General features: G+C 70.7%; 59 protein-coding genes, 1 tRNA gene and 1 pseudogene (2 of these 61 only partly in view). 40 read left to right on the forward strand and 21 right to left on the reverse strand.

The window, feature by feature from the left end; all coding sequences use genetic code 11:
- From ABD663_RS00565 to xerD, 5 genes are all read left to right on the forward strand, one after another.
- Positions 1–700, forward strand: the 3' portion of a protein-coding gene (locus ABD663_RS00565; RefSeq protein WP_344735874.1) for an NAD kinase. Its footprint begins 251 nt before the window's first position; 700 of the gene's 951 nt are visible here — the last part of the coding sequence; its start codon lies off the left edge, out of view; its stop codon occupies positions 698–700.
- On the forward strand, positions 697–2,388 hold the full coding sequence (recN, locus tag ABD663_RS00570; protein WP_344735875.1) for a DNA repair protein RecN: 1,692 nt from the start codon (positions 697–699) through the stop codon (positions 2,386–2,388). The genes ABD663_RS00565 and recN overlap by 4 nt, the downstream gene beginning before the upstream one ends.
- A 65-nt stretch (positions 2,389–2,453) precedes the next feature.
- Positions 2,454–4,148 (forward strand): CTP synthase, encoded by a 1,695-nt coding sequence (pyrG, locus tag ABD663_RS00575; protein WP_344735876.1) that lies wholly within the window; start codon positions 2,454–2,456, stop codon positions 4,146–4,148.
- Positions 4,141–4,767, forward strand: a complete 627-nt coding sequence (locus ABD663_RS00580) for an NUDIX domain-containing protein (protein ID WP_344735877.1) — start codon at positions 4,141–4,143, stop codon at positions 4,765–4,767. Before pyrG ends, ABD663_RS00580 begins: the two co-directional genes overlap by 8 nt.
- The gene (gene xerD / locus ABD663_RS00585) at positions 4,767–5,690 is read left to right on the forward strand and encodes a site-specific tyrosine recombinase XerD (protein WP_344735878.1); all 924 of its coding nucleotides are present in this window, start codon (positions 4,767–4,769) and stop codon (positions 5,688–5,690) included. The genes ABD663_RS00580 and xerD overlap by 1 nt, the downstream gene beginning before the upstream one ends.
- Here xerD and ABD663_RS00590 read toward each other — a convergent pair.
- Positions 5,665–6,099: a hypothetical protein gene (locus tag ABD663_RS00590; RefSeq protein WP_344735879.1), complete on the reverse strand. Its 435-nt coding sequence runs from the start codon at positions 6,097–6,099 to the stop codon at positions 5,665–5,667. The two genes, xerD and ABD663_RS00590, sit on opposite strands and share 26 nt — an antisense overlap.
- 141 nt (positions 6,100–6,240) lie before the next feature.
- Between ABD663_RS00590 and ABD663_RS00595 the strand changes: the two genes are divergently transcribed.
- The 8 genes from ABD663_RS00595 to ABD663_RS00630 all read left to right on the forward strand — a co-directional run bounded on the left by ABD663_RS00595 (position 6,241) and on the right by ABD663_RS00630 (position 14,008).
- Entirely contained in the window at positions 6,241–7,152 is a 912-nt protein-coding gene (locus ABD663_RS00595; RefSeq protein ID WP_425561743.1) for a ParA family protein, read from the forward strand.
- Between the two features lie 64 nt (positions 7,153–7,216).
- Complete coding sequence (locus tag ABD663_RS00600; RefSeq protein ID WP_344736895.1) at positions 7,217–8,053, forward strand: segregation and condensation protein A; 837 nt, start codon at positions 7,217–7,219, stop codon at positions 8,051–8,053.
- Complete coding sequence (gene scpB, locus ABD663_RS00605; protein ID WP_344735881.1) at positions 8,043–8,672, forward strand: SMC-Scp complex subunit ScpB; 630 nt, start codon at positions 8,043–8,045, stop codon at positions 8,670–8,672. The genes ABD663_RS00600 and scpB overlap by 11 nt, the downstream gene beginning before the upstream one ends.
- On the forward strand, positions 8,669–9,466 hold the full coding sequence (locus tag ABD663_RS00610; RefSeq protein WP_344735882.1) for a pseudouridine synthase: 798 nt from the start codon (positions 8,669–8,671) through the stop codon (positions 9,464–9,466). The genes scpB and ABD663_RS00610 overlap by 4 nt, the downstream gene beginning before the upstream one ends.
- Entirely contained in the window at positions 9,463–10,596 is a 1,134-nt protein-coding gene (locus ABD663_RS00615; RefSeq protein ID WP_344735883.1) for a prephenate dehydrogenase, read from the forward strand. The genes ABD663_RS00610 and ABD663_RS00615 overlap by 4 nt, the downstream gene beginning before the upstream one ends.
- Positions 10,589–11,317, forward strand: a complete 729-nt coding sequence (gene cmk / locus ABD663_RS00620; protein ID WP_344735884.1) for a (d)CMP kinase — start codon at positions 10,589–10,591, stop codon at positions 11,315–11,317. The genes ABD663_RS00615 and cmk overlap by 8 nt, the downstream gene beginning before the upstream one ends.
- Entirely contained in the window at positions 11,307–12,839 is a 1,533-nt protein-coding gene (gene der / locus ABD663_RS00625) for a ribosome biogenesis GTPase Der (RefSeq protein WP_344735885.1), read from the forward strand. Before cmk ends, der begins: the two co-directional genes overlap by 11 nt.
- Before the next feature lie 245 nt (positions 12,840–13,084).
- On the forward strand, positions 13,085–14,008 hold the full coding sequence (locus ABD663_RS00630) for an NUDIX domain-containing protein (protein ID WP_344736896.1): 924 nt from the start codon (positions 13,085–13,087) through the stop codon (positions 14,006–14,008).
- Between the two features lie 158 nt (positions 14,009–14,166).
- Here ABD663_RS00630 and ABD663_RS00635 read toward each other — a convergent pair whose 3' ends face one another.
- Together ABD663_RS00635 and ABD663_RS00640 are read right to left on the reverse strand one after the other, a co-directional pair.
- Entirely contained in the window at positions 14,167–14,526 is a 360-nt protein-coding gene (locus ABD663_RS00635; RefSeq protein ID WP_344735887.1) for an RNA-binding S4 domain-containing protein, read from the reverse strand.
- Positions 14,523–15,206 (reverse strand): lysoplasmalogenase, encoded by a 684-nt coding sequence (locus tag ABD663_RS00640; protein ID WP_344735888.1) that lies wholly within the window; start codon positions 15,204–15,206, stop codon positions 14,523–14,525. Before ABD663_RS00640 ends, ABD663_RS00635 begins: the two co-directional genes overlap by 4 nt.
- Before the next feature lie 172 nt (positions 15,207–15,378).
- Here ABD663_RS00640 and ABD663_RS00645 point away from each other — a divergent pair.
- Positions 15,379–15,452, forward strand: a tRNA-Pro gene (locus tag ABD663_RS00645).
- Positions 15,453–15,532: 80 nt separating this feature from the next.
- Here ABD663_RS00645 and ABD663_RS00650 read toward each other — a convergent pair.
- A complete protein-coding gene (locus ABD663_RS00650; protein WP_344735889.1) occupies positions 15,533–15,997 on the reverse strand; it encodes an anthrone oxygenase family protein in 465 nt (154 codons plus the stop codon).
- The gene (locus tag ABD663_RS00655) at positions 15,994–16,500 is read right to left on the reverse strand and encodes an anthrone oxygenase family protein (RefSeq protein ID WP_344735890.1); all 507 of its coding nucleotides are present in this window, start codon (positions 16,498–16,500) and stop codon (positions 15,994–15,996) included. Before ABD663_RS00655 ends, ABD663_RS00650 begins: the two co-directional genes overlap by 4 nt.
- A 63-nt stretch (positions 16,501–16,563) precedes the next feature.
- Here ABD663_RS00655 and ABD663_RS00660 point away from each other — a divergent pair, with 63 nt between their 5' ends.
- Positions 16,564–17,475 (forward strand): helix-turn-helix domain-containing protein, encoded by a 912-nt coding sequence (locus ABD663_RS00660; protein WP_344735891.1) that lies wholly within the window; start codon positions 16,564–16,566, stop codon positions 17,473–17,475.
- 134 nt (positions 17,476–17,609) lie between these two features.
- Here ABD663_RS00660 and ABD663_RS00665 read toward each other — a convergent pair whose 3' ends face one another.
- A complete protein-coding gene (locus tag ABD663_RS00665; protein ID WP_344735892.1) occupies positions 17,610–18,644 on the reverse strand; it encodes a LacI family DNA-binding transcriptional regulator in 1,035 nt (344 codons plus the stop codon).
- 102 nt (positions 18,645–18,746) lie between these two features.
- Between ABD663_RS00665 and ABD663_RS00670 the strand changes: the two genes are divergently transcribed.
- The gene (locus ABD663_RS00670; protein WP_344735893.1) at positions 18,747–20,675 is read left to right on the forward strand and encodes a discoidin domain-containing protein; all 1,929 of its coding nucleotides are present in this window, start codon (positions 18,747–18,749) and stop codon (positions 20,673–20,675) included.
- Positions 20,676–20,747: 72 nt separating this feature from the next.
- Here ABD663_RS00670 and ABD663_RS00675 read toward each other — a convergent pair whose 3' ends face one another.
- Positions 20,748–21,572 carry a MerR family transcriptional regulator gene (locus tag ABD663_RS00675; RefSeq protein ID WP_344735894.1) on the reverse strand — a complete coding sequence of 275 codons (825 nt, stop codon included), beginning with the start codon at positions 21,570–21,572 and terminating at the stop codon, positions 20,748–20,750.
- An 88-nt stretch (positions 21,573–21,660) separates the two neighbouring features.
- Between ABD663_RS00675 and ABD663_RS00680 the strand changes: the two genes are divergently transcribed.
- Positions 21,661–22,002, forward strand: coding sequence for a nuclear transport factor 2 family protein (locus tag ABD663_RS00680; RefSeq protein WP_344735895.1), 342 nt, complete (start codon positions 21,661–21,663; stop codon positions 22,000–22,002).
- 9 nt (positions 22,003–22,011) lie between these two features.
- Here the strand turns inward: ABD663_RS00680 and ABD663_RS00685 are convergent, their stop codons facing one another.
- From ABD663_RS00685 to ABD663_RS00705, 5 genes are all read right to left on the reverse strand, one after another.
- Entirely contained in the window at positions 22,012–23,163 is a 1,152-nt protein-coding gene (locus tag ABD663_RS00685; RefSeq protein WP_344735897.1) for a baeRF2 domain-containing protein, read from the reverse strand.
- A gap of 82 nt (positions 23,164–23,245) precedes the next feature.
- A complete protein-coding gene (locus tag ABD663_RS00690; protein WP_344735898.1) occupies positions 23,246–23,656 on the reverse strand; it encodes an ACT domain-containing protein in 411 nt (136 codons plus the stop codon).
- A gap of 42 nt (positions 23,657–23,698) precedes the next feature.
- Positions 23,699–24,025, reverse strand: a complete 327-nt coding sequence (locus ABD663_RS00695; RefSeq protein ID WP_344735900.1) for a hypothetical protein — start codon at positions 24,023–24,025, stop codon at positions 23,699–23,701.
- Positions 24,026–24,079: 54 nt separating this feature from the next.
- The gene (locus ABD663_RS00700) at positions 24,080–24,280 is read right to left on the reverse strand and encodes a hypothetical protein (protein ID WP_344735901.1); all 201 of its coding nucleotides are present in this window, start codon (positions 24,278–24,280) and stop codon (positions 24,080–24,082) included.
- Positions 24,281–24,413: 133 nt separating this feature from the next.
- Positions 24,414–25,040, reverse strand: coding sequence for a hypothetical protein (locus ABD663_RS00705; protein WP_344735902.1), 627 nt, complete (start codon positions 25,038–25,040; stop codon positions 24,414–24,416).
- A 75-nt stretch (positions 25,041–25,115) separates the two neighbouring features.
- Between ABD663_RS00705 and ABD663_RS00710 the strand changes: the two genes are divergently transcribed.
- Positions 25,116–26,129: a helix-turn-helix transcriptional regulator gene (locus ABD663_RS00710; RefSeq protein WP_344735903.1), complete on the forward strand. Its 1,014-nt coding sequence runs from the start codon at positions 25,116–25,118 to the stop codon at positions 26,127–26,129.
- Positions 26,130–26,178: 49 nt separating this feature from the next.
- Positions 26,179–27,159, forward strand: coding sequence for an NAD(P)-dependent alcohol dehydrogenase (locus tag ABD663_RS00715; protein WP_344735904.1), 981 nt, complete (start codon positions 26,179–26,181; stop codon positions 27,157–27,159).
- A gap of 54 nt (positions 27,160–27,213) precedes the next feature.
- On the opposite strand, the gene ABD663_RS00720 is transcribed toward ABD663_RS00715, so the two are convergent.
- The 3 genes from ABD663_RS00720 to ABD663_RS00730 all read right to left on the reverse strand — a co-directional run bounded on the left by ABD663_RS00720 (position 27,214) and on the right by ABD663_RS00730 (position 29,641).
- Positions 27,214–28,026, reverse strand: a complete 813-nt coding sequence (locus ABD663_RS00720) for an alpha/beta fold hydrolase (protein WP_344735905.1) — start codon at positions 28,024–28,026, stop codon at positions 27,214–27,216.
- A gap of 19 nt (positions 28,027–28,045) precedes the next feature.
- On the reverse strand, positions 28,046–28,312 hold the full coding sequence (locus ABD663_RS00725) for a hypothetical protein (RefSeq protein WP_344735906.1): 267 nt from the start codon (positions 28,310–28,312) through the stop codon (positions 28,046–28,048).
- 66 nt (positions 28,313–28,378) lie between these two features.
- A complete protein-coding gene (locus ABD663_RS00730; RefSeq protein ID WP_344735907.1) occupies positions 28,379–29,641 on the reverse strand; it encodes a type I glutamate--ammonia ligase in 1,263 nt (420 codons plus the stop codon).
- A 139-nt stretch (positions 29,642–29,780) separates the two neighbouring features.
- Between ABD663_RS00730 and ABD663_RS00735 the strand changes: the two genes are divergently transcribed.
- The 4 genes from ABD663_RS00735 (at position 29,781) to ABD663_RS00750 (ending at position 34,499) form a co-directional block, all read left to right on the forward strand.
- Positions 29,781–30,728 (forward strand): GNAT family N-acetyltransferase, encoded by a 948-nt coding sequence (locus tag ABD663_RS00735; protein WP_344735909.1) that lies wholly within the window; start codon positions 29,781–29,783, stop codon positions 30,726–30,728.
- Positions 30,725–31,591, forward strand: a complete 867-nt coding sequence (locus ABD663_RS00740) for an NAD(P)-dependent oxidoreductase (RefSeq protein ID WP_344735912.1) — start codon at positions 30,725–30,727, stop codon at positions 31,589–31,591. Before ABD663_RS00735 ends, ABD663_RS00740 begins: the two co-directional genes overlap by 4 nt.
- A 12-nt stretch (positions 31,592–31,603) precedes the next feature.
- Positions 31,604–32,617, forward strand: coding sequence for an aldo/keto reductase (locus ABD663_RS00745; protein ID WP_344735913.1), 1,014 nt, complete (start codon positions 31,604–31,606; stop codon positions 32,615–32,617).
- Positions 32,618–32,843: 226 nt separating this feature from the next.
- A complete protein-coding gene (locus ABD663_RS00750; RefSeq protein WP_344735914.1) occupies positions 32,844–34,499 on the forward strand; it encodes an ABC-F family ATP-binding cassette domain-containing protein in 1,656 nt (551 codons plus the stop codon).
- Positions 34,500–34,676: 177 nt separating this feature from the next.
- Here ABD663_RS00750 and ABD663_RS00755 read toward each other — a convergent pair.
- Both ABD663_RS00755 and ABD663_RS00760 read right to left on the reverse strand, forming a co-directional pair.
- Positions 34,677–34,940, reverse strand: a pseudogene (locus tag ABD663_RS00755) (DUF1294 domain-containing protein); the annotation flags it as partial.
- Positions 34,937–35,335, reverse strand: a complete 399-nt coding sequence (locus ABD663_RS00760) for an HsmA family protein (protein WP_344735917.1) — start codon at positions 35,333–35,335, stop codon at positions 34,937–34,939. The gene ABD663_RS00760 and the pseudogene ABD663_RS00755, both read right to left, overlap by 4 nt.
- Positions 35,336–35,419: 84 nt before the next feature.
- Between ABD663_RS00760 and ABD663_RS00765 the strand changes: the two genes are divergently transcribed.
- Positions 35,420–36,223, forward strand: a complete 804-nt coding sequence (locus ABD663_RS00765) for a glycosyltransferase family A protein (protein WP_344735918.1) — start codon at positions 35,420–35,422, stop codon at positions 36,221–36,223.
- A 145-nt stretch (positions 36,224–36,368) separates the two neighbouring features.
- Entirely contained in the window at positions 36,369–38,033 is a 1,665-nt protein-coding gene (locus ABD663_RS00770; protein ID WP_344735919.1) for a PxKF domain-containing protein, read from the forward strand.
- A 30-nt stretch (positions 38,034–38,063) separates the two neighbouring features.
- Here ABD663_RS00770 and ABD663_RS00775 read toward each other — a convergent pair whose 3' ends face one another.
- Together ABD663_RS00775 and ABD663_RS00780 are read right to left on the reverse strand one after the other, a co-directional pair.
- The gene (locus ABD663_RS00775; protein ID WP_344735920.1) at positions 38,064–38,363 is read right to left on the reverse strand and encodes a DUF1905 domain-containing protein; all 300 of its coding nucleotides are present in this window, start codon (positions 38,361–38,363) and stop codon (positions 38,064–38,066) included.
- Positions 38,360–38,857: an SRPBCC family protein gene (locus ABD663_RS00780; protein ID WP_344735921.1), complete on the reverse strand. Its 498-nt coding sequence runs from the start codon at positions 38,855–38,857 to the stop codon at positions 38,360–38,362. Before ABD663_RS00780 ends, ABD663_RS00775 begins: the two co-directional genes overlap by 4 nt.
- Before the next feature lie 64 nt (positions 38,858–38,921).
- On the opposite strand from ABD663_RS00780, the gene ABD663_RS00785 reads away from it, so the two are divergent.
- The 7 genes from ABD663_RS00785 (at position 38,922) to ABD663_RS00815 (ending at position 47,739) form a co-directional block, all read left to right on the forward strand.
- The gene (locus tag ABD663_RS00785; protein ID WP_344735922.1) at positions 38,922–39,764 is read left to right on the forward strand and encodes a MarR family transcriptional regulator; all 843 of its coding nucleotides are present in this window, start codon (positions 38,922–38,924) and stop codon (positions 39,762–39,764) included.
- Positions 39,765–39,973: 209 nt separating this feature from the next.
- A complete protein-coding gene (locus ABD663_RS00790) occupies positions 39,974–41,194 on the forward strand; it encodes an ROK family protein (protein ID WP_344735923.1) in 1,221 nt (406 codons plus the stop codon).
- Positions 41,191–42,144, forward strand: a complete 954-nt coding sequence (locus ABD663_RS00795; RefSeq protein ID WP_344735925.1) for a carbohydrate ABC transporter permease — start codon at positions 41,191–41,193, stop codon at positions 42,142–42,144. Before ABD663_RS00790 ends, ABD663_RS00795 begins: the two co-directional genes overlap by 4 nt.
- Positions 42,137–42,952 (forward strand): carbohydrate ABC transporter permease, encoded by an 816-nt coding sequence (locus ABD663_RS00800; RefSeq protein WP_344735926.1) that lies wholly within the window; start codon positions 42,137–42,139, stop codon positions 42,950–42,952. The genes ABD663_RS00795 and ABD663_RS00800 overlap by 8 nt, the downstream gene beginning before the upstream one ends.
- 86 nt (positions 42,953–43,038) lie before the next feature.
- A complete protein-coding gene (locus tag ABD663_RS00805) occupies positions 43,039–44,289 on the forward strand; it encodes an ABC transporter substrate-binding protein (RefSeq protein ID WP_344735927.1) in 1,251 nt (416 codons plus the stop codon).
- Positions 44,290–44,365: 76 nt separating this feature from the next.
- Positions 44,366–45,496 carry a glycoside hydrolase family 15 protein gene (locus ABD663_RS00810; RefSeq protein WP_344735928.1) on the forward strand — a complete coding sequence of 377 codons (1,131 nt, stop codon included), beginning with the start codon at positions 44,366–44,368 and terminating at the stop codon, positions 45,494–45,496.
- Positions 45,493–47,739, forward strand: a complete 2,247-nt coding sequence (locus tag ABD663_RS00815; protein WP_344735929.1) for a glycoside hydrolase family 31 protein — start codon at positions 45,493–45,495, stop codon at positions 47,737–47,739. Before ABD663_RS00810 ends, ABD663_RS00815 begins: the two co-directional genes overlap by 4 nt.
- Before the next feature lie 74 nt (positions 47,740–47,813).
- Here the strand turns inward: ABD663_RS00815 and ABD663_RS00820 are convergent, their stop codons facing one another.
- On the reverse strand, positions 47,814–48,386 hold the full coding sequence (locus ABD663_RS00820; protein ID WP_344735930.1) for a dihydrofolate reductase family protein: 573 nt from the start codon (positions 48,384–48,386) through the stop codon (positions 47,814–47,816).
- A 72-nt stretch (positions 48,387–48,458) separates the two neighbouring features.
- On the opposite strand from ABD663_RS00820, the gene ABD663_RS00825 reads away from it, so the two are divergent.
- Positions 48,459–49,025 (forward strand): TetR/AcrR family transcriptional regulator, encoded by a 567-nt coding sequence (locus ABD663_RS00825; RefSeq protein ID WP_344735932.1) that lies wholly within the window; start codon positions 48,459–48,461, stop codon positions 49,023–49,025.
- A gap of 50 nt (positions 49,026–49,075) precedes the next feature.
- On the opposite strand, the gene ABD663_RS00830 is transcribed toward ABD663_RS00825, so the two are convergent.
- Positions 49,076–50,653 (reverse strand): HNH endonuclease signature motif containing protein, encoded by a 1,578-nt coding sequence (locus tag ABD663_RS00830; protein ID WP_344735933.1) that lies wholly within the window; start codon positions 50,651–50,653, stop codon positions 49,076–49,078.
- A gap of 191 nt (positions 50,654–50,844) precedes the next feature.
- Between ABD663_RS00830 and ABD663_RS00835 the strand changes: the two genes are divergently transcribed.
- The 7 genes from ABD663_RS00835 to ABD663_RS00865 all read left to right on the forward strand — a co-directional run.
- On the forward strand, positions 50,845–51,330 hold the full coding sequence (locus ABD663_RS00835) for a hypothetical protein (RefSeq protein WP_344735934.1): 486 nt from the start codon (positions 50,845–50,847) through the stop codon (positions 51,328–51,330).
- 40 nt (positions 51,331–51,370) lie between these two features.
- Positions 51,371–51,844 (forward strand): hypothetical protein, encoded by a 474-nt coding sequence (locus ABD663_RS00840; protein WP_344735935.1) that lies wholly within the window; start codon positions 51,371–51,373, stop codon positions 51,842–51,844.
- 163 nt (positions 51,845–52,007) lie between these two features.
- Complete coding sequence (locus tag ABD663_RS00845; RefSeq protein WP_344735937.1) at positions 52,008–52,931, forward strand: DUF2510 domain-containing protein; 924 nt, start codon at positions 52,008–52,010, stop codon at positions 52,929–52,931.
- A gap of 177 nt (positions 52,932–53,108) precedes the next feature.
- Entirely contained in the window at positions 53,109–53,525 is a 417-nt protein-coding gene (locus tag ABD663_RS00850; protein ID WP_344735939.1) for a type IV pilin protein, read from the forward strand.
- 108 nt (positions 53,526–53,633) lie between these two features.
- Entirely contained in the window at positions 53,634–54,029 is a 396-nt protein-coding gene (locus ABD663_RS00855) for a type II secretion system protein (RefSeq protein ID WP_344735940.1), read from the forward strand.
- On the forward strand, positions 54,026–54,553 hold the full coding sequence (locus ABD663_RS00860) for a PilW family protein (protein ID WP_344735942.1): 528 nt from the start codon (positions 54,026–54,028) through the stop codon (positions 54,551–54,553). Before ABD663_RS00855 ends, ABD663_RS00860 begins: the two co-directional genes overlap by 4 nt.
- A 44-nt stretch (positions 54,554–54,597) precedes the next feature.
- Positions 54,598–55,404, forward strand: partial view of a hypothetical protein gene (locus ABD663_RS00865; RefSeq protein WP_344735943.1) — the 5' portion only. Its footprint extends 708 nt past the window's final position; only the first 807 of its 1,515 coding nucleotides appear in the window; its start codon is at positions 54,598–54,600; its stop codon lies beyond the right edge, outside the window.

The following is a 55,404-nucleotide window of genomic DNA, read 5'->3' on the forward strand; positions in this document are numbered from 1 at the left end:
GGCCGAACTCGTGCGCGACGGCCTCGCACCGGTGCTCGGCATCAACATGGGGCATGTCGGGTTCCTCGCCGAGATCGAACGCGACGACATGGACGATGCGGTGCGTCGCGCGATCGCCCGCGACTACGAGGTCGAGGAGCGCCTCGCCCTGCAGGTCCAGGTCGAGGACACCGGCGACCGGGTCATCTACGAGACGTGGGCGCTCAACGAAGCGACCGTCGAGAAGGCGAGCCGCGAGCGGATGCTCGAGGTGGTCATCGAGGTCGACGGCCGCCCGCTGTCGAGCTTCGGGTGCGACGGCGTCGTGATCTCGACACCGACCGGCTCGACGGCCTACAACTTCTCGGCCGGCGGGCCGGTCATCTGGCCCACCGTCGAGGCGATCGCCGTGGTCCCGCTGTCGGCGCATGCGCTGTTCGCCGAGCCGCTGGTGGTCGGTCCCGAGCATGTCGTCGCGATCGAGGTGCTCGAACGCACGAACGGCGTCGGGATCCTGTGGTGCGACGGCCGCCGCTCGCACGATCTCCCCCCCGGCGCCCGCGTGGTCGTGCGGCGCTCACCTCGCCCGGTTCGGCTCGCCCGCCTTCACCCGGCGGCGTTCACCGATCGGCTGGTGCGCAAGTTCCGTCTGCCGGTCGACGGCTGGCGCGGCCCCGCTGTGCCCGTCACCGGATATGACACCGCGGTGGCCGACGCGTGATCGAAGAGATCCGCCTGCGCGACCTCGGGGTGATCGCTGAGGCGACCCTGCCGATCGGCCGGGGGTTCACCGCGATCACCGGCGAGACCGGGGCCGGAAAGACGATGGTCGTCACCGGTCTCGGCCTGCTCCTCGGACAGCGCGCCGACTCGGGGGCCGTGCGGGCCGGTGCGTCCCAGGCGGTGGTGGACGGCACCTGGCTGGTTGCGGACGACGGCGCCGTGGCCGAACGCGTCCGTGAGGCCGGCGGCGATCTCGAGCCGCTCGGCGACGGTCGCGCCGAGCTCTTCCTCGGCCGCACCGTGAGCAGCGAGGGACGCGGCCGCGCCACCGTGGGTGGGCGCGTCGCACCCGCCGGCGTGCTGGCAGACCTCGCCGACCAGCTCGTCGTCGTGCACGGGCAGTCCGAGCAGCTGCGGCTGCGGTCGGCCGTCGCGCAGCGCGACGCGCTCGACCGCTTCGGCGGAGACGAGACGGCTGCGGCGCTGACCGGCTACCGCGATGCGTACGAGGCGTTCCGGGCGCTCGATGCGCAGGTGTCCGAGTTGATCCAGCAGCGCGACGCCCGCGCGGCCGAGGCCGAGCGACTGCGCGTCGAGCTCGCCGAGCTGGAGCAGGCCGACCCGCAACCGGGCGAGGACGCCGAACTGGCGGTTCGCGCCGAACGGCTCGCGAACGTGGAGGAGCTTCGCATGGCGGCCGCGACCGCGCACACGGCGCTGGCCGGCGACGGCGAAGTGCCCGACGCCGCGTCGCTGCTCGGAGAGGCGCGCCGCGCGCTCGAGAGGGCCGGCGATCCCGCGCTCGACGGTCTGGGGGAGCAGGTCGCCGAGCTCGGATACCGTGCGGCCGACCTCGCGGCGTCCCTCGCCGCCTTCGTCGCCGACCTCGACGAGTCGGGCCCGCACGAGCTCGCCGCCGTCGAGGAACGGCGTGCGGTGCTCGGTGCCCTGGTCCGGGCGCACGGCTCGCTCGACGCGGCGATCGCGCTGCGCGAGAGCGGCGGAGCGCGCCTTGCCGAACTCGACGACGACGGCGAGCGCATCGGCCGGCTCACCGAGCAGCGGGATGCCGCGGCATCCGCGCTCGACGACGCCGCCGCGGCTCTCACCAGAGTGCGCACGACGGCGGCCGAGCGGCTCGGCGCGCAGGTGACCGAAGAGCTGCACGCCCTCGCGATGGCCGATGCGCACGTGAGCGTGGCCGTGACGCCCGGCACCGAATCGGCCCACGGCCGCGACGACGTCGCGATCCTGCTCGCGCCGCACCCCGGTGCGACGCCCCGCCCGGTCGCCCGCGGCGCATCCGGGGGCGAACTCAGCCGCGTGATGCTCGCGATCGAGGTCGTGATCGCCGCCACCGATCCTGTTCCCACCTTCGTGTTCGACGAGATCGACGCCGGCATCGGCGGTGCCGCGGCGATCGAGGTGGGTCGCCGGCTGCAGCGGTTGGCGCGCACCTCGCAGGTGATCGTGGTCACCCACCTCGCGCAGGTCGCGGCGTTCGCCGGCAACCACCTCAGCGTCGTGAAGGCGACCGACGGGTCGGTCACGGCATCGGATGTGCGGGTCCTCGAGGGCGCGCAGCGCGAAGCCGAGATGGCCCGGCTGCTGTCGGGGATGTCCGAATCGGACGCTGCGCTCGTCCACGCCCGCGAGCTGCTGGCACTGCGCGACGACCGAACGTGAGGGCCGGACACGCGGGCGCGCCCCGCGCGGCATCCGCCCGAACTCGACTGATAGGATGGAAGCCCGTGACGGACACTCCAGACGCGGCATTCGAATCAGACGGCACCACCCGGCATATCTTCGTGACCGGAGGTGTCGTTTCCTCGTTGGGGAAGGGACTCACCGCCGCGAGTCTGGGCAACCTCCTCACCGCCCGCGGGCTGCGCGTGGTCATGCAAAAGCTCGACCCGTATCTGAACGTGGATCCGGGCACGATGAACCCGTTCCAGCACGGCGAGGTCTTCGTCACCGACGACGGTGCCGAGACCGACCTCGACATCGGCCACTACGAGCGCTTCCTCGACATCGACCTCAGCCAGGCCGCCAACGTCACCACCGGGCAGATCTACTCGGAGGTGATCGCGCGCGAGCGGCGCGGCGAGTACCTCGGTGACACCGTGCAGGTCATTCCGCACATCACCGACGAGATCAAGCGGCGCATGCGTCTGCAGGCGGATGAGTCGCCCAGGCCCGACGTCATCATCACCGAGATCGGCGGCACGGTCGGCGACATCGAGTCGCAGCCGTTCATCGAGTCGGCCCGCCAGATCCGCCACGAACTCGGGCGGCGCAACGTCTTCTTCGTGCACGTGTCGCTGGTGCCGTTCATGGGTGCGTCGGGCGAGCAGAAGACCAAGCCGACCCAGCATTCGGTCGCGGCCCTGCGCTCGATCGGAATCCAGCCGGACGCGCTCGTGCTGCGCAGCGACCGTCCCGTCACCGAGTCCAACAAGCGGAAGATCGCGCTCATGTGCGACGTCGACGAGGATGCCGTCGTCAACGCGGTCGACGTGCCGAGCATCTACGACATCCCGACGATGCTCCACGAGCAGGGTCTCGACGAGTACATCGTGCGCAGTCTCGATCTCGACAAGGCGGCCGACGTCGACTGGTCGCGCTGGCAGAAGGTGCTTCAGGCGGTGCACAACCCCAAGCACGACGTGACGATCGGCCTGGTCGGCAAGTACATCGACCTGCCCGACGCGTACCTGTCGGTGACCGAGGCTCTGCGCGCGGGCGGGTTCGCCCATGAGACGACGGTCGACATCCAGTGGATCCCGTCGGACGCCTGCGAGACGCCCGAGGGCGCGGCCAAGGCGCTCGGCTCGATCGACGGCATCGTGGTGCCGGGCGGGTTCGGCATCCGCGGCATCGAAGGCAAGCTCGGCGCGCTGAAGTTCGCGCGCGAGCAGGGCATTCCGACTCTGGGCATCTGCCTGGGGCTGCAGTGCATGGTCATCGAGTACGCACGCAACGAGGCCGGGCTCGACGGTGCGTCGTCGAGCGAGTTCGATCCCGACACCGAGTTCCCCGTCGTCGCGACGATGGCAGAGCAGGTCGACATCATCGACCGCGGCGACCTGGGCGGCACCATGCGGCTGGGCCTGTACACCGCCGAGCTCGCGGACGGGTCGCTCGCGGCCGACGTGTACGACGCGGCGAGCGCCGAGGAGCGCCACCGCCACCGCTACGAGGTCAACAACGCCTACCGCGACCGCCTGGCATCGGCGGGCCTGGTCTTCTCGGGCCTGAACCCCGAGCTCGATCTGGTCGAGTTCGTCGAGCTCCCGCGCGACGTGCACCCCTACTACATCGCGACGCAGGCGCACCCCGAGCTGCGCTCACGGCCGACCGACCCGCATCCGCTGTTCCGCGGACTGGTGGGCGCCGCGCTCGAGCGTCACCGCGCGAGCGAGCTGTTCGACGTCGACAATGGCTGACCCGCACGGCGCCGACGCCGAGGCGCTGCACGACGAGCCCGTCGACGGCGACATCGTGGCGAGCGACACGGTCTTCGCCGGCCGGGTGTGGGATGTGCGCAGCGACACCGTGCGCTACGGCGGTGACGAGATCGTGCGCCAGTACGTGGCGCATCCGGGGGCGGCCGCGATCGTCGCGCTCGACGAGCACGATCGCGTGCTGCTCATCCAGCAGTACCGGCATCCGATCCGCCATCGCGACTGGGAGGTGCCGGCGGGTCTGCTCGACGTCGCGGGGGAGAGCCCGCTCGAGACCGCGCGGCGCGAACTGGCCGAAGAGGCCGACATGGCGGCCGAGTCGTGGCACGAGCTGGTGAGCGTGTTCACGACGCCGGGGGGCAACGACGAGGTGGTGCACCTGTTCCTCGCCCGCGGTCTCTCGCACCTCGGCCACGCCCACGACCGCGAGGCCGAAGAGGCCGACATCCGTGTCGAATGGGTGCCGCTGGCCGACGCCGTCGAGGGCGTGCTGGCCGGGCGCCTGCGCAACGGCATCCTCGCGATCGGCGTGCTGGCCGCTGCGGAGCGTCTGCGGCGTGCCGAGGCCGGATCGGCAGCGGCGGGGGCGCCGGAGGCCTGATGCGCCTGGACCGTGCGCTCGAGGTGTACCTGCGGCACATCACGATCGAGCGCGGCCTGAGCGACCACACCGTGGCCGCGTATCATCGCGACCTCGGAGGCTACATCCAGTGGCTGGCAGCGCGTGGCGTCGACGACTCTGCGGGGGTCACGCCGTCGCTCGTGGCCGAGTTCGCGGCCGAGCGCGCGTCGGCCCAGCCGCCTCCGGCGGCGACGTCTCTCGCGCGCCTGCAGTCGTCGGTGCGCGGACTGCACCGCTTCCTGGTGCGCGAGGGCATCGAGTCCGACGATCCGGCCGCGCGCCTGCGTCCGCCGAAGCTGCCGCAGCGGTTGCCCAAGGCGCTCACCATCGATCAGGTCGAACGCCTGCTGGATGCCGCAGGTCCGCCGCCCGACGAGGCGACGGCGGGCGAGCTCGCCGGCATCCGCGATCGCGCGCTGCTCGAGGTGCTGTACGCGACCGGTGCGCGCGTGTCCGAGGTCGTGCAGCTCGACGTCGACGACGTGTCGCACGGCGACGTGCTGCGGGTGCGGGGCAAGGGCTCCAAGGAGCGGATCGTGCCCATCGGGTCGTACGCGCGGGCGGCGCTGGACGCGTATCTCACCCGTGTGCGGCCCGAGCTGTCGACGCGCGGCCGCTCGACGCCGCGCCTGTTCCTCGGCGTGCGCGGCGCGCCGTTGTCGCGGCAGAGTGCGTGGCTCATCATCCGCGCCGCGGCCGAGCGGGCTCAGCTGACGGCGCACGTATCGCCGCACACGCTGCGGCACTCGTTCGCGACGCACCTGCTGCAGGGCGGCGCCGACGTGCGTGTCGTGCAGGAGCTGCTCGGCCACGCCTCTGTCGCGACGACGCAGATCTACACGCACGTCACCGTCGACGCGCTGCGCGACGTCTATCTCACCTCTCACCCCCGCGCCCGCTGACCGGCAGCGGCGCGAGGTCGGGCGCGACGAACGCGCGGCGTGCGGCATCCGAGTTGAGCACCTCGGTGCTGTAGTGCGCGTCGAGGGCGGCACGATCGAGCAGTTCGGGATGCTGGGCGAGGAACTCGTGCGAGTCGCCGCCCGGTGTCGCGGCCGGATCGCTCGCGGCGTCGACGAGGGCCAGCCACGCGGCGGTGCGGGTGGCGTGGAACTTGTCGGAGAGGCCGCGCGACTCCGCCATGGAGCGGATGCCGGACGTCATCGCGTCCAGCGCCGCGGCGGAATCGGCGGACCTGGTGCACAGCAGCCATGCCACCCGCACATGGTCGTCGTGGCTGAACGACCTCAGCGTGCCGGCGGTGAAACCGGCGAGCAGTGCATCATCGTCGAGGGTGCGCGGACGCGGCACGGGGACCTCCTCGGGTCGGGGTGTCGTCGACCACCGTACCGACACGCGCTGTCGCGGCGATGCGCACCCGTCGTCAGGCGGCCCCGTGACTAGAATCGGTGGACGGCGTTGCAGGGCGCACAAACGCGGCGCCGTCACCGGATGCCGGTGAGAAGGACGAGGAGAGCAGTGGCGGCCAGCGCGAAGCGAGCGGCGAAGACGCCGGAGGGCGAGGTGCCGATCGGCCCGACCGGTCGTCCGTACCAGGGTTTCGCCACCCCGCCCGCTCTCGACGGCCACGGGCCTGCCCGCATCATCTCGCTGTGCAACCAGAAGGGCGGCGTCGGCAAGACGACGACCACCATCAACCTCGCCGCCGCCCTCGCCGGCTACGACCGCAAGGTGCTCGCCGTCGACTTCGACCCGCAGGGGGCGCTCTCGGCAGGGCTCGGCATCCAGACCCACGACACCCCGACGGTGTACGACCTGCTGCTGGACGGCAAGCGCGACCCGTACGACGTCATCGTTCACTCGCGCGTCGAGAACCTCGACGTGATCCCGGCCAACATCGACCTCTCGGCGGCCGAGGTGCATCTGGTCAACGAGGTGGCCCGCGAGCAGATCCTGTCGCGCGTGCTGCGCAGGGTGGCCGCCGACTACGACGTCATCCTCATCGACTGCCAGCCGTCGCTGGGACTGCTGACCGTCAACGCGCTGACGGCGAGCCACGGCGTCATCATCCCGCTCGAGTGCGAGTTCTTCGCGCTGCGCGGCGTCGCCCTGCTGATCGAGACGATCGACAAGGTGCGCGACCGCCTCAACCCGACCATCACGCTCGACGGGGTGCTCGCGACGATGTACGACCCGCGTACGCTGCACTCCCGCGAGGTGCTCGAGCGCGTCGTCGATGCGTTCGGCGACGACGTTCTCGAGACCGTCATCGGTCGCACCGTGAAGTTCCCCGACGCGTCGGTGTCGGGCATGCCGATCACCGAATACGCGCCGGAGCACGCGGCCGCCCAGGCCTACCTGCGGCTGGCGCGGGAGCTCGTTGCGCGTGGCGCCGTCGCCTGACACCGCCGAGGACGCGCCCGATCACCGGGGCGGGTCGCTCGAGAACGCCCCTGCGCCGCTCCCCATCGATGCGGAGCGGTCGCGTGACGCGGGAGCAGACGAGAAGGCGGAGACCGCCGGTGAAGGCTTCCAGGTCTCGCTCGGTGTCTTCGACGGCCCGTTCGACCTGCTGCTGACCCTCATCTCCAAGCACGAGCTCGACATCACCGAGGTCGCGCTGTCGAAGGTCACCGACGAGTTCATCTCATACCTGCGCGGGCTCGACTCGGACGAGGAACTCGACGAGGCATCCCAGTTCCTCGTCGTGGCGGCCACCCTGCTCGACATGAAGGTCGCAGGCCTGCTGCCGCAGGGCGAGTTGGTCGACGCGGAGTCGGTCGCGCTGCTCGAGGCGCGCGATCTGCTGTTCGCGCGCCTGCTGCAGTATCGCGCGTTCAAAGAGGTGTCGGGCTGGTTCGCCGAACGCCTGCAGGCCGAAGATCGACGGCACGTCCGCTCGGTGCCGCTGGACGCCCACTACCGCAATGCCGTTCCAGAACTGAAGTGGACGCTCAGCCTCGACGACTTCGCCGCACTGGCGCTTCTCGCCCTCACGCCGCGTGAGATCCCGCACGTCGGACTCGATCACCTCCACGCGCCGCTGGTGAGCATCCGAGAGCAGGCGGCGGTCGTCGTCACGCTGCTGCGGGATGCCGGCACCCTGACCTTCCGCGAGCTCATCGCGGGCGTGGCCCAGTCGGGGGTCGTGGTCGCGCGCTTCCTGTCGGTGCTGGAGCTGTACCGTCACGGCGCGCTCGGCTTCGAACAGCTGGAGCCGCTCGGCGAGCTGACCCTGCGGTGGAGCGCCGATCGGTGGTCCGATGAGAATCTCGCCACACTGGGAGCCGACTATGACCGATGACGCTGTGACCGACGCATCCGCGACCGAGGGCGCCGACCCGGACGACGCCGTGTCGGCGGAGCCGGTCGACGTCGCCCGCCGGCTCGAGGCGATCCTGCTGGTGGTCGACGAACCGCAGAGCCTGGTGAGTCTCGCCGCGGCGGTCGGCTCGCCCGTGCCGGCGGTGCGCCAGGCCGTCGAGGCGCTCGTCGCCGACTACGACGGCGAGGCGGGCGGCCCGCGCCGCGGATTCGAGCTGCGCGAGGTCGGCGGGGGCTGGCGGCTGTACGTGCGGGCCGAGCACGACGATCTCGTCTCGGAGTTCGTCAATGCGCAGGCCCCGAGCCGGCTTTCGCAGGCCGCCCTCGAGACCCTCGCCGTCATCGCCTACAAGCAGCCGGTGACGCGGGGCCAGGTGGCGTCGATCCGCGCGGTCAACGTCGATTCGGTGGTGCGGACGCTGCTGGCCCGCGGGCTGATCACCGAGGTGTTCACGGATGCCGAGACCGGCGCCATCCACTACGGGACCACCGAGGCGCTGCTGGTGAACCTCGGCATCAACTCGCTCGACGAGCTGCCGCACATCTCACCGCTGCTCGACGACGGCGCCGACGGCTTCGACGACGAGGGGCGACGATGACCGATTCCGAGGGCCAACGGCTGCAGAAGGTGCTCGCCGCCGCGGGGGTGGCATCCCGACGCGTGTCGGAGCAGCTGATCGTCGCGGGTCGCGTGCGTGTGAACGGACGGGTCGTGACCGAGCTGGGCAGCCGGATCGATCCCGGGCACGACCTCGTCGACGTCGACGGCACGGCGGTGCAGCTCGATCCGACCCTGCGCTATGTGATGCTCAACAAGCCACGCGGGGTCGTCAGCTCGATGCGCGACGAGCACGGCCGACCCGATCTGCGCGCCTTCACCCGCGAATGGACCGAGCGGCTCTACAACGTCGGCCGACTGGACGCCGAGACGAGCGGGCTGCTCGTGCTCACCAACGACGGTGGCCTGGCGCACGTGCTCGCGCATCCGTCGTTCGGGGTCACCAAGGTCTACATCGCGAAGGTCGAAGGCCGGGTCACACCGCAGACGATCGCGACGCTCACGCGCGGCATCGACCTCGACGACGGCCCGATCGCGGCCGACAAGGCGCGGCTGCTGGATACCTCGACGCGGGGGAGGGATGCCACCAGCCTGGTCGAGCTGACGCTGCACTCGGGGCGCAACCGGATCGTGCGGCGCATGATGGCGGCGACGGGGCATCCGGTCGTCGACCTCGTGCGCCGGCAGTTCGGACCCCTCCACCTGGGCACGCTCCCAGCGGGCGAGGCGCGTGAGTTGACTACAGTAGAGCGCGGCGCGCTTCTCACCCTCGCGCGCGATGCGGCCGACACGCCCGACGAGGCGTCGCCGCCCACCCCTCAGGAGAACGAGTGAGCCAGTCCACGGGAGTATCCGCGCGCGCCGCGGCGCCCCGTCGCGCACGTGTGCAGGGCACCGTCCGCATCGTGGGCGCCGGTCTTCTCGGTGCGAGCATCGGGCATGCGCTCAGCGCACTCGGGATCGACGTCGCCCTCGACGACACGTCGCCGTCGCAGCTGCGCCTCGCCGTCGACTACGGCGCCGGTCGTCGCGCGGCCGACACCGACGAGCCCGCCCTGATCGTGGTCGCCGTGCCCCCCGACGTCACCGCCGACGTCATCGAGCGTGAGCTGGCGCGGCATCCGTCCGCCGTCGTCACCGACGTCGCCAGCGTCAAGCTCGAACCGCTGCGCGCACTGCGCGCACGGGGGGCCGACCTCACCCGCTACATCGGATCGCACCCGCTCGCCGGGCGTGAGCGGGGCGGGGCGATCGCCGCGCGCGCCGACATCTTCGTCGGTCGCCCGTGGGTGGTGTGCCGCGACGAAGAGACTTCGCCCGCCGACCTCGCCCTGGTCGAGGCGCTTGCGCTCGACCTGGGGGCGACGCCCGTCGAGATGAGCCCCGAAGACCACGACCGCGCCGTCGCGCTGGTCTCGCACGTGCCGCAGCTGATCGCCAGCCTGCTCGCCGGTCGGTTCCTCGGCGCTCCGGACGCCTCGCTGGGCCTGGCCGGCCAGGGCGTGCGCGATACGACGCGCATCGCGGCGTCGGCGCCCGAGCTGTGGGTGCAGATCCTCGGCGCGAACGCCGAGCCGGTCGTCGACGTGCTCGACGCGCTCGCCGCCGACCTCGGCGCCGTCGCCGATGCGCTGCGCGAGCCGGATGCCTCGGGCTCGCGCCGCACGGTGGCCGACACGATCCGTCGCGGAAACGAGGGCGTCGAGCGCCTGCCCGGAAAGCACGGCCAGAACCGCCGATTCGAGACCGTCGTCGTGATGGTCGACGACACCCCCGGTCAGCTCGGCCGCCTGTTCGGCGAACTCGGCGAACTCGACGTCAACGTCGAGGACCTGCGCCTCGAGCACTCGCCGGGAGCCCAGTTCGGCCTGGCCGAGATCAGCGTCGTGCCGTCGGCGGTGACCCGCGCGGTCGAGGGACTCGAAGAGCGCGGCTGGAAGATTGCGAGCACCACCAATGACTGAGTCCGTCTTCGTCGTCGCGGTCGACGGCCCCGCCGGCAGCGGCAAGTCGAGCGTCTCGAGGCTGGCCGCCCGCCGTCTCGGCTACGGCTACCTCGACACGGGTGCCGCCTACCGCGCCCTGGCCTGGCACGTTCTCGAACACGAGGGCGACACCTCGGACTCCACCGGCGTGCTGGATTTCGTCGGCGACTTCGACTACGCGATCTCGCTCGACCCCGACGACTACTGGGTGCGGGTCGGCGGGACCGATGTCACCGATGCGATCCGCGAGCCGCGGGTGTCGGAGGCCGTCAGCGGGGTCGCCCGCATCGCCCCGATCCGCGAGTCGGTGAACGCCCTCTTCCGCGCCCTGGTGGCCGAGTCCGATCGCCCCGGGATCGTCGTCGAGGGCCGTGACATCACGACCGTGGTCTTCCCCCAGGCGCCGGTGCGAATCCTCTTGACGGCGTCGCCCGACGTCCGGGCCGAGCGTCGCAGCGCTGAGCTCGCCGCGCAGGATCCCTCGTCGGTCGCCGACGCACTCAGCCGCCGTGACGCCTCCGACTCGACCGTGGTCGATTTCCTGACCCCGGCGCCGGGCGTGACCCTCGTCGACTCGACAGACCTCGACCTCGATCAGACCGTGCAGGCCGTGCTCGACGTGATCGGCGAGGTTCAGGCATCCGGAGCCTCCGGCGCGTCCGGCACTTCCGCGACGGAAAGGACCGGCCATGGCCGCTGACGACCGCGACGACGACTACGAGGGCGCGCCCGATCGCCTCGCCGAGACGATGGCGGCCCTCGACGAGGGGCTCGCCGAGCAGCGTGCCGAGGCGCTGCGGTCGAGCCTGGCCGACTACGACCTCGACGACGAAGACGCCGCGCTGCTGGCGGGCATCACCGCTGCCGGCGAGGGCGTCGAAGTGCTGCCCGCGCTGCCGGTCGTCGCGATCGTCGGACGCCCGAACGTGGGCAAGTCGGCGTTGGTGAACCGCATCCTCGGCCGCCGCGAAGCGGTCGTCGAAGACACCCCGGGCGTCACGCGAGACCGCGTGACGTACAAGTCCGAGTGGGGCGGTCGCCGCTTCTCGCTGGTCGACACCGGCGGGTGGGAGCCGGATGCCCGCGGCATCGACCGTTCGGTCGCCGCGCAGGCCGAGGTCGCGATCGACCTGTCGGACGTGGTGGTGTTCGTCGTCGACGCGATGGTCGGCGCCACCTCGACCGATGAGCACGTCGTGCGCCTGCTGCGCAAGAGCGGCAAGCCGGTGTTCCTCGTCGCCAACAAGGTCGACGACGCACGCCACGAGCCCGAGGCCGCCGCGCTGTGGAACCTGGGGCTCGGCGAGCCGCATCCGGTGTCGGCGATCCACGGCCGCGGAGTCGCCGACCTGCTCGACGAGGTCATGAAGGTGCTGCCCGAGGTGTCGGCGGTCGCCAAGAGCGAACTCGGCGGGCCACGCCGCGTCGCGATCCTGGGTCGCCCCAACGTCGGCAAGTCGTCGCTGCTGAACAAGGCCGCCGGCGAGGAGCGCGTCGTCGTCAACGAACTCGCCGGCACCACGCGAGACCCGGTCGACGAGATCGTCGAGCTCGGGGGCAAGCTGTGGCGCCTGGTCGACACCGCCGGCATCCGTCGTCGCGTGCACCTGCAGCAGGGCGCCGACTTCTACGCGTCGTTGCGCACATCGGCCGCGCTCGAGAAGGCCGAGGTCGCCGTCGTCGTCCTCGACGTGTCCGAGCCGCTCAGCGAGCAGGACGTGCGGATCATCGACCTCGTGCTCGAGTCGGGCCGTGCGCTCGTGCTCGCGTTCAACAAGTGGGACCGCCTGTTCGACGACGACATGGAGAACATCGACCGGCGCCGCTACCTCGAGCGCGAGATCGAGCAGGACCTCGCGCACGTCGCGTGGGCCCCGCGCGTCAACATCTCGGCGCGCACCGGGCGCCACCTCGACAAGCTCGTGCCGGCGCTGGAAACCGCCCTGGAATCGTGGGACCAGCGGATCCCGACCGGCAAGTTCAACGCGTTCCTGTCGGAGCTCGTCGCCGAGCACCCGCATCCGCTGCGCGGAGGCAAGCAGCCCCGCATCCTGTTCGGCACCCAGGCATCGACCAGGCCGCCCACCTTCGTGCTGTTCACGACCGGGTTCCTCGACCCCGGTTACCGCCGGTTCATCCAGCGGCGCCTGCGCGAGCTGTTCGGCTTCGAGGGCACGCCGATCGTCATCAACATGCGGGTGCGCGAGCGTCGCCAGCGGTAGCCACGCGTCCCGCAACCACCTGGTTTGGGGCGCGTCTCCGGCACTGGGGCGCGCCGCAACGCGCCCCAATGCCGAAATCGCGCCCCGAACGGGGATGCTGCGCGCGCGAGACGGATGACCCGTGTCGGGTCATCGTCGAGTTCGCAGTCGATCCCGGCAATCTGCCGTGCAGCCGGGCCCCTGCGCGGACTGAATTCCGAACGGCGGGCGTCCGCATCCCGCGGGTGTGTCAGGCTGGAGCGGTGGTGAGGATCGAGCCGCTCGAGCCGGGCGGGCCACGCCCGCTCGCGAACCGCGACCCGGGCGATGCGTGGGTCGTCGCACCCGACGGCACGCGGTACTGGGGTCGATTCGGCGCGGCCGGACTGCTGGCACTCGACGCCGAGGGGCGCGTGCTGCTGCAGCACCGCGTGTCGTGGAGCCACTTCGGCGACACGTGGGCACTGCCCGGCGGGGCCCGGCACGAAGGCGAGTCCGCGTGCGGAGGAGCGTTGCGCGAGGCGCGCGAAGAGGCGGGCGTGCCGGTGGGCGCGATCCGCCCGCGGCTGCTCAGCGTGTTCGACCTCGGCTACTGGACGTACACCACGCTGGTGGGCGATGCCGTGGTTCCGTTCGAGCCGCGCATCACCGATCCCGAAAGCCGTGAACTGGCATGGGTCCCGGCCGACGAGGTCGATGCCCGGCCGTTGCACCCGGGATTCGCGGACAGTTGGCGGATGCTGCGGCGCGAGCTCTCGCGTCGCCCAGCCGTCGTCGTGGACGCCGCGAATGTCGTGGGGTCGGTGCCCGACGGCTGGTGGCGCGACCGCGCCGGCGCTGCCGAGAAGCTGCTGTCGCGACTGGCGGCGATCGACCGCGAAGGTCTGCCCGCAGCGGCGCTCGAACTGCCGGAGCACACGTGGTTCCCGGAGTGGACGGTCGTGCTCGAGGGGCAGGCGCGCGGGGCGGCCGATGTGCCGACGGATGCCGGAGAGGCGGCATCCGCGGTGCGCGTCGTGCGGGCGCCCGGCGAGGGCGACGACACGATCGCGGCGGAGGCGGCTGCGCTCGTGGAGGCCGGTCGCGAGGTGACGGTCGTGACCGGCGACCGCGAACTCGCCGGTCGGGCCGCGGATGCCGGCGCCGCCGTGCGCGGCCCCCGCTGGCTGCTCGACCTGCTGCCCGCCTGACTCCCGGCCCGGTGCGTCCCGGTGCGTCCCGATGCGTCCCGGTGCCGAGCGGACGAGAATGCACGCCCGGGGCTGCGTGTCGCGTGCAATTTGCCGCTCGGTGATCAGCGTGATCAGCGTGAGCAGCGTGAGGGAAGGGAAGGGCGCGACCGGCGCGGTCAGGCCCGGCCGCGGAAGCGATCGATCTCGCGACGCTCGCGCTTGGTGGGCCGCCCGGCCCCGCGATCGCGCTGGGCGATGACGGGCGTCGGGTCTCGCGGGGGAGTGCGGTCTTCTGCTGCTTCGGCCGCGGGCGCCGCCCCGACGCGCTTGGCGATCGGCTTGCGCACCACGAGGATCCGGTCGAATCCGTGGATCCGCACCCGCAGCTCATCGCCGATCCGCACCGGCTGCGCCGCCTTCACGCGATCGCCGTTGACCCGGACGTGACCCGCGCGGCACGCGGTCGTGGCCGCCGAGCGGGTCTTGTAGACGCGGACCGCCCACAGCCAGGCATCCACCCGCACCGCATCGCTCACGGCGTCGCCTCGCGCAGACGCGATTCGCGGCCGAGTCCCAGCCGCTCCGAGACGACGACTCCGGCAGCGAGCAGGCCCTGGCCCGCGGTGTAGGTGAGCATGACGAGCGGGCTCGTCCAGTCGGGCATCGCGTCGGGCAGGAACAGCCGGAACGCCAGGATCGAGTCGGATGCCAGGAACAGGGCCCCGCCCCACACGATCAGGGGATGGCAGCGGGACGCCGCGACGGCCGTGCCCGCGAGCACCAGCCCGTAGAGGGCGACGGGCACGAGGAGTCCGCCCAGATGCGGCCACAGCACCGCGAGCAGCGCGCCGTACCACACGGCGTAGACCAGCGCCCACGGAGGAACCCGCCGCACCGGGATCTCGCGCCAGAACAGCCAGATGTAGGCGACGTGTGCGAGGCCGAAGCACAGCAGCATCATCGGCACCTCGGGCATCCCCACGAAGAACGTGCCTGCGCCGTCGCCGAGCCACGAGAACGCGATCGCGACGTAGAGCAGCGTGAACGCACGGGTGGCGGGCAGGCCGCGGGCCGCCCACATCGCGCAGACCGCGAGCACCGGCATCAGGGCGAGTTTCGTCGGCGCGGCGATCTCATCGAACCCGAGGGCGAGCGCGATCGCGTGCGCCGCCGACACGACGATGTACGGCGAGAAAGCGATCCACAGGCGCGACATGCGGGCTCCTTGCTCGACGACGAGTCGGATGGACGATGGCCACTATCGTCGCACGGGGCTCACGGTAGCGCCGCGGGTCGACCTCGGCGACGGGATGCGAGCCGCGCTGCGTTCGCAGGCGGTTCGGCGAGCGGGTAGGATAGGGGAGTTGTCCGCCGCGAGGCGGATGCTCCGGGATGTGGCGCAGCTTGGTAGCGCACTTGACTGGGGGTCAAGGGGTCGCAGGTTCAAATCCTGTCATCCCGACCGGAACGACGAAGGGCTCGCCGCAGGCGGGCCCTTCGTCGTTCCCTGCGAGGCTCCACGCGTCGCACCGCGGCCCACGCTCACACCAGCGCGGCGGCCACGAGCAGCACTGCCGCGCTCGCGGTGAGCGAGCGCACGGCGTTCGGCCGGCCCCACGCGCGAGACCACCGCGCCCACTCGGCCGCCGTGAAGCGACCCGCGTCCGCTGCTGCGAGCGCGTTGTTGAGCGGCACGTTGACGGCACCGGTGACCACGAATGTCACCAGACCCGCGACGGCGGCACCGAGCGCGAACCACGCGCCGGCGTGCCCGGACGCGAGCATCACGACGAAGGCCGCCGCGGGGGCGAGCACACCGCCGGCGAGCGAGATGATGAACGGCGCCGGCGCGGTCACGTTGATCTGCTGCATGGCCGCCGCCGCGGTGCGCGGATCGAGCCGGTTGAGGCCGGGCATCACGAACGTCCAGAACGCGAGGAACGCGCCGGCGTTGAACGTCGCGAACAGCAGGGATGCCGCGGTGAGGGCGAGTGCGAGCGCGTTCATCGCGGGTCCTCCTCACCTCGCGTCGCGCCGGCTCCTCCCGCGGCCGCCGAGAGCGCGAACGCGGCGAGGCCACCGAGCGAGAACAGCGTCCGCACGGTGTTGGGCGTGGTCCAGCCGCGAACCCACGTCGTCCAGCGGGCCGGGTCGGTGGCATCCGAGTTCCACGTCGCCAGGTCGTTGTTTCGCGGGATGTTCGAGATCGCCGTGACGGCGAGCGCTGCGACGTCCAGCGCGGTGCCGACCGCCGCCCATGCTGCCGCACGACGTCCGCGCCGGACGCCTGTCACGGTGGCCAGCGCGCCGAGTGCGATGCTGCCGAACAGCGAGGCCGCGAACGGCCGAGGCGCGGAGCGGTTGATGGCCTGCATGGCCTCGACTCCGCTCGTGACGTCGACGTCGGCCAGTGCCGGCATGACGAAGGTCGAGAAGGCGCCGAAGGCGCCGCCGTTGATCCCGGCGACGGTCGCCGCCGCCGCGGTCGTTGCTGCATGTGTTGTGATCATGGCTTCAGTCCACTGCGTGACCGCTACTGGCTGAATGGGTGGATCGCCTGAGAGCATGGCCAGATGTCCAGCGACTCGGTGGTGCTCGACGGTCTGGTCTCCGATCCCGAGGTGTTCGTGCTGCGCTGCTGCCTCGACGACCCGGCGGCGCTGGATCTGCACGACGCCGGCGCGGTGACGGTGCTCATCGGCGAGCGGGGGCGGGTGCGGATCGACCGCGGCGGCGCGCATGCCGAGATCGGCCCGGGCGATGTGCTGGTGATGACCGGCACCGCGCCCTATTTGCTCAAGACATCGGATGCCGCGCCCCTGAGCGCGCGCGTCGACACCGAGCATCGCTGCCACACGATCGACGGTCGACCTCTCAAGGACGAGTGGGCGCTCGGGCTGCGCATGTGGGGGCATCGCGCCGACGCCGACACCCGCATCCTGGTCGCCACCGTCGATGACGTGACGCTCGCCGCGAGCCTGGAGGCGGCGGTCGGCTCGGGACCGCACGTGGTTCCGGGTATGGCGCTGGCCTCGCGGTATGTCGACGCGCTCGCGGCGGAGGCCGACGCGATCCAGCCGCTGGAGGACGGCATCATGGCCCGGCTCGCCGAAGTCGTGGCGCTCGAAGCGGCGCGCCGCATTGCCCGACCGACGCCGACCGATCCCGCGGATCTCCGCATCGACGAGGTCGTGGCGACCGTGCGGGAGAACCTCGGCGCGGCGTGGACGGTCGCCCGCATGGCGAAGGAGGCGACGATGTCACGCTCGACCTTCAGCGCGCGGTTCACCGCGAGGTTCGGCGATGCGCCCGCCGCGGCGCTCGCGCGTTGGCGTATGGACGCGGCGGCATCGGTGCTGGCGAGCACCGACGACACCGTGGATGCCGTGGCACGCTCGGTCGGCTACGCCGACGGCTTCGCTTTCTCGGACGCGTTCCAGCGGGTGGTCGGCGTGCGCCCGAGCGCCTTCCGCCGCCGTGCGTGAGGTCGCCTCGGCGCGCAGCAGCGTCACGAGCTGGAACGCGCCGCTCGAGCCGCGCGTCGGGTGGTGTCATCGGCGACGGATGCCGCAACCGCTGCGGGACGCTCGGACACCACGTCCTGGGGAGCTGAACCCGTCTAGGCGGGAGGCGGACCGCTCGAACCGCGAATGATGAGCCGAGTGCTCAGTTCCACTCGAACCTCATCGATCGGGGCTCCGTCGATGAGCCGCATGAGGTGAGCGACTCCGGCACGACCGAGCTCGCCGAGGGGTTGGCGGACCGTCGTGATGTCGGGTCGGGTCACACGGCTGATCTCGCTGTCGTCGAACCCGACGATCGAAAGGTCCTCCGGCACCGACAGTCCGGCATCCTGCGCCGAGAGAAGCGCGCCGACCGCCACCTTGTCGTTGAAGCACACGAGCGCAGTCGGTGGTTCCGGCTGGCTCAGCAACCGGCTCGCGGCGGCGCGTCCTTCATCGATCGTGGGCCGAATGGACTGGGTGAGCTGCGGGTCTTGCAGCATCCCGGCTTGTCCGAGCGCAGCCACATGGCCGGAGAGTCGCTCCCGGCTGGCGAGCCATTCGTCTGGGCCGGCAAGCAGGCCGATTCGCCGGTGGCCCAGCTCGAGGAGGTGCTCGGTCAGCCGTTGCGCGCCGCGCAGGTGGGCGGCTGAGACGACAACGGAATCGGTGGGCGGCGGGGTGCGGGGATCGACGATGACGAATGGGAAGCCGTGCCGGCGCAGTTGCGTCAGTTCGCTGGTGTCCTCGGGAGGAAGGATCAGGATCGCACCTGCGCAGTCCACCCGCAAAGGCAGGTTTCCGAGAGGATGTCGCTGCTGGGATGACTCGCCGGCATCGAGCACCATCGGCCGGTCGCGGGCTGCGAGCTCTTCAGCGACCGCGGTCACGATGAGCCCGAAGTAGTCGGTCAGCTCGTAGGGACACCGAACGAATATCGGTGCATCGCCGGCGCGTAAGCCCGCTCGCGCGAACGGTGCCGCCGATCCGAGGTCGATGAGGGCTTCCAGCACTCGTTCGCGGGTGGGCGCCGCGACGCGGGCGTTGCCGTTGAGTACGCGCGAGACGGTTGCAATCGACAGACCCGTGCGGTCAGCGACTTCTCGGACCGTCGCGCGTGGGCGCACCATCGCCGCCGGCTCCTCAGCCATCGCCCTCACCTTCTGCTTGACAGTCCCAGTCTATGCAGGCATCATCTGAGAAACATGTTTCACTAACGTTTCTTGCGTTTCGCGACTCGATGAGGAGATCTCGTGAATTCACCGTTGCGTGCGGCGGTCGCCGCACTCGCATCCGTCGCTCTCGTCTTCACGGGAGCGAGCGGCGCGGCAGGCGCGCCCAAGAAGTCGGAAGACGTGCAGGCGCGGGTCTGGCTCACGACGGTAGACGGCGAGAGCCGGCTGGCCGAACAGGCTCCGGTCACGTTCGGTACCGCATCATCCGACGCACCGACGATCGTCATCGACCCGGAGACGACCTATCAGGAGATGGCGGGGTTCGGAGCGTCGATCACCGACTCGGCGGCTGACGTGCTGTGGGCGCTGACACCGCAGGAGCGCGAAGACACTCTGCGGTCGCTGTTCGACCCGGTCGAGGGAATCGGGATCAGCATTCTGCGTCAGCCGATCGGCTCCAGCGACTTCACCGCCGCTGACGCCCACTACACATATGACGACGTCGCTGTCGGTGACACGGACTTCCTTCAGCGACACTTCAGCATTGCGCATGACGAGGCGCAGATCCTCCCTCTCTTGCGTCGCGCCAAGGAATTGAACCCCGAACTGACGATCATCGCCACGCCGTGGAGCCCGCCGGCGTGGATGAAAGCGAACGACGACCTTGTCGGGGGCAGTCTGCGCGAGGGGCGGGTCTACGCCGCGGCGTACGCCGCATACCTCACTCGGTTCGTGCGCGAGTATGCGGCGGCAGGGGTTCCGATCGACTACCTCACCGTGCAGAACGAGCCGCAGAACCGAACTCCCGATGGGTACCCCGGCATGGACATGCCTGTCGCGGATCAGGCGCGGGTGATCGCGGTGCTCGGTCCCATGCTCAAGCACTTGAGCCCTCGTACGAAGATCCTGGGGTACGACCACAACTGGTCTGTGCACCCGAACGACATCGCGAACACCCCGCCCGGGCAGGACCCGGAGTCGGACTATGCTGCGGACCTCCTGCGCACGAGCGCAGCCAAGTGGATAGCGGGCACGGCGTTCCACTGCTACTACGGCGACCCGAGCGCGCAGACGGCGCTTCATGAGCAGTTCCCGTCCAAAGAGATCTGGTTCACGGAGTGCTCAGGCTCGCACGGACCCGACGATCCGCCGGCGCAGGTGTTCCGCGACACGCTGAAGTGGCACGCGCGCACGATCACCGTGGGCGTGACACGCAACTGGTCGCGGTCGGTCATCACCTGGAACCTCGCTCTCAACGAGGACGGTGGACCGCGTCTCGGCGGTTGCGGCACCTGCACCGGCGTCGTGACGACGCATCCTGACGGCTCCGTGACCCGAAACGCGGAGTACTACACCATCGGCCACCTCTCGAAGTTCGTGAAGCCGGGTGCGATGCGGATCGCAAGCACTTCGTTCGGCACCACCGGTTGGAATGGGCAGGTGACCGATGTGGCCTTCCGCAATCCCGACGGCACGATGGTGCTTGTCGCCCACAACGAGAACGACGATCCACGCACCTTCGCAGTGGCCGTGGGCACACAGTCGTTCGAGTACACGTTGCCCGGCGGATCGCTCGCGACCTTCACCTGGCAACCGTCGAAGAAGTTCGACGATCGCCTCGCCCCGGTCAGTATCGAGGGAGCGACGGCCGCAGCCACGCATGCCTCGCACGATGCGCACTATGCGGTCGACAGCGACGCTTCCACACGCTGGTCCAGCGGCGCCGGCCAGACGGTGGGCATGGGGATCACCGTCGACCTCGGGACGAAGAAGGCTTTCCGTCGCGTCGCGCTCGACGCCGGCGGCAACCTGGGTGACTACCCGAGGTCCTGGCAGCTCGAGGTGTCGACCGACGGTGCGAAGTGGAAGACGGTGGCGAGCGGCGAAAGCACCAGCCACCTCATCAACATCGATCTGTCCGTGACGAAGGCCCGCTACCTGCGGGTCGTGTCGACCGGGGATGCCGGCAACTGGTGGAGCATCGCAGACCTGCGTCTCTACAGATGATGAGCGTCTCTCTGCCCGAGCGTCGGTCTTCGGGCAGAGAGACGAACATCCGAGGGCTGTCGCTCGGCCCGCTCAGCCCTCGCGCTCGACGGGAGCCTGCAGTTCCGTGACCCAGTCGGGGCCGGGCTCATGGCCGTCGGCCTCGAGGTAGACCTCGCGCGTCGGCCCGACGATGCGGTAGCCGTCGGCGACGATGTGTTCCATCAACGTGCCCCACGACTCGCCGATGCCGCTCATGTCGCCGCGGTGGATGAGGGTTGCCATCGTGTCCACAGCGGGCAGGGTGACGACCTCGTAGCCGTCGCCGGCGACCGGCTCGGCTTCGGCGGTGAACGAGAGGTGCACGGCGAGCTCGGCGGTGTCTTCGAGCGGCTCGTACCAGAAGATGCCGGGCTCGAGCAGCGGCCGGCCGGCGGCGGCGAGCGCCCCATTGAGGCGGTCCATCGCCGGGCCGATGACGGGTCCGACGTTCTCGGGTCCCATTCCCGCCGCGACGGTGCTCGTCGCATAGACGGTGACGGGCTCGACCCTGCGGTAGTCGACGGTGTCGGTCATGATCTCTGTTCCTTCCAGGATCCGGAGGCGCCGCTCGAGCCGTGCGAGCCGTGCGGTGTCGTCGGCGACGGATGCCGCGAGCTCGGCGTGACGCTCCGCGAGGGCATCGCGCAGGCCGCGGCCATCGTCGCCGTCGAGCGCATGGGCGATGCGGTCGAGGCCGACGCCGTACCCGCGCAGCTCGACGATCTGCAGCAGGCGCGGCAGCTGGGCACTCGAGTACCGGCGGTACCCACTGTGCTCGTCGACGTGTGCGGGGGCGAGCAGCCCGATCGCGTCGTAGTGACGCAGCATCCGCACGCTCACGCGGCCGAAGGCGGCGAACTCTCCGATGGTGTACATGGTGGAGACCACGCTCGACCGTGACACAGTGTGAGGGTCAAGCGGAAGACGAAACGCGCGCGGAACAGGCGCGCAGGACGGAGATCTCATGACCACGGATGCCGCGGCACCCCAGCTTCCCGAGCCGATCGCCCGGTTCGTGACGGCCATCAACGACGGCGACACCGAGGCGTTCGTCGCGAGCTTCACCGAAGACGGATTCGTCGACGATTGGGGCCGCCGGCTCGACGGCCACGAGGGCGTACGCAGCTGGGCCGAGACCGACGCGATCGGCATGGGCGCGCAGATGACGATCCTGTCGGCGGAGGCCACCGGTCAGGGCGTGTCGACACGGTTCTCATGGCGCAGCCGCCGGTTCAACGGCGAGTCCACCGGCATCTTCACCGTCGAGGGCGACCGGATCTCGAGCTTCACGATCCCGCCGCACTGAGCCGCGTGGTCAGCGCGCTTCGGCGTCGTCCTCCGGCCAGCGCAGCACCGCGATCGGCTCCTGTGCGGGCCGCGGGTCGCGGGCCTCGCCGTCGGGCTCGTCGCGTTCGACGACCATCACCTCGGCGCCGGTGAGCACCGCCGCACGTGCCAGGCCCTCGGCCAGTGGCACGGTGCCCACCTCGCCCGCACCGGACACGGCCGCATCCGCCGTCGTCAGCCACGGTGCGTCGTCGAGCGCGACCACCGACGCCTCGGAGTCCTCGTCGAGGAGCGCGGCGTCCAACAGCAGCGTCTCGACCTGACCCTGCTGCAGGGCGTGGATCACGTCGGCTGTGCCGTGGGCGCCCGACGCGCCGTCGCCGGCCGCGGCACGGTCGGTCGCATCGGCGATCGCCGTACGCGCCAGCTGTTCGAGCTTGTCCACGATGGCCTCGTCGATGGCGGAGTCGTCGGCGCCGTCGGCTCGCGTGTGCACGTCGACGTCGACGACGAGCTGCCGCGCACCGCCGGACACGCGTTCGAGCAGCAGCTGACGGGCGCGCACGTCGCCCGCGACGACGATGAACGCCGGATGCCTCTCACGGACGATCTCATCGACGGCGTCGGCGACATCCGACTGGTTGTGCTTCCACGTCTCTTCGGCGGATGCCTGGTAGCGGCGCTGGGACCAGCCGCCCTGACGCACCTTCGTGAGGTAGTAGTCCTGGCCTTCCACCTCGGTCTCGGTGTCGGGGTGCACCCGGCCGACCCGCTCGAGGCGCAGGTCGGCGCCGTCGCGCGAGGTCTCGACGACGAGGTAGCGCATGTCATCGGCCCGGTGGCGCAGCAGGGGGACGATGCGCGGCACCGCGTCGTGGCCGACCTGCTCGGCACCGTGGCGCGAGACCGCGAAGGTCTCGTCCACCTCGATGCGACCGTCGCGGACGAGCAGGTAGCGCGTGGAGGGGCTCGGAACCCCGGTGCCTTCGGCGACGCTCACGATCGCGTCGATGTCGTGGTCGGGCGCGCCCGCGTCTCGCAGGGCGTCTCGCAGGGATGCGAGCCGGGTCTCCTCGTCGGCGGCGGGCCCGTCGCCTCGTCCGTCGATGTACGCCGTGGTCCACGGACCCGGTCGGGTCAGTATCTCGGGGAGGTCGGTCCGGTCGGTGAGGTCGGTCATGGCTTCCTTCCTTTCGCCGTGTGCCGACCATAGGCAGACGGAGGCGCCACGCTGAAGCGGTTGACGTACGCCGGGACGGCCGCTATCGCCGAGCGGGTCGCGCTCCGTCGCGGAGTCCGCGCAGCACGCGCGCCGCGTCGTCGCGCCGATCCCACGGCACGAGGATGTGATCGTGGTGGAACCCGGCCAGCACGTTGCAGCTGATGTCCGCCTCGCCGAGTGCGGCGGCGAACGCGGCGGTCAGTCCAACCGCCTCGAGCGAGGAATGCACGGTGAGGGTCAGCCACGCCGCGTCGAACTCGGAGGGGATGCCGGCGGCGACCGCATCCGTCCTCGTCAGCACCGCAGTGACGCCCTCGGACTCGGCGATCGTCGCGGCCGCCAGGGCGAGGCCGGGATGCTGCGGTTCGAGGCTCGCGTACACGTAGACGTCGGGGCGCACCTCGACGTCGACGGAGCGCAGGATCTCGGTCAGGTCGGTGAGGCCGGGCATCCTCGGAGTCTAGGCTCGCGCCGGATCGGGGAGCGCGTCGGCTCAGCGGTCACGCAGCACGCGAGCGAAGTAGCCCGTGAGCACGACGGCCATCACGCCCGCGCCGACGGCGAATGCCACGCCCTCGCCGGGTCTGCGCGGCGACACGCTGTCGAGGACGCCCCGAGAGCCCGCGATGTTCACCGCGCTCCACAGCACGTTCACCCACGGCGGCGACATGCCGCGGCCGGGCGGCGATGCGAACGGCGACGGGAACTCGCGCCCCACGACCCCGACGGCCCCGTGGGGAACGGCATTGGCCGCCAGCATGCCGGCGAACGCGGATGCGGCCCAGCGGCCCGGGGTAGTCGATCGTCGCGCGCGGCTCATGCCCGGAAGTCTAGGCGGGGCGCCCTCGGGCTGGCCCTCAGCTCGGGCTGGCCCTCAGTCCGCGTCGCGGTAGTCCTCGTCGTCCAGCGGAACCTCGAGGTCCTGCTCGGCGACGTCGGCCTCGTTCGCCTCGTGCGAGAGGGGATGCCCGCGATCGGGCGTCTGCTCCGTCGGGCCGGGACCAGCCGACTCGCGCTGCTCGATCACATCCGCGAGGGGCTTGTCCGCGTCGACGGGGTCGAAGGGTGCATGCATGTCAGGGTGCTCCTTCCGCGATCTCCTTCGAGCGTGCGCCGGGCGGCTTCCGTTCGTCAAGTCGTCGACGATCTCGCCCGACGCGGGTGCCGAACGCCCCGGTCGTGGGCGGCGGAGGGCGGCGGCCGTGGCCTCAGAACGCGTTCTGAAGCTCGCACACGACATCGGCGTCCACAGCCGTGCCGTCATCGAGGAACCCGGCGAGGCGCACCAGCACGATGTCGCGGCTGCCGTCTGCCGAGCGCGGTCCCAACTCGGTCAGCGTGTCGATGATGCCGTCTGCCGACGATCCGCCCACTCCGGCCGCGCCGGCGAGGTCCCGGAAGGTGAACGTCTCCTCGTTCAGCGCGACGTAGTTCATGGCGCTGTCTTCGTGCGCCGCGATGTTGTCGATGCCGACGACGAGGACGATGTCTCCCTCGTTCAGATCACCGACGTCCTCTTTGCCGTTCTGGCGGCTGATCTCGCAGTCGCCCGTGAAATCGGGGAACTCCACGCCGTCGACGAACAGGGTCGCGTTTCCGACGTCGTCCGAGGTGTAGGCACCGGCCCCGGTCGTGACCGCACCGTCGTCACTCGCCTCCGCGCCCTCCGTACCGGCGTCCGTGACGGACGTGGGTTCACCGCCGGCCGGCTCGGTGTCGGCGCTCGACGAGCATGCGGCCAGCCCCGCGACGAGGGCGAGGGCGAGTCCGGCGCCCCACGCGCGTCGGCCTCGACGGGCGACAGTGGCGGTGGTGGGAAGTCGCTGAGGCATCATGCGATCAAGGCTGATCGTCGCACGGCGCCGGCGGCAATACGTCTTTCGACGTAGGCGCCGGTAGTCTGGCCCGCGATGGAGCTCAGCGACGCAGACGCACAAGCAGTCCTGCGCGTCGCGGGCCGGCTCACCCGGCATCCGCCGCTGGATTTCGCCGAGGTCCTCGCCGCCGTCCGCGAGGAGATCGAGTGCGACAGTGCCTCGTTCAACGACATGGTCATGGCCTCGCGCGACTTCAGGTACGTGATGGTGCCGGCCACCGACAGCGCTCGCGCAGCACGACTCAAACCCCACTACGACAGGTACTTCCATGAGCACCCGCTGATCGCCGCGGCCACGACCACCCGGGGGCTCGGCGCGATCCGGTTCTGCGATGTCGAAGGCGGCGACGTCACCTCCACCGACCTGTTCCGCCAGTTCTACGGCCCCTTGAACGTGCGATTCCAGTTGGTCCTGCAGCTCCCGTCACCTCCGGATGTCGTGGTCGGCTACGCCCTGAACCGAAGCGAGATCGCCGGCGAGTTCAGCGACCGCGACGTCGCGGTCCTGAACGCGCTGAGCGGGCATCTCGCCATGCACCATCGGGCGGCGCTCGACACCGAACGCACCCGTCTCGTGAACGCGGAGCTGGATCGCTTCGCCTGGGCGGTGGCCTCGGTTCGCTCCGACGGCATGGTCGAGGCGTCGTCATCTGAGCTGCTGAAGGCGGGTGCCCGCGTCCCGGGCGCACTCGAGCCGCTCGTCGGCGGCGAGGAGTCTGAGCGAGACGTCACCTTGGGAACCCAGCAGTGGCAGTGCATCGCGCACTCCGTGCCGTTCGGGCCGACGGTGCTCTTCCTGCGCCGGCGCCATGACACCGAGCAGGACACCGGCCGACTCATCGAGGCGGGGCTGACTCCCCGGCAGGCGGAGACACTCCTCGTGCTCGCGCGCACCGGTGGGTCGAACAGCGAATTGGCGGACGGCCTGGGGGTCTCCGAGGGCACCGTCAAGAAGCACCTCGAGGCGGTGTTCCGGGCGCTCTCGGTGACGAGCCGTGCCGCCGCGATCGGTCGCGTGCGAGAACTGACCGAGACGCCGGCTCCCTGACTTCTGCGATGCGAACGGCGCCTCGGCGCCGACACGGCATCATGAGTTCATGCGCGCGGTCGTGTACGAGCGGTACGGCTCACCGGAGGTGCTCGAGCTGCGCGACGTGAGCATGCCCACCCCGCAGGCGGGGGAGGTGCTGGTCGAGGTCGTCGCGGCATCCGTCAACCTGTCCGACTGGGAGAGGCTGCGCGGCGATCCCGCGTACGCGCGCATGGGCGGCGGACTGATGCGGCCGGCGACGCGGCGGCGCATCCTCGGCTCGGATGTGGCGGGCCGCGTCGTCGCGGCCGGCGACGGCGCGACGCGGTTCGCCGTGGGCGACGCGGTCTTCGGCGACCTCATGCCGCGCGACGGAGGGTTCGCCGAGTACGTCGCGGCCCCGCAGGACATGTTCGCGGCCAAGCCCGCTGCGCTCTCTTTCGCCGAGGCATCCGCTCTGCCGCAGGCGGCCGCGATCGCGGCGCACGCCGTCGCCCTCGCGAATCCCGGCGAACGGATGCTGCTCAACGGCGCCGGCGGGGGCTCGGGCGGTCTCGCGGTGCAGCTCGCCGTCGCCACGGGCGTGCAGGTCACGGCCGTCGACGCTGCGGGCAAGCTCGACTTCCTGCGGGGTCTCGGCGCCGTCGATGTCATCGACTACCGCCGCGACGACTTCACGCGTCGAGGACCGTTCGACCTGATCGTCGACCTCGTCGCGCGCCGCTCGATCTTCGCGTACCGGCGCGCGTTGGCCCGTGGGGGCCGCTGCGTGATCGTGGGCGGCACCACCCGCGCTCTGCTGCGGATGGCCACCGTGGGTCCATTGCTCGGAGCCGTGACCGGTGCGCGCCTGGGCGTGCTCGCGGTGCACCAGGGGCCGAGGACGTTCCTTCCCGTCGCCGAGCAGGTGGCGCGCGGCGAGGTGTCGGTGCCGATCGACGGCATCCACCCCCTCGAGGCCCTCCCCGAGGCCATCGCCCGGCACGGCGAAGGCAGGGCTCTCGGCAAGGTGGTCATCGCCGTGCGCGACGACGCGCTGCTCCGGTGAACGCGGCGGCGGAGTCGAGCTCGCAGCGGATGCCGCAGGCCGCCGCCTTCGTCCTCATCGCCCGGGACCGCCGGATGCCGCGTGGCGGGCGGCATCCACCAGTACCCGGTCGAGATCGCGACCCGCGCAGTCGTGACCGGCATCCGGAATCTCGATGAACCGCGCATGCGGCAGGGCGGCGACCATGTCGAGCGCCGACTGCCGCGGGCTCCGCTCATCGCGTTCACCCCGCACGACCACGCTCGGAACGTCGATCGACGGCAGGTCCGGGCGCAGGTCGACGAGCATCGCGTCGAGCAGTCGCAGCGTCGTCGCAGGTCGCCAGTCGTCGAGGCCGGCGCGCGCCAGGGCACGTCGCGCGGGATCGGCATCGGGCGGATACACGGTGTCGAGGAACTCGTCGGCCCAGCTCTGGACGGGATGCTGCGCGGTGGCCCGCATCGCCGCGACGCGGGCGGCGACCTCCTCCGGTGCCAGCGATCCGGACCAGCCCGCGTAGGGGCCGATCAGCACGAGCCCGCCGAACCGCGCAGGGCGGCGCCGCGCGGCCAGCAGCGCCAGCACCGACCCGAGCGAGAACCCGGCGAGCACCGGGCGGTCGAGGCCGAGCGCATCGACGAAGTCGACCACGGCTGCACCCCAGTCGTCGGCCGACCAGTGGTCGGGGACGGCACTCGACCTGCCGCAGCCCGGCGCATCCCATGCGATCGCGTCGGTGTGCGCGGCCAGGCGCGCCAGGTCGTCGGCCCACAGGCGCGAGTCCTCGAGGCCGCCGTGCAGGATGACCAGCGGCGGGCCGTCGCCTGCACGCCGGTAGGCGATGTGCAGCCCGTCGACCTCGACGGCGCCGATGTGGACGGTGTCCATGACCGGATGCTACGCCGGGCTAGCGGCGCCCGCCCCAGTCGGCGAGCGGCCCGCCGCCCGGTCCGTGTGCGCGCAGAAAGGCCTGGTGCACCTTCTCGCACGCGAGCCTGAGCGACGTCGACCAGCCGATCACCTCGCCCCGGAAGCTCGCCCGGTAGCGCACGTCGGTGCCGTTGCTCACGCGCCGGATCTCGATCGTGCCGTACGTGCGCCCCGCGGCGTCGGTGAGGGTCCAGGTGCCGGTGGGGCCTTCGACCGCCGCCAGCAGCGGGTGCCACGTCTGCATCGGGCCGGATCCTCTCTCCGGCCGTTGCGCCCACGGTAGCGTGCGACCCCGACAGCCGCGCGCGGGTCAGCCCGCGGGGGTGCGCACCGCGATGTACAGGTCGACGAGGTCGTCGCCGAGGCCCTCGCGCAGCAGGCCGCTGGCGCTCAGTTCCGCCAGGGCGTCGGCCAATGAGGCCGGCAGCGTGCGCACACCCCGCGCGGAGCGCTCGTCGTCGCTCAGGCGCCCGGGGTCGACGTCGACCGGCGCCGGCGGCTCGGCGGGGCGGTCGAGGCCGGCGCGCAGCCCGACCAGCAGTGCAGCGACGGCGAGGTAAGGGTTGGCGGTGGCGTCACCGGGCTTGATCTCGATGTTGGCGCCCGACGGTCCGGCATCGGTCGTCGTCGGCGTGTAGCGCACGGCGGCCTCGCGGTTGCCCCGGCCCCAGCAGTTCCACGCGCCCGACCAGCGTCCCGGTCGCAGGCGCTTGTAGCTCGACTCGCTGCCGGCCAGCAGCGCCGTCGCCGAGGGCAGCAGGTCGAGGATGCCGGCGATGATCGCCGTGCCCTCGGCGTGCGGCATCCCTTCCTCGGTCGACGCGAAGACGTTGCGTCCGTCGCGCGATGCCGACAGGTGGATGTGCATGCCGTTCGAGTCGGCGCCGATGGGCGGCACCGGATCGAAGTACGCGCGCAGGCCGAACCGCTCGGTCACGAGATCGATGACGGTGCGGGCCAGCACGACGTCATCGCACGCGTCGACCGGATGCCGCGGTGCGAGCGACACCTCGAATTGGCCGTCGCCGTGCTCGGCGTGAACCTGCAGCACCGGCACGTCGGCGTCTTCCAGCGCGGTCATGAGGTCGTCGAGATAGTCGAGGTTGCGCACGAGCGGGCGCTGGCCGTAAGCGGGACCCTTGTGGGCGGGCGCGAGGCTCCCGGAGGCCTCATCGGCGACGACGAACTCGATCTCGAACCCGACTTTGACATCGATGTCGGCGGCCGTCGCGGCGCGACGCAGCGCGCTGCGGGTGCATCCGGTGAACGGCCGGTCGTCGGCCCAGCGCAGGTCGGCGGGGGCCCACGCCCATCCGTCGCCGAGTTCGGCGACGCGCCGCGCATCGGGGCGCACGCGCACATCGCCGATGACGGGGTCGAGCCCGAGGGCGCCGACGGGGGAGTCTGCGGGCGTGAACAGCGCGGCGCCGCTGATCGACGCGGCGATGCCGTGCTCGAGCACGTTGTCGACGCGAGCGGCGGGGATCGCGCGTGCGCGCGCCACCCCGGCGGCATCGACGTGGGCGACGAGCAGGCGCCGGATGCCGCCGGCCTCGGTCTGCGGTTCACTCACCCGCCCATTCTCGCGGGCGGCCGTCCCGGCGTCCACGCCACGCCGAGCCACCCGCACCCCGTCACCGCGCCGCCACTCCCTCGCGGGGCGGGGGATGGGAGGGTGGGCGACCGGGGAATGTCTGACTATAGTCAGAGGTATGGAGATCGAGGAACTGCGCGCGTTCAACCGCACCGTCACGGAGCGGATCGGCGCGCTCGAGGACCGCTACCTGAACACCGGGCGCTCGCTCGCGCTCGACCGACTTCTGTGGGAGATCGGCCGCGACGGCGCCGATGTGCGCGATCTGCGCGACCGGCTGGGTCTGGATTCCGGGTACCTCAGCCGCCAATTGCGCGCGCTCGAGGGGGAGGGGCTGGTCGTGACCGTCCCCTCACCAGACGACGCGCGCGTGCGTCGCGCCGAGTTGACGGATGCCGGAATCGCCGAGGTCGGCGTGCTCGACGACCTGTCCGACGATCTGGTGCGCGCGATCCTGCGTCCGCTGGCGCCGCGACAGCGAGCGCAGCTCATCGAGGCCGCCGGCACGGTGCGTCGCCTGTTCACGGCGAGCGCCATCGAGATCGGGGTCGTCGACCCCGCCGACGCCGCGGCCAGGTTCGCCGTGGATCAGTACTTCGCCGTGCTCGCGACCCGGTTCGACGCGGGCTTCGACGCCGGCACGACCCGGGCGGCCCGCGACGACGAGATGCGGGCCCCTCACGGCACCTTCCTCGTGGCACGGCTCAAGGGCGAGGTCGTCGGATGCGTGGGGCTGAAGCTGCACGGCGATGATCCGGCCGAGATCAAGCGGCTGTGGGTGGCCGACAGCGTGCGCGGGCTCGGGCTCGGCCGGCGCCTGCTCGCCGAGGTCGAGGAGGCCGCCCGCGCGGCGGGGGCGCCCGCCGTGCAGCTCGACACGAACCGCTCGCTCACCGAGGCGATCGCGCTGTACCGCTCGGCCGGTTACCGCGAGATCCCGCCGTTCAACGACGAGCCGTATGCACACCACTGGTTCGAGAAGCCGCTCCAGCCCGCTGAGCCCACCGAGCGTGCCCAGCCTGCCGAGCCCGCCCGGCCCGCCGAGCGAGCCGAGGTCGCGCGATGAGCCCGGTCGGCTTCGTCGGACTCGGCATCATGGGGCGTCCGATGGCCCTGCGGCTCGCCGCCGCCGGCACACCGCTGGTCGTGTGGAACCGCAGCGACGAAGCGGTGCGTGCGCTGACGGATGCCGGTGCCCGTGCCGCGGCATCCGTCGCCGAGGTCTTCGCGGCGTGCGACACGGTGATCGTGATGCTGCGCAACGAGCACGTCGTCGACACCGTCCTGCGCGCAGGCGACTCATCGGGGCCGGTCGCACCGCTGGTCGCCGGGCGCACGGTCGTGAACATGGGCACGCTCGCCCCCGAGGCATCCGCTCGCATCGCGCGCGACGTCGAGGCGGCCGGTGGCGTGTACGTCGAGGCCCCCGTGTCGGGGTCGCGCCGCCCGGCCGAGCAGGGTGAGCTCGTGGCGATGATCGCCAGCCCTTCCGATGCCGTCTCGCGCGTCGCGCCGCTGATCGCGCCGATGTGCGCGCGCGTGGTGCCGTGCGGGCCCGTGCCGGGCGGGCTGACCATGAAGCTCGCCGTCAACGTCTTCCTCATCGCGACGATGACGGGGCTCGCCGAGACGTTCCACTTCGCCGACGCGCACGGCGTCGACCGCGAGACCCTGCGCGACGTGCTGGACTCGGGCCAGATGGCGTCGGCGATCTCGCGGGTCAAGACCGCGAAGCTCGTCGCCGATGACCTGGCTCCCCAGGCGGCGATCAGCGATGTGCTGATGAACGCCGAGCTGATCCGGGATGCCGCTCGCGCGGCGGGCATCGCGGTGCCCCTAACCGACGCGGGCCGCGACCTCTACGTCGAGGCCGCCGACCGCGGCGACGGCGGCCTCGACGCCATCGGGGTGGTGCGCGCGTTCGCGTGACATGCTGGGACGATGCACGCACGTCCCCTCGGATCAACCGGCCGCTCCGTCTCGGCGATCGGCCTGGGCACCTGGCAGCTCGGTGCCGATTGGGGCGCCGTGAGCGAAGCCGACGCGACCGCTGTGCTCGCGGCATCCGCCGATCGCGGCGTGACGCTGTTCGACACCGCCGACGTCTACGGCGACGGGCGCAGCGAGTCGATCATCGGGCGGTTCCTCGCCGACCGTGCCGATCACGGCATCACGGTCGCCACGAAGATGGGCCGCCGCGTGTCTCAGGAGCCGGAGAACTACACCCTCGAGAACTTCCGCGCGTGGACCGACCGGTCGCGTCGCAACCTCGGCGTCGACACGCTCGACCTCGTGCAGCTGCACTGTCCGCCCAGCGCCGTGATCGGCAGCGAAGCCACCTACGACGCGCTCGACGAACTCGTCGCCGACGGCGCGATCGCCGCGTACGGCGTCTCGGTCGAGACGTGCGCGCAGGCGCTGGATGCGATCTCACGGCCCCGGGTCACCAACGTGCAGATCATCCTCAACCCGTTCCGGCTCAAGCCCCTCGACGAGGTGCTGCCGGCGGCCGCGGCGGCGGGCGTGTCGATCTTCGCCCGCGTGCCGCTGGCATCGGGACTGCTGAGCGGGAAGTACACGGCATCCACCACCTTCGCCGCCGACGACCACCGCACCTACAACCGGCACGGCGAGGCGTTCGACCGTGGCGAGACGTTCTCGGGCGTCGACTTCGAGGTCGGGCTCGCTGCGGCCTCCGAGCTGGCGGCGACGTTGCCCGACGGGGTGTCGCTGCCGCAGGCGACGCTGGCGTGGATCGCGTCGCTGCGGGGCGTGACGACGGTGATCCCCGGCGCCCGCAGCGTGCGGCAGGCCGCATCGAACGCGGATGCCGGGGCTCTGCTCGACGCCGACGCCGCCGGCTCCGCTCCCGGCTTCGACCTCGCCGCCTTCGACGCGGCCGTTCACGACGTGTACGACCGGCATCTGCGGGCGGCGATCCACCCGCAGTGGTGACGCCCAGGCGCGCCGCACGGCGGTGCGCTACACTCGGCGGGTCCTTGTTCCGAGTGTGAGGAATCGAATCGGTGGAGATCTTCGCGTCCGCGCTGTGACCCGCGCCGACCGTCGATGACGGCTCTGCGCCCCCACCCGCGCTGACCCGTCGACTCCCCGCCTCCATCGGAATATCCGGTGCGTTGCCGCGGCATCCGGTGTCAGTGCACGACACCCAAGGATCCGCATGCACACCCCACCTCCCTCCGTCGTGCTCGATCGCGTCACGTTCGCGTGGTCCGACGGCACTCCCGCCCTCACCGAGATCACGGGGTCGCTCGGCTCCGGCCGCACGGGCCTGGTCGGCCGCAACGGCTCGGGCAAATCCACGCTGCTGAGGCTGGTCGCCCGCACGCTCGCCCCCGACGCCGGGCACATCGAGGCGCCCGCCGACATCGCGTGGCTGCCTCAGACGCTCACCCTCGCCGTCGACACCCCCGTCGCCGACCTGCTCGGCGTCGGCGGCGCCCTGCGCGCGCTGCGCGCGATCGAGGCGGGGGATGCCGCACCCCACCACTTCGACGCCGTCGGCGACGACTGGGACGTCGAGGCCCGCGCGACCGTCGCCCTCGACGAGGTCGGCCTGCCGCCCGACGCCCTCGACCGGCGGGTCGGCGAGCTGTCGGGCGGCGAAGCGGTGCTGACGGCGATCGCCGGCATCCGGATGCGCCGTGCCCCGCTAGCGCTGCTCGACGAGCCGACGAACAACCTCGACCGCGACGCGCGGCGGCGTCTGGGCGACGTCGTCGATCGCTGGCACGGCGCGCTCGTGGTCGTCAGTCACGACCTCGCGCTGCTCGAGCGCATGCACGAGACCGCCGAACTGTACGGCAACCGGCTGACGACCTTCGGCGGGCCCTACTCGCTGTACGCCGACGCGCTGGGCCGCGAGCAGGATGCCGCACGGCAGGCCGAGCGCGCCGCGGCGCAGGCCGTGCGGCGAGAGAAGCGCGACCGCATCGAGACCGAGACGAAGATCGCGCGGCGCAAGGCGGTCGGGCTCAAGGCGCAGCACGAGAAGCGGGTTCCCAAGATCGTGGCGAACGGACTGAAGCGTTCGCAGCAGGTGTCGTCGGGCAGGTTGCGCACCGAGGCATCCGATCGCGAATCGGCGGCGCGTGCTGCGCTGGATGCCGCCGAGCGGCGGGTGCGCGACGACGACACGGTGCGCATCGACCTGCCCGACACCGAGGTTCCCACCGGACGCCGCATCGCGACGATCCGGGTGGGCGACCGCGAGTGGATCGTGCAGGGCCCGGAGCGCATCGCGCTGATCGGCCCCAACGGGGTGGGCAAGACGACCCTTCTCGAGCGCCTCGTCAGCGCCTCGTCGCGTGCAGGCGATGCTCGCGATGCCACGATGCCGGCCTCCCTCGCCGCGGCGACGGCCGTCGCGCACACCGATCGTGTCGGGTACCTGCCGCAGCGGGTCGACGGCCTCGACGAGATGGCATCCGTGCTCGAGAACGTGCAGGCGGCGGCACCGCATCTGCCGACCGCCGAGGTGCGCAACCGGCTCGCGCGGTTCCTCATCCGCGGCGACGCCGTCGCGCGGCCGGTCGGCGCCCTGTCGGGAGGCGAGCGGTTCCGCGTGGCGCTGGCGCGCCTGCTGCTGGCCGACCCCGCGCCCCAGCTGCTGCTGCTCGATGAGCCGACCAACAATCTCGACCTCGACACGGTCGACGAGGTGGTCGCGGCGCTGGCTGCCTATCGCGGGGCGCTCATCGTGGTCAGCCACGACGACGCGTTCCTCGCGCGGTTGCAGCCCGATGCGGTCATCGAGCTGTCGCGCGGGCCCGCCGATCGTGGTCATCGGACGCGTGAGCACGCTCCGGATGCCTGATCGCGTGCAGAGGCGTCCGATGAAACGACCAGAGCGGTGGGCTCACCGCGTCAGGAACCACCCCAGCGCCGCCACCGCGAGCACGTTGAGCACGACGGTGCCCCAGAACGCACGGCGGAACGACCGCTTGCGGGTCTTGTGGCGGAACACCTGCTGCGCGACGAGCGCTCCCGGCCAGCCGGCGAGCAGCCCGAGCAGCAGCAGTGTGCTCTCGGGCGTGCGGGCGGCGCTGCTGCGGGCGGCGCGCTTGTCGAGTCCGTACGCGGCGAACGTCACGACGCTCATCCCCGCGTACACGGCGGCGATCCACCACGGCAGCGGCGCGATGAGGGTCGCGAGCGCGAGCGTGACGGCGAACACCGCCAGCACGGCCCAGCTGAGACCCGCGGGGAGGGGCCGCGACAGGTCGCGCGGACGGTCGCGCGAGCCCACAACGCTCATCGGGCCGTGATCATCGCGCCGGCGGCCCCGGCGACGTACGGGATCAGCCAGATCGCCCAGACGACGACGCTGAAGCGGTGGAAGTTGCGCTTCTCGTTCTCGCGGCCGCGCACCAGCACCACGATCGCCCACACCAGGTGCACGGCCATGAGCAAGATCGCGATCGTGCCCGTCCACGCCATGAGGGTGTCGGCGCCGCTGGCTTCGACGCCGCTTGCTCGCCGCTCGGCCGCGATCTGCGTCATGAGGAAGGTGCCGGTCGCATCGGCGGCCAGACCGAGGGCGAAGAAGGCGATGTGCCACCACTTGAGCGTGCGCTGGATGCGCTCGGCCCAGACGCCGATCGTGTAGAAGACGAGGGCGAGCGTGATGATGACGATGGCGGGGAGCAACACGTGCCGAGTCTAGGCGTGGACACCGCGCGCGCCCGAACCCGTCGGTATGGTGGGGTCGTGTCACTGGGGATGAGGATCACGGTCGTGATTCCGTGCCGCGATGACGCCGCGTTCCTCGACCAGTGCCTCAGCGCGCTGGCGGCGCAGACGCATTCGGTCGACCAGGTGATCGTGGTCGACAACGGCAGCACCGATGGCTCGGCCGCCGTCGCCCGACGGCACGGCGCGACCCTCGTGAAGGAGCGGCTGGTCGGCATCTGGCCGGCGGCGGCCCGCGGCTACGACGAGGCTCTCGCGGGCGGCGCCGACCTCATCGCCCGGCTCGACGCCGACTCCCGCCCGTACCCCGACTGGATCGCCCGCCTCGTGCGGGCCTTCGTCGCCGACCCCGACCTCGGTGTGCTCACCGGCGGTTCTGAGTTCTACGGCGCCAGTCCGCTGGTCAACCACCTCGGCGACCGCTGGTACATCGGCGGCGGCCACTACTGGATCAAGAAGTGGCTCGGCATCCCGCTCGTGTTCGGCTCGAACTTCGCGATGCGGGCCCCCGTATGGCAGCGCGTGCGCGATCAGGTGGATCGCACCAACGCACGCATCCACGACGACCTCGACCTGACGATCCGGCTGCGCGAAGACGACGGCGTGCGCTACGACCCCGACCTGCGGATGCCGGTGTCGGCCCGCCCGCTGGTGACCCAGCGCGGACTGTGGCGTCGGGTGTGGCGGGTGGTGCCGACGTTCGCCGCGAGCTGGCCCGAGGGAGCCGCGTGGAACCGGCGGCCGGATGCCGCGTGGGCGCCCGCCGAAGAGTGGTCGGTCGACGCCGAGTGGGTCGCCGAGGAGGCGTGGTCGGCCGATGACGACTGGACGCCCGAATACGGGCGGTAGGGCCGTTCTCCGGCACTCTTGACCCGCGCGGTGGCGCGGAGGATGATGTCCGCATCGACGGAGATCGTCGGTGTTCCATGGGGATTCTGCGGTGGGCGCGCCGCGATGTTGCCGTGCCCGCAGACTGGGGGAGAGCATGTCGGGGATGCGCACGCGCGCGGTCGTAGGAGTCGTCGCCGCCGTCCTGGCGGCGGGGATGCTGGCGGGGTCGCCGGCTGCGGCAGAAGACGAACCGCTGGTCTGGTCGGCGATGGACGGTTATCCGAAGAACGTCGACGGTGTCGTGATCTCGTGGGAGACCGCGATGTCCTCGACGTCGCCGTTCGATGGCCAGGCGCTCCTCGACGCGTTGCCGGTCATGCGGCTCGACGTCGAGAACCGGTCCGGCGAGACAGTCCACGTCGGTCTGGGCATGGACCTCGTCGCCCACGGTGAGGTCGGTCACCTGTGGGAGCGGGAGTCGTGGGGGCCCTTCATCGACGTGCTCTCCGGTGTCGAGGAGACGTTCGTGTTCGCGCTCGAGGACGGCGAAGCGTTCTCGGACGTGGTCGAGAGCGTGTGGACGCAGCCGCTGCCGATGTGGTCGGGTCACACCGGGGCCGTCTTCGAGCTGAGTGAGATGCCCGCCGAGGGCGTCAGCCCGTCAGTGACGCTCCTCGATGCCATGGTGATCCCCGGACGGTTCGTCGGCGCGAACTTCGCACCGACCGACCTGTCGACGCCCTCCGCGATCATGGGCATCGAGGCGACGGTCGACGGCGGTGGCGGTTCGCCCGACTTGTTCCCGGGGCTGTCGGCGACGGTGACCGCCTCCGACCTCACGCCCGGCGAGCTGCTGGAGGTGTGGGTGGCACCCCAACTCGACTTCTTCGCGTTCCAGCTCTACGGCGGCGCTCTGCCGGCCGATGCCCGGCAGGTCGGCACCGGCACGGTCGCAGCCGACGGCACGCTCACGTCGACCGTCACTCTGCCGAGCGACCTGCCATTCGGCCGGTACCAGCTCGCGGCGGGAGTGCGCGCGGAGCGCTACTGGCCGGCGGGCACCTTCCGTGACTTCACCGTGACGACACCGCCCGCAGAGCGCACGGTCTCGGTGGCGTCGGGTGGCGGCACGACGATCGCCGACCTCGGAACCACCGGCGTGACGGTGACCTATCCCGCGTCGACGACCGAGGGGGCGACGACGGCGACGGTGAGCAGCACCGGCCCCACGCCATCCGGCTTCGTGCTCACCAGCTACCCACCGCTCTACTACCACCTCAGCACGACGTCGACCTTCACCGGTCAGGCCGAGGTGTGCATCGACTACGATCCCGTGAACCTGCCGGGCGCGCCGCCGTACCTGTACCACTTCAGTCCCGTTCTCGGCGCCTGGGAGAACATCACGACCTCGCGCAACCAGGGGCGGGTCTGCGGTCTGACCGAGAGCTTCTCGCCGGTCGTGCTCGGCTACCCCGACGAACCTGACGGTTTCGATTTCACCGGGTTCTTCGATCCCGTCTCGAACGACGAGATGAACCTCGCCAAGGCGGGTCAGGCGATTCCCGTGACGTTCTCGCTCGGCGGTGATCAGGGACTCGAGGTCGTCGCGTCGACTCGGTTCAGCATCGACCGCACGGTCACCAACCCCAGCGGTGAGCTGCTCGATGCCGTGACGGCCGGCAAGAGTTCGCTCTCGTACGACGCGGCGTCCGATCAGTACACGTTCGTGTGGAAGACGAACAAGGCGTGGGCGAACAAGCAGGGGCACTTCGTGCTCACCCTCAGCGACGGGAGTGCGCACGAGTTCGCGGTGACGTTCAGGAAGTGACGTTCAGGAAGCGACGTTCACGACGAGACATCACGCGTCGAGCACCTCGAGCCGTACGGTCACCGGTCCGCCGTCTTCGAGATGCTCGGCGTCGCGCACCTTCTTCTTGAGCGGCAGCACGTACGTGCCGCTCTGCGAGTCGGGGAAGATCGATGTCGTCCACTCCGACCCGCCGATGCGCGCCGCCACCCGCACCGACCCGAACCCGCGCGGGGGGCGGGGGAGTTCCCTGATGTCGGCGCTGAGCTCTTCGGGCACCGAGGTGAAGTACCACGAAGCGTCGTCGCGGGCATCCCAGCGGAAGACCTCGCCGTCGAACTCGACGATCACGAGTCGTCTCCGGATGCCGCTGGCGGCCCGTGCCGCTCCACGAGGCGCTGCAGGCAGTCGGCCCAGCCCTGCACGTGATTGTCGCGATCGACCTCGTCGGTGAACCCCGAGTGCACCACGCGCACCCGCGTCGAGCGCGTCGAGCCGGAGGCATCCTTCGACAGGTCGGGGTCGATCGAGGTGCGTCCGAGTGCGCCCGATGCCGTGATCGGGTCGAGGCTCACCTCGACCTCGGTGACCGCCTCTTCGCCGCGCCATCGCCACTGCAGCCTCAGGGTGTTCGGTGGCTCGAGGCCGACGATCGTCGCATCGACGGCCATGCCGGCCGGATCGGATGACACCGACCACACACCGCCGGGAACGGGCTCGACTTCGGCGTGCGGGTCCATCCGCTCGGGCCAGAACCACTCGGCGATCGAGGCGGGGTCGGTGACGTCGTGCCACACGGCGTCGGCAGGTGCGGCGACGAGCACGTCGTCGGTGAGCTCGACCATGCCGCCCACGGTAGCCCGAGCTCGCGACATGCGGCACCCCGAGGCTCGGGCGTAGAGTCGACGCATGCTTCCCGAGCAGCGCAGCATCCGGGCGCTCGCACACGCCCTGGTGCTCATGGCGCGGATCACCGTGCGCCTCTCGAGGGTGTCGCCGCCTGCGGCGGACGGGGTCGAGTACACGAATCTGATGGTGCGCATCCTCATCGCGCTCGACGCGACCGGTGGTTGCACGCCGAGCGAGCTGAGCGACCGGCTGGGCGTGGCGCGCAGCGCCATCTCGCGCACGCTGCGGCAGCTGCACACGCGCGGGATCGTCTCGCGCCGTGTCGACACGAAGGACATGCGCTACGTGCGGCTGCGTCTGTCGGCGAAAGGGCGGCGCAGTCTCGACGTCTTCGTCGAGTCGGCCGTGGGTGCGGTGGCCGACATCGAGCCGCTCGTCGACGAGATGGTGCAGACGCTCGAGGTCGCTCGCGACGGTCTCGAGGTGCGTGAGGATGCCACGCTGCTCGAGGCGCTCGATGAGCTGGGTGAGACGGGTGCGCGCTTCGTGGCCGACGTGCTTCCCCGCGAGACCGAGCTCGGCGTCGGCAACGCCACGCAGCGCTTCGTGCTGTGGGTGCTGCGAGACGGCGGTTCGGCGACCGCGGGCGAGGTCGCCGCGCTGCTGGGCATCGAGCCGACCCGCGTGCTCGCGGCGACCGACCAGCTGCACGCGCTCGACCTCGTCGAGGTGGGATCGGATGCCGCACGGGCCGACGCCTCGAGCACTCTGACGGCGACCCCGACGGGGGCGGCCCTCGCCGACGCGCACGCGGAGCAGTTCGGCCTGCATGCCGAGGCGTTCCTGAGCCACCTTCACTCGGTGTGCCGTCTCGCCCGGCGGGTCAGCGTCACCGAGGGCTGATCGGCGCGGAGCCTCCTCCGCCTCACTGCGCGCCGACGTGCGTCGACGACGATCGGCGCGGTGATCGTCGTGCCCCACCCGGCTCGTCGACCCGGCGGGTCACGCCGTCGGCGCCGTCCGCACGATCGATCGGTTGACTTACTTCGCATCGGTATTCTAGAGTTTGTTTACTCCTGAACTAAGCAGAGAAGCCACAGCAGGGACAGTCAATGACGATTCATCCGACGGGCCGCGCCGACGTCAATCGGTCGGCGATCCTCGCCCACCTCGGCGCCCACGGCCCGGCATCGCGCGCACAGCTCGCGCGAGCCCTCTCGCTGTCGCCCGCGCTGATGACCCAGCTCAGCAAAGACCTGCTGGCCGACGGGCTCATCCTCGAGCTCGAGCACCAGCCGAGCCAGGGCGGTCGACCCGCCCGCATGCTGGGTCTGGTCGCCAGCGCCGGCAGCGCGATCGGGGTCAAGATCGCCGACGACCATGTCGCCTTCGTCGAGGTCGGCATCGACGGCACCGTGCTGCGCACCTCGAGCGAGCAGTTCGACCCCTCGGCCAGCACCATGCTCGCCGACCTCGCGCAGCGCCTGCGCGCCTTCATCACCGGCGGAGGCGACATCCCGCTGCTGGGTGTCGGCGTGGGTGTGCCCGGCGACGTCGACGCGCAGGGAACCGGTGTGGTCAACGCGCCCTCGCTCGACTGGACCAACGCGCCGATCGGTGCGGTGCTGCGCCGCGAGCTCGGACTGCCGGTGCTCGTGGAGAACAACGTGAACGCCCTCGCCGTCGCCGAGCGGCTCTACGGTCTGGGCCGGCACCACGATCAGGCGCTGGTCGTCACCATCGGAACCGGCGTGGGCGCTGCGATCATGCTCGACGGCACCGTCGTGCGCGGCTCGCGCGGTGGTGCCGGTGAGATCGGCCACATGCCCGTCGACCCCGAGGGCGTGCGGTGCCGGTGCGGCAACCGCGGATGCCTCGAGACGCTCACGAGCGAGAGCGCCCTGGTGCGCATCGCGCGGGAGCGCGGCGTGATCGGACCCGCCGCAGGCATCGCGGCGCTGCGGGATGCCGCCGCCGCCGGCGACCCCGAGGCGACCCGCGTCTTCAGCGAGGCGGGCCACCAGCTCGCGCGTGCCGTCGCCGGTCTGGTGCACGTCCTCGACCCCGAGATCGTCATCGTTCTGGGGGAGGGCACCGCCGACTGGGCGCACTGGTCGTTCGGCTTCGAGCCCGCCTTCCGCGCCGCCCTCATGCCCGCCCGACGCGGCGTGCCGGTCGCGGTCGAGACGTGGCAGGACGACCGGTGGGCGCAGGGCGCCGCCGCCCTCGTCCTCGCGACGCCCTTCGACGCCGAGGGCCTCACCGGCGAGCAGGGACGCCTGGTGCGGCGTCGGCTGGTCGAGCAGGCCGCCGGGGGCGGCGACACCGCATGACGATGTCGCCCTCGGCCCCGAGTCTGCTCGACGAGGCGGCATCCGACCCACCCGCGCCGGGGCGTCGCCCTCGCGGCACGCGCCGCTGGCGCTACGCGCTCACGGTGCTCGCGTTCCTGCTGCCCAGCGCGATCCCGCTCGCCCTCTTCGTGCTGCTGCCGATGGCCTCGGCTGCCTGGATCAGCTTGACCGAGTGGAACCTCATCACCGAACCGGTGTTCGTGGGCGTCGACAACTTCGTCGCCCTCGTCGCCGATCCGCGCACCGCCGCGGTCTTCGGCAACACGCTGTACTACATCGTCGGCTACTTGCCGCTCGTGTACATCGGCGGTCTGCTGCTCGCGCTGGCGCTGAACCAGGCGCTCAAGGGACGCGCGCTGTGGCGGGGCATCTACTTCCTTCCCGTCGTCACCAGCTGGATCGCCGTCGCCATCGTGTGGCGCTGGCTGCTGAACCCGAACAACGGCGTGGTGAACACCGTGCTCGCGTGGTTCGGGATCGACGGGCCCGGATGGTGGACCGACCCGGCCTGGTCGATGCCGTCGGTGATCATCGCGAGCGCCTGGAAAGACCTCGGATTCGTGATGGTGATCCTGCTGGCGGGACTGCAGGCGATCAACCCCGACCTGTACGACGCCGCCAAGGTCGACGGCGCCGGCGCGTGGAGTCGCTTCCGCAACGTCACGCTTCCGATGCTCAGTCCCAGCACGTTCTTCGTGGTCGTCATCTCGCTCATCAACGGATTCCAGGTCTTCGACCAGGTGTACGCGATGACCGGGGGAGGCCCGGCCGGTTCGAGCCAGGTCGTGGTGCAGCAGATCTACGACCTGACGTTCCGGTACGGCCAGGCGGGCGAGGCATCCGCTCTCTCGTGGATGCTGTTCGCCGTCATCCTCGGCGTGACCGTCGTGCAGATCCTCGGCCAGAAGCGGTGGGTGCACTATGCCTGAACGCCTGCGCCGCCTCGCGCTCGTCGTCGTCATCGCCCTCGGCGCGATCGCGATGCTGTTCCCGTTCTGGTGGACGTTCATCACGTCGATCACGCCCGGAGCCGGGTTCTCGATCACTCCGCAGCTGTGGCCCGACGACCCGTCGCTGAGCGCCTACGAGCGCCTGTTCACCGAGCGCCCCTTCGCCCGGGTGATCGGCAACAGCCTGCTGCTGGCGGCGATCACCACGATCGTGCAGCTGTTCACCAGTGCCACGGCGGCCTATGTGTTCAGCCGGCTGCCGTTCCGCGGCCGCGGCGTCGTGTTCGCGGTGTACCTGGCGACGATGATGGTGCCGCTGCAGGTGCTGATCGTGCCGCTGTTCGCCCAGCTGCGCACGTTCGGCCTGATCAACACGTATCTCGGCGCGCTGCTGCCGACCTTCGCGAGCGCGTTCGGCATCTTTCTGCTGCGGCAGGCGATGAACCAGGTGCCGCGCGATCTCGACGAGGCGGCGACCCTCGACGGCGCCGGTCACGGCCGCATCTTCTGGCAGATCATCCTGCCCAACATCCGCCCGGCCCTGGCGACGCTCACGATCTTCGCCTTCATGGGCAGCTGGAACAGCTTCCTCTGGCCGCTGATCGTGCTGCGTTCGCCCGAGCTGCAGACCCTCCCGATCGCCCTCGCGGCACTTCAGGGGCAGTACACGACGGCGTGGGACGTCGTCATGGCCGGCTCGGTCATCAGCGTGCTGCCCATGCTCGCGCTCTATCTCTTCGCCCAGAAGTACGTCATCCAGGGCGTCGCCAGCTCCGGCATCAAGTGAGGCCGGTGACCCGAAACCCACACAGAACACCTTCGACCCATCGCACCCGAACCACCAGCAACACCAACAAAGGAGAAGCACTCACCATGAAGCGCTCACTGCTCATCGCGCCCGTCGCCGTCGCCGGGCTCGCCCTCGCCGGATGCTCGGCGGGCACCTCCGAGCCCGAGTCGGGCTCGACCGAACCCGTCACGATCACGTACACGAACTTCATCTCGGCCGGCGGCAACGAGGAGAACCTGCAGACGATCGTCGACGCCTTCGAGGCCGAGAACGAGAACGTCACCGTCGACGTCGTCACGCTGCCCTACGCCGACTACTTCACGGCGCTGCAGACCGACCTCGCCGCCGGCACGATCTCGGACGTCATCGACACCAACTACGACTTCTTCCCGCAGCTGGCGGCGGCCGGGGCGCTGGCGCCCATCGAGCCGGCCGACCCGGCGGCCTACCGCGACAGCCTCGTCGAGGCGTACTCGGTCGACGGAGTCACCTATGCACTGCCGAGCTCGTTCTCGGCCGTGGTGCTCTACTACAACGCCGACCTCTTCGACCAGGCCGGTCTGGACTACCCGACCGCCGACTGGACCTGGGCCGACGAGCAGGCCGCCGCTGAGGCGATCACCGCCCTGGGCGACGACGTGTGGGGCAGCCACCAGCCGGTGTCGTTCTACGAGTTCTACAAGGTGCTCGCGCAGAACGGCGAGTCGTTCCTGAGCGATGACGGCACCTCGGTCGCCTTCAACACTCCGGGCGGCGTCGAGGCCGCCGAATGGCTCGTCGACAAGAGCGGCACGGTCATGCCGACGATCGAGCAGGGCCAGGGCACGCCCGACTTCGACACGAACCTGTTCGTCGAGGGCAACCTCGGCATGATGCACACCGGCATCTGGGTGTTCGGCGCCGTCGCCGACGTGCCCTTCGGCTGGGACATCGCCGTCGAGCCGGGCAACACCCAGCAGGCCAGCGCCGTGTTCTCGAACGCGGTGGGCGTGTCGGCCACGAGCGAGCACATCGACGCGGCGACGGCGTTCGCCGAGTTCCTGACCTCGTCGCAGACGATGGTGGATGTGCGCCTCGAGTCGGGCTGGGAGCTTCCCCCGATCAGCGACGAGGAGCAGCTGGCGGTGTACCTGACCAAGGACGACCCCGCCAACCGCCAGGCCGTGTTCGACTCGCTCGACGCCATCGCGCTCACGCCGCTGGTCGAGACGGGTCAGCAGGAGATGCAGGACATCATCACCGAGGAGCTGATCGAGGCCCAGGCCGGCCGCAAGTCGGTCGAGGACGCCCTGGCCAGTGCCGAGGAGCGCATCAACGCCGTCATCGGCGGCTGACGCGGCATCCGTCCTTCTCGAACCAGGGGGTCCCGTCCACCCGAGACGGGACCCCCGCCTCTGGAGACTTCTTCGCATGACATCCACCGACACGTCCGGCATCGCCGAGCTGGCTGCGCGCAGCGTGCAGCTCATCGCCGACCTGCAGCACCCCGGCGGGGCATACCCGGCGAGCCCCACGTTCTCGGCGTACCGCGGCTACAGCTGGTTCCGCGACGGTGCGTTCATCGCCGACGGCATGTCGTCGGCGGGCGCGGTCGACAGTGCGTCGCGCTTCTTCGACTGGTGTCAGCGGATGCTGCAGCAGCGCGGCGATCGCATCGCCGAGATCGTCGCGGCCGAGGCGCAGGGGGCGCCGCTGCCCGACGCTGAGATGCTGCCGACGCGGTTCACGTTCGACGGCGACGACGGCGACGACGACTGGTGGGACTTCCAGACCGACGGCTACGGCACGTGGGTGTGGGCGGTGGTCGCGCACGGCGAGCGGCACGGGCTGAGCCTGGACCGCTGGGCCGGCGGCATCGCGCTCAGCGTCGACTATCTGGTCGCCACCGGTCATCGCGCGTGCTTCGACTGGTGGGAGGAGCATCACGAACACGTGCACGTGTCGACGCTCGGCTGCGTGGTGGCCGGGCTCGAGGCGGCGGCCGACAGCGGCATCCTCGCGCCAGACCGGGCGGATGCCGCGCGGTCGGCGGCGTCGGCCGCGCGGGCGCGCATCGAGGGTGAGGGGGTGCGCGACGGTCACCTCTCGAAGTGGGTCGGCTCGTCCGAGGTCGACGCCTCTCTCGCGGCGGTCGTCGCGCCGCTCGGGGTGATCCCCGCCGGGGGTGCGCTCGGCCGTGCGACGCTCGACGCGGTCGAGGCGCAGCTGTGCGTCGACGGGGGTGTGCACCGGTTCACGGCCGACACGTTCTACGGGGGCGGACAGTGGCCCCTGCTCAGCTGCTTCCTGGGTCTTGCGCGCGAGGCGGCGGGTGATCGCGATGCCGCGCGGGCATTGCTGACGTGGGCGGCGGGAACCGTGACCGACGAGGGCTTCCTGCCCGAGCAGGTCGCCGACCACCTGCTGGCGCCGGATCGTCGTCAGGAGTGGGTCGACCGCTGGGGCACGGTGGCGACGCCGCTGCTGTGGAGCCATGCGATGCTCGTGCGGCTGGCCGTGCAACTCGACGTGCTGGCACCCGCAGAGGAGGGTCGGCGATGATCCGTCACCGGCCGTTCGGTTCGGGGCATCCGTACTCGGTCGACACCGAGCAGCGCGATCCCGTCGACCCCGTCGCGGGGCAGCCGCTCACGCTCGGCGTGCGCGCGACGCGCGATGTCGAGACCGTGCAGGTGGAATGGGACGACGGCGCCGCCGTGCGGACGCTGCCGCTCGCGCGGGTCGAACGCCGTTCCCGTGGCCAGACCGTCGACGGGGGGCACCTCGCGGGCGCGCAGGCGAGGCTCGCGCGTGCCGCCGGTGGCTGGGCCGTGACACTCACCGACCTGGCGCCGCACCGTGCCTACCGGTATCGCTTCGTCGGGGGTCCGCTCGCGGATGCCGCCGCGCAGCGCACCCGATGGTTCGACGTGCGGGTGGCGGCCTGGCGTGCGGCATCCGATGCCCTTATCGGCTCGTCCGGCGCTGGGCTGGTCCCCGGCTCGGTCGAGGTGCTCGACGACGGCGTGACGCTGCGTCGGGTGCGGTTCGCGCTCGCGCTGGCGCCGGGCGAGCACGTCGCCGGGTTCGGCGAGCGGTTCGACGCGCTCGATCACCGCGGCGCCGAGCTCGACTCGGTGGTCTTCGAGCAGTACAAGTCGCAGGGCGCCGAACGCAAGACGTACCTGCCGATGCCGTTCGCGCACGTCGTCGGCGGGCGCGGGTGGGGCTTCCACGTGCGCACCAGCCGCCGGGTGTGGTTCGACGTCGGCGCGACGGATGCCACGCGACTGGGTGTCGAGGTGGAGCTCGACCACCCGAGCGGCGCGGCGGTCGAGCAGGGGGCGCGGGTGCTCGAGGTCGCCGTGTTCGAGGGCACGCCGCACGAGGTGCTGGATGCCTTCCTCGGCGAGGTCGGCCGGCCCGAGCAGCTGCCCGATTGGGTGCTGCGCCTGTGGGCGAGCGGCAACGAGTGGAACACGCAGGCCGAGGTGATGCGTCAGGCCGACCTGCATCGCGAGCATGGCGTCCCGGTGGGCAGCATCGTGATCGAGGCGTGGAGCGACGAGAGCACTTTCCACGTGTGGCGCGACGCGCAGTACACACCGCGAGACGGGGCCGAGCCGTTGCGGCTCGACGATTTCACGTTCCCCGCAGAGGGGGCCTGGCCCGATCCGAAGGGCATGGTCGACGAGCTGCACGCACGTGACGTACGGGTGATGCTGTGGCAGATCCCGCTCGTGAAGATGCGTCCGCACCCGGTGGGTCAGGCCCGCAACGACGCAGATGCGGCGGTGCGCGACGGCGTGCTCGTGCGCGAGGAGGCGCCCGACGGCAGCCTGCGTCCGTACCGCAACCGGGGGTGGTGGTTCCCGCTGGGGCTCATGCCCGACCTCACCGACGACCGTTCCGCCCGGTGGTGGACCGACAAGCGCCGCTACCTCGTCGAGGAGGTGGGGGTCGACGGCTTCAAGACCGACGGTGGCGAGCATGCGTGGGGTCGCGACCTGGTGTATCTCGACGGTCGCCGCGGCGACGAGAAGAACAGCGCGTATCCGGTGTCGTACGCGCAGGCGTACGGCGATCTGCTGCGCCGGTCGGGCAAGGCGCCGGTGACGTTCTCGCGGGCGGGCTTCTCGGGCTCTCAGGCGCACGGTGCGTTCTGGGCGGGCGACGAGAACTCGACGTGGGAGGCGTTCCGCTGGTCGCTGTTCGCAGGGTTGAGCGCGACGGCGAGCGGCATCCTCTACTGGGGGTGGGATGTCGCGGGCTTCAGCGGCGAGATCCCCACGGCCGAGCTGTATCTGCGGTCGATGGCGGCCGCGGCGTTCGTGCCGATCATGCAGTACCACTCCGAGTTCAATCACCACCGCACGCCCAGCCGCGACCGCACGCCGTGGAACATCGCGGAGCGCACCGGCGACGACCGCGTGCTGCCGGGTGTGCGCCGGCTGGTCGAGCTGCGCGAGCGGCTGGTGCCCTATCTGTCGGACGAGAGCGCCTGGGCGATCGAGCGGGGGACGGGCCTGATGCGTCCGCTGTTCTTCGATTGGCCCGACGACGAGCGGCTGTGGGGTGCGCCGCTGCAGTGGATGCTGGGCCGCAGCATTCTGGTGTCGCCGGTGACCGTCGAGGGGGCGAGCGAGCATGCGGCGACGCTGCCGGAGGGGGAGTGGGTGCACGCCTTCTCCGGTGAACGCGTGCGCGGCGGCGCCACGCATACGTCGGCGGTGCCGTGGGACGAGGCGCCGGTGTACGTGCGGGCCGAGGACTGGGTGCGGCTGCGGGGAGTCTTCGAGGGCTGAGCCGAGGGGCGGCGCGCGGCGCACACGGATGCGGGGGCCGGATGGGAATCGGGCTCCGCATGCGGGCACGCGGGTCAGGCCGTGTGCGCCGCGTACTCCTCGATCACGACGCCCGACGCGAAGGATCGTGCCTCCGTGAGAGCGAATGCGTGCGGGCCGTAGGGCACACCGCCGAACAGGGGGATGCCCGAGCCGAAGACGACCGGGTTGCGCTTGAGGACCAAGCGGTCGATCTGCGGCAGCAGCGTGCCCGCGAGCTCTCCGCCTCCGCACACCCAGATGTCGAGCCCTTCCTCGCGCTTCAGTTCGCGAACGGTGTCGAGGGGGTCGTCGGTGAGCGTGATGTCCGCGTCGACCTCGCGTCGGCGTCGACTGGCGACGATCTGTCGCAGGTGGGGGTAGGGGCTGGTGATTCCCGCCGTGAGTGCCGGCGTGAGCGTGTTCCACCCCATGATCACCGTGTCGAATCGCGTCCTGGGCGCTTCGATTCCCAGCGCGGCATGCACATGGGCCGGCAGTGCGTCGGCATAGTCGCCGAAGATCACCGAGGCATGGTCGCCCTCGGCGAGGAGCGCATCGAATCCACCCGTGGGGTCGGCGATGTACCCGTCGATGCTGACGGCGACGTAGTAGACGAGGTTCCGCATGGCGAACTCCAATCACGACATGTGTCGTGGTTAAAGTACAACAGACGTCGTGGTTTGGCTAGCATGGCGGGCATGGTCCGCAACGACGAACGACGCTCCGTTCTCGCCGACGCCGGCATCCGTGTGCTTGCCGAAGAGGGCGCGCGCGGCCTCACCCACCGCGCCGTCGATGCCGCTGCCGGCTTGCCGCGCGGCACCGCCTCCAACTACTTTCCGACTCGCGACGATCTCGTCTCTGCGCTCGTCAACCGCATCGCCGAGCGACTCACTCCGGATCCGGAGGCAGTCGATGCACGCGGGGTGCGGACTCCTGACCGTGGGCTCTTCGCGGACTACCTGCGCGATGTCGTGAAGCGGCTCAGTGTGGATCCACACGTGTCGCTCGCCCTGTTCGAGCTGCGGCTGGAGGCCGCGCGGCGTCCTGCCGTCGCCCAGGCGCTCGGGGCGTGGCGACAGGCTGCGTTCGAGGAAGACATCACCTTCAACGACGGCGCCGGCCTGCCGGGCGGACGAACCGAGATCGCCCTCTTCCACTACGCCATCGACGGGCTGATGCTCGACCACCTCACTGCGCCCCTCGACACCGGACTCTCGGTCGACGAGGCCATCGACGAATTCGTCGACCGAATTCTGGGGTGATCCCCTTCTCGACGGCGCGCGGGCGCGTCGGCGTCGTGGTGGCCGGCCGGTCAGGTGGTCGCGACCGCTGATGTGCGGGCCGGCTGCGGTGGCGTTCGCCATCCTCGTCGGCCGCCGGGTGGCGGATTCCATGCCCAGCGGGCGGCCGATTTCGACTGCAGCTCGACGGGCGGCCCGTCACCGCGTCGGTCGAGCAGGAACCGCCCCGAAGTGTCGCGGTTGATCTTCCAGCCCCGGTGATGCAGCTGCAGGTGATGGAATCGGCAGAGCAGCACGCCGCGGTCGATGTCGGTGCGGCCGTGGTGGGCCGTCCATTCGTCGCAGTGGTGGGCTTCGCAGTACGAGGCGGGGGTGGTGCAGCCGGGGATGAGGCATCCGCCGTCTCGCGTGGCGAGCGCGATCCGCTGCTTCGGGGTGAACAGGCGCTGTTCGCGGCCCACGTAGAGCGGGTTGCCGCGGGTGTCGATGCCGATCTCGCGGGTGCCGGTGTCGCAGATGGCGCGGTCGATGACCGACCCGGGCAGGGCGAGGCCGCGGTCTTCGGTGTGTCCCGTGGCGAGCATCCGCCCGAACGCATCGCGCGGACCGGTGCCATCGGCGACGACGACGAGGCGCACGCCGGGCTGCTTGGCTCCGAAGACGTCGGAGGCGGTCGCGAGCATGCCGGCGCGGATGACGCTCATCAGCAGGTCGTACGACAGCTGCTCGTTGGAGCGCGGGTCGTCGACGAGTGCGGCGGCGGCCGCCTGTTCTTCGGCGGACACGAATCGCGGCCCGCCGCGGCGCGGGCGCAGCGCGGCGTCTTCGAGCGCGCACACGGCGGCGAAGCCCTCGTCGTCGTAGATGATGTGCGAGTGGTGGGTGCCGTCGGGGTCGGTCCACTTGCGGTGCGATCGCTTCTCGAACCGGGCGGCGAACCGCTGTTCGGCGCCGGCCGGGTCGAGCTGGTCGCGCACGGTGCGTGCCCGCTTGGCGAGTTCTTCGACGGGCAGAGCGCATGCCTCGCCCATCAGCTGCTCGGCGGCGATCGACCACACCTCGACGGCCGCGGCCGACGTATCGCCGTCGATCGCGGGCGGCTCACCGAGCCCACGTCGGATCGCGTCGTGCTGGTCGGACGAGATCCCACCGCCCAGCAGTGCCGCGCGCAGCGGCGCATGCCACACCGGGGGGAGCGCGGGTGCCACCGGCATTCCGGCACCCGAGCCCCCGGCATCCGAGCCCCCGGCATCCGGCGTCGCGGCATCCGAGGTGCCGACACCTGAGCGGCTGGAACCGGCCCCGTCTTCGTCGAGCAGCGACGCCCCCACCGAGACGGCCCGCCGCGCATCGGCGGCCGAACCGCCGGTGATCGCCTGGATCATGCCCACGGGCGACCGGTGACCCCGCACGGCCGCCATGCCGCCGTCGCCGCGCTCGCGCGCGGATCGCGATGCGACCACACCGGCGGCGATCACCGACACCCGGTCGACGCATCGCCGCAGATCGGCGGCGCAGCTCAGCAGTTGCTCGACCTCGGAATCGCTCAGCGCGGCGACCGCCGTCGGCAGTGCACCGGCTTCGACGTCAAGGCCCTTCACCGCGACGAGGGCCTCGAGCGCCTCGTATACATCTGCGATGAATGACATAGCTACACTCTTCCAGAAGCTCACCACAATAGCACGAAGATTCGAAGATCTGTGGAGAACTCGTCGAATCCGGGCCTGGGGAGGGGGCGATGCCCTGCGGTGCAGAAACCGAAGCGGCGCGAGCACGTTATGGACGAATACTTCCGCTTGGGAGTATCCTCTGCTCATCGATCTCGTCGAAGGAGCAGATCATGACCATCGTCCAGCGCATGCCGAGGTTCCTGGTGGCGATCGTCGCCGTGGCTCTGGCGCTTGTTCTCGCGATTCCGCTGACGGGTGCGAAGGGTGGGAACAGCGCGGTGGCGAAGGCGTGTCAGAAGGGCGGGTGGCAGCAGCTCGCGAGCTCCGACGACCCGTATACCGCGTTCGCATCGCAGGATGCCTGTGTTTCGCATGGCGCACAGGGAGGCACCGTGGTGCCTCTGATCGTCGAGACTCGCAGCGCCAGTCAGATCCAGTGCGAAGACGACTTCGATGGCGCGTACACCAAGGGCGACGGCGTCGCGAGGGGCACTGTGTGGGACGGCATCCTCCTCTATCGGTGCACCCTCCCCGGCGCGAATGCAATGAGCCTCATGGGGGCCTTCAGTCCGCTCTGCTTCGCAACGACAGAGGGCGTGGGTATCTGGCGGGCGTCCGCCGCGAGCGGCAACGTCTTGGAGTGCCTGACGTACTAGTGCTCACTCCTGTCCACCGATCTCGTCGAAGGAGCAGATCATGACCATCGTCCAGCGCATGCCGAGGTTCCTGGTGGCGATCGTCGCCGTGGCTCTGGCGCTTGTTCTCGCGATACCGCTGACGGGTGCGAAGGGCGGCAACAGCGCGGTGGCGAAGGCGTGTCAGAAGGGCGGGTGGCAGCAGCTCGCGAGCTCCGACGACCCGTATACCGCGTTCGCATCGCAGGATGCCTGCGTCTCGCATGGCGCACAGGGCGGCACCGTCGTCGCATTGCAGGTCGAGAGCCGTGGTGAAGCGCAGGTGTATTGCGAGGACGCGCTCGCCGGGCAGTACCTGGCAGAGACCGACCGCGTCCTGTTCGAATGCGACGCGCCGGTCAACTTCCTCGACGCGGCCTGGAACACCCTGTTCTCGATGTGCGACGACGCGAGCAACGAGGTTCAGCGCCTGCGCAGCATCCTTCGATCCTGGGGTGAACTGACGACGGCCGTCTTCATCTGCGAGAAGCTCTGATCCTGCCCCGCGGGCGCTCACGGGCGAGCCCACGGCGAGCGCCACCGTGTGACGCCGCGGGGGTGACGCGCGTGCGACGCGCGACGGGGCGCGAGCGCGCGGGCGACCCCTCAACCGTCGACCCGCTACGGTATACGTGTCGATTCGTCTCGCTGGGGGAGATATGGCCGACACCTCGCCGCCGTCTGCGCCGCCACCTGGGTGGTACGCCGAGTCTGCGCGCGCGCAGCGCCTGCGCTGGTGGAGCGGTTCGGAGTGGACCAACCACTACCAGCTCGTCGTGCAGGCGCGTGCTCTGCAGCCGCCGCCACCCGACGAACTGGGCACGCCGCTCGACCAGGACGTCGAAGACGATGCCGACCTGCTCGCGACACCGCGATCGGCCGCGCAGCCGGGGCCGCAGCCAGCCACCGAACGCCCGCCGCTGACACGTGCCGAGCGTGCGGCGCGCGAGCGTGCCGGCGCGGTCGCCACCCAGATGACCCCGATCGTGGCGGTGCCCACGGCGACGAGAGCGGATGCCGCCGGGCCCGCGTCCGGACCGGCTCCGGCCGAGTTCGCGTCGACGGATGCCGCGACCAAGCCGGATCCCACTGTGCAGGGCCCCCCGACCGCCACGCGGGTCTTTCCGGAAGGAGCCGCGCAGCCGACCGAGGCCCCGGAACGGCCCGCACGCCGCGACCCCGGCTATCCCGACCAGATCACCACACCTGATCGTCCGGTGCGGCCGCTCGTCTACGCGCCGCACTCCAGTCGCTACACCGGCGACCAGCCCGCGGTCATCGCCGACCCGGTCGCCGGCAACGGTCTCGCGTCGACGGCGATCGCTCTGATCTTCGCGAGCGCTGTCTGCGGGGTCGTCGCCTACTTCATCCGTCCGTCGAGCGAGACGGTCGCAAGCGTCTCGTGGACGCTCGCCGCAGCCCTGGTCGTGGCGGCGTTCATCTTGGCGGTCGCGGGCATGGCGGTCGCGGTGCAGCGGCCGACGCGCAAGGGGTGGGCCTTGGCGGCGCTCGTCGTGTCGTCACTGCTGCTGTTGGCACTGATCGGCCTGTTGGCTCTGCCCCTGTTCGCAAGCGCGGGGTGAGCTTGGCAAAACCTGAGGAAACCTTGGGGCGTTCTGGATTGACAAGCGGAATCCGTCGAGGTCAAGCTCATTCGGGATGGAAAGTCGCGTTCAGCGCGTGGCTCACGTCGCCCTTCGGCGGAACCTGGAATGCCGAAGAACCCGAAATGATCAATCAACCCTGGGGAGGGTACGCGTATGCGTGCAACAATCAAGAACTACCTCGAGGCTCTCAAGGAGCAGCGCAAGGAGCGAGGCGAGGACGGCGGCTTCTCGCTGATCGAGCTCATCATCGTGGTCGTGATCCTCGGCATCCTCGCCGCGATCGCCATTCCGATCTTCCTGAACATCCAGCAGGATGCGCGTAACAACGCCGCGCTCTCGGTCGCCGCCACCGGCGCGACGCAGGCGGCGGCGCAGATCGCGCAGAATGAGCCCGCAAGCGTGGCCAACCTCGACACAGACGGTGCAGGCGGGATGTCGGTTGGGTTCGTCGGCGGAACACCGACCACGATCGAAACCATCTGCGTGACCGCGACAGTAGACGGCGTGACCGCGCACGCGGGCACCAACTGCGCATCGCCTGGCATTCAGGCAGCACCCCCCGCCGGGTGAGCCAACCTCGCACACCCTATTGCTGATGTCATGGGGGCTGGGGAGCGATTCCCCGGCCCTCGTGGCATGATGTAGACACTGTTGTCGCCACCCTGGGGAGGGACGCACATGTTGCGTCGCGCGGATACAGCCGGGTTCAGCCTGGTCGAACTCGTGGTTGCGATGTTCCTGTTGGGCATCATCGCGGTCGCGCTGCTTCCCGTGCTCTGGAACGGGATCCGCTACTCGTCCGAACAATCCACCGTGGCGACCGCGACGCGTCAGCTCAACAGCCTCGTCGATCAGGCTCGGGATGGCGGAACATGCGACGCCGTTGCCGCCGCCACCGGCGTCAACGACTACATGGACGGCGCGGGCCGGGGCTTCTCGATCCGTGCGGAGAACGCAGCCGGCGCACTGACGGTCCCCGCCTGTGCGAGCGGAAGCCTCGTCTCTTTCACCCTCGTCGCGCGGCAGGGCGGAGACAGGCTCGCCCAGGTCGACGCGATCGTGTACATCCCATGAGCACACCACGGCAGGACGACGACGGCCTCTCGCTCATCGAGGTGATCGTCTACGTGGTCGTGCTGGGCATCCTCATGATCGTCGTCACGATGATCTTCATCAACACGTGGACGGCTCAGGCGAGTGTGGCATCGCAGACTCAGGCCACCACGCGCGGCCAGCTCGTGGCCTCGCAGTTCGAGCGAGCGCTGCGAAACGCGGTGGACTACTCGATCGAGGAGAGCGGCACGGTGCTCAAGATCAACACCACCTTCACCGGCACGCGGCAGTGTCAGGGATTCGCGCTCACCGATAGCGGCTTGGCAATGACGATCACCTCGAATAACGCCGAGCAGCCGATCGCCGACTGGCCGATCTGGCAGGACCGGGTCGAAGCGATCACCGGAACGACACCCTTCACCGACGTCGACTCCACAACGATCGCCTACGCGTTCAACGCCGTCAGCGACTCTGCACCCGTTCGCTTCACGGGTGACACGTACATGCGAAATCAGAGAGCAGGGATGGACGGATGCTGGGAATGAATTCCATCCGACGACGACTGACGAGCGTCCGCGACGACGACGGGGTGGCGCTGATCGCCATTCTCATGATCATGTTCGTCGGCGTCATCGCGGCCGCCCTCGTCGCGGGCGCAGTGATGTTCACGATCCGCTCGAACGTCGCGAACGAGAACACCACGCAGGCCTACATCGCCGCTGAGTCGGGACGGGATGCGGCCCTCGCGAACGTACTGGCCAGCACGTGCACCCTCACGGCCTCGAACCCGCGTGGCGGCGGAGGGTCCGCGCCCTTCTACGAGGCCACGGTCGATCACTGCCCGAGCCCGACGTCGGGTGACACCTTCCAGATCGTCTCGACGGGCTGGGATGAGAATGGTGAATCGACGACGATCACCTCCGACTACAGCCGGGTCGTGACCTATAAGAACCAACCCGGTGGTTCGCTCGCCTACTTCGACGGCACTTTCACCGTCACGCAATCGTCGTACACGGGCACTGTCGTCGTGAGGCAGGGGAACTACGACTGCTCAACTGCCAAGTCTACGATCGACGGGGATCTTTGGGTTGTGAACGGCAGCGTGGACCTCAGCTCTGGCTGCACTGTCACGGGAAGTGTGTACGCCCGAGACGACGTTGAGATGTGGAGCAACGACGTCACGGTCGGCGGGCGGATCACCGCGGGGCGCGACGTCATTCTGAGCGCAAACAACCTCAGCATCGGCATGAGCCCGTCGTCGCCCCGTGAACCCGGCGACACCGACGTGCGCGCGGGTGGCAACGTCACCATCACCAGTCCACGCGGCCAGATCGGCGGAACGGTGATCGCCGGCGGTACCTATACGGGGAGTGCGAGCGTCACGATCGGCGGTGCT

Origin of the sequence: Microbacterium awajiense, from assembly GCF_039536545.1 — a bacterium.
In the GTDB taxonomy this organism is placed as follows: Bacteria; Actinomycetota; Actinomycetes; order Actinomycetales; family Microbacteriaceae; genus Microbacterium; species Microbacterium awajiense.

Bases quoted from the DNA above. Each gene is read 5' to 3' on its own strand.
- ABD663_RS00580 (WP_344735877.1), top strand. From the start codon at position 4,141: ATGGCTGACCCGCACGGCGCCGACGCCGAGGCGCTGCACGACGAGCCC.
- xerD (WP_344735878.1), top strand. From the start codon at position 4,767: ATGCGCCTGGACCGTGCGCTCGAGGTGTACCTGCGGCACATCACGATC.
- ABD663_RS00595 (WP_425561743.1), top strand. From the start codon at position 6,241: ATGCCGGTGAGAAGGACGAGGAGAGCAGTGGCGGCCAGCGCGAAGCGA.
- scpB (WP_344735881.1), top strand. From the start codon at position 8,043: ATGACCGATGACGCTGTGACCGACGCATCCGCGACCGAGGGCGCCGAC.
- ABD663_RS00610 (WP_344735882.1), top strand. From the start codon at position 8,669: ATGACCGATTCCGAGGGCCAACGGCTGCAGAAGGTGCTCGCCGCCGCG.
- cmk (WP_344735884.1), top strand. From the start codon at position 10,589: ATGACTGAGTCCGTCTTCGTCGTCGCGGTCGACGGCCCCGCCGGCAGC.
- der (WP_344735885.1), top strand. From the start codon at position 11,307: ATGGCCGCTGACGACCGCGACGACGACTACGAGGGCGCGCCCGATCGC.
- ABD663_RS00640 (WP_344735888.1), bottom strand. From the start codon at position 15,206: ATGTCGCGCCTGTGGATCGCTTTCTCGCCGTACATCGTCGTGTCGGCG.
- ABD663_RS00650 (WP_344735889.1), bottom strand. From the start codon at position 15,997: ATGAACGCGCTCGCACTCGCCCTCACCGCGGCATCCCTGCTGTTCGCG.
- ABD663_RS00655 (WP_344735890.1), bottom strand. From the start codon at position 16,500: ATGATCACAACACATGCAGCAACGACCGCGGCGGCGGCGACCGTCGCC.
- ABD663_RS00660 (WP_344735891.1), top strand. From the start codon at position 16,564: ATGTCCAGCGACTCGGTGGTGCTCGACGGTCTGGTCTCCGATCCCGAG.
- ABD663_RS00665 (WP_344735892.1), bottom strand. From the start codon at position 18,644: ATGGCTGAGGAGCCGGCGGCGATGGTGCGCCCACGCGCGACGGTCCGA.
- ABD663_RS00675 (WP_344735894.1), bottom strand. From the start codon at position 21,572: ATGTACACCATCGGAGAGTTCGCCGCCTTCGGCCGCGTGAGCGTGCGG.
- ABD663_RS00680 (WP_344735895.1), top strand. From the start codon at position 21,661: ATGACCACGGATGCCGCGGCACCCCAGCTTCCCGAGCCGATCGCCCGG.
- ABD663_RS00685 (WP_344735897.1), bottom strand. From the start codon at position 23,163: ATGACCGACCTCACCGACCGGACCGACCTCCCCGAGATACTGACCCGA.
- ABD663_RS00690 (WP_344735898.1), bottom strand. From the start codon at position 23,656: ATGCCCGGCCTCACCGACCTGACCGAGATCCTGCGCTCCGTCGACGTC.
- ABD663_RS00695 (WP_344735900.1), bottom strand. From the start codon at position 24,025: ATGAGCCGCGCGCGACGATCGACTACCCCGGGCCGCTGGGCCGCATCC.
- ABD663_RS00700 (WP_344735901.1), bottom strand. From the start codon at position 24,280: ATGCATGCACCCTTCGACCCCGTCGACGCGGACAAGCCCCTCGCGGAT.
- ABD663_RS00705 (WP_344735902.1), bottom strand. From the start codon at position 25,040: ATGATGCCTCAGCGACTTCCCACCACCGCCACTGTCGCCCGTCGAGGC.
- ABD663_RS00710 (WP_344735903.1), top strand. From the start codon at position 25,116: ATGGAGCTCAGCGACGCAGACGCACAAGCAGTCCTGCGCGTCGCGGGC.
- ABD663_RS00715 (WP_344735904.1), top strand. From the start codon at position 26,179: ATGCGCGCGGTCGTGTACGAGCGGTACGGCTCACCGGAGGTGCTCGAG.
- ABD663_RS00720 (WP_344735905.1), bottom strand. From the start codon at position 28,026: ATGGACACCGTCCACATCGGCGCCGTCGAGGTCGACGGGCTGCACATC.
- ABD663_RS00725 (WP_344735906.1), bottom strand. From the start codon at position 28,312: ATGCAGACGTGGCACCCGCTGCTGGCGGCGGTCGAAGGCCCCACCGGC.
- ABD663_RS00735 (WP_344735909.1), top strand. From the start codon at position 29,781: ATGGAGATCGAGGAACTGCGCGCGTTCAACCGCACCGTCACGGAGCGG.
- ABD663_RS00740 (WP_344735912.1), top strand. From the start codon at position 30,725: ATGAGCCCGGTCGGCTTCGTCGGACTCGGCATCATGGGGCGTCCGATG.
- ABD663_RS00745 (WP_344735913.1), top strand. From the start codon at position 31,604: ATGCACGCACGTCCCCTCGGATCAACCGGCCGCTCCGTCTCGGCGATC.
- ABD663_RS00750 (WP_344735914.1), top strand. From the start codon at position 32,844: ATGCACACCCCACCTCCCTCCGTCGTGCTCGATCGCGTCACGTTCGCG.
- ABD663_RS00770 (WP_344735919.1), top strand. From the start codon at position 36,369: ATGCGCACGCGCGCGGTCGTAGGAGTCGTCGCCGCCGTCCTGGCGGCG.
- ABD663_RS00780 (WP_344735921.1), bottom strand. From the start codon at position 38,857: ATGGTCGAGCTCACCGACGACGTGCTCGTCGCCGCACCTGCCGACGCC.
- ABD663_RS00785 (WP_344735922.1), top strand. From the start codon at position 38,922: ATGCTTCCCGAGCAGCGCAGCATCCGGGCGCTCGCACACGCCCTGGTG.
- ABD663_RS00790 (WP_344735923.1), top strand. From the start codon at position 39,974: ATGACGATTCATCCGACGGGCCGCGCCGACGTCAATCGGTCGGCGATC.
- ABD663_RS00795 (WP_344735925.1), top strand. From the start codon at position 41,191: ATGACGATGTCGCCCTCGGCCCCGAGTCTGCTCGACGAGGCGGCATCC.
- ABD663_RS00800 (WP_344735926.1), top strand. From the start codon at position 42,137: ATGCCTGAACGCCTGCGCCGCCTCGCGCTCGTCGTCGTCATCGCCCTC.
- ABD663_RS00805 (WP_344735927.1), top strand. From the start codon at position 43,039: ATGAAGCGCTCACTGCTCATCGCGCCCGTCGCCGTCGCCGGGCTCGCC.
- ABD663_RS00810 (WP_344735928.1), top strand. From the start codon at position 44,366: ATGACATCCACCGACACGTCCGGCATCGCCGAGCTGGCTGCGCGCAGC.
- ABD663_RS00815 (WP_344735929.1), top strand. From the start codon at position 45,493: ATGATCCGTCACCGGCCGTTCGGTTCGGGGCATCCGTACTCGGTCGAC.
- ABD663_RS00820 (WP_344735930.1), bottom strand. From the start codon at position 48,386: ATGCGGAACCTCGTCTACTACGTCGCCGTCAGCATCGACGGGTACATC.
- ABD663_RS00825 (WP_344735932.1), top strand. From the start codon at position 48,459: ATGGTCCGCAACGACGAACGACGCTCCGTTCTCGCCGACGCCGGCATC.
- ABD663_RS00830 (WP_344735933.1), bottom strand. From the start codon at position 50,653: ATGTCATTCATCGCAGATGTATACGAGGCGCTCGAGGCCCTCGTCGCG.
- ABD663_RS00835 (WP_344735934.1), top strand. From the start codon at position 50,845: ATGACCATCGTCCAGCGCATGCCGAGGTTCCTGGTGGCGATCGTCGCC.
- ABD663_RS00840 (WP_344735935.1), top strand. From the start codon at position 51,371: ATGACCATCGTCCAGCGCATGCCGAGGTTCCTGGTGGCGATCGTCGCC.
- ABD663_RS00845 (WP_344735937.1), top strand. From the start codon at position 52,008: ATGGCCGACACCTCGCCGCCGTCTGCGCCGCCACCTGGGTGGTACGCC.
- ABD663_RS00850 (WP_344735939.1), top strand. From the start codon at position 53,109: ATGCGTGCAACAATCAAGAACTACCTCGAGGCTCTCAAGGAGCAGCGC.
- ABD663_RS00855 (WP_344735940.1), top strand. From the start codon at position 53,634: ATGTTGCGTCGCGCGGATACAGCCGGGTTCAGCCTGGTCGAACTCGTG.
- ABD663_RS00860 (WP_344735942.1), top strand. From the start codon at position 54,026: ATGAGCACACCACGGCAGGACGACGACGGCCTCTCGCTCATCGAGGTG.